This is a genomic window from Flavobacterium sp. GL_143, assembly GCF_057834355.1.
In genome coordinates this window covers 4,556,050-4,613,720 of record NZ_CM174401.1, presented here as the reverse complement: position 1 = coordinate 4,613,720, position 57,671 = coordinate 4,556,050, and the positions used below count along the sequence as shown (strand labels likewise).

Sequence of the window (57,671 nt, the reverse complement as noted above, 5' to 3'; positions counted from 1 at the left end):
TTTGATAACACAATCTTCTGGACTTCCTGATATTGTTGCGTATGAAAAACTAGAGGAAAGTGTAGCTAAAGAAAAAGTTTTTGCCGATTCTCTTCATTTTAAAAAAGGAGAAAAATTTGAGTATAATCAAACTAATTTTTGGCTTCTTCAAAAAGTTATTGAAATAGTAAGCAAGCAAGATATTGAAACGTTTATAACAGTAAATCAGTTTGAAGGAAAGGAATCTAAAAAAAGTGTTTTTTTCTCTACAGATTCAAGAGATATTATCCTTAATAGAGTAACACCTTATTTTTATTATGCTACGGGTAAAATACAGCTAGATCTTCCTAATAACGGAAGTTATCTTAATAGTTGTAATGGTATCAATATTACAATGGACGCATTTATTACTTGGGATAAAAAATTCAGCAGTAATAAACTTATCAATGATACCTCAAAAAAGAAAATGTGGGAAGCATTTCCATATACAAAACCTGATACAAAATTTACTTTTGGATGGGATGAACAAATAATTAATGGACATCTATCATACGGCTTTTCAGGCGGCCGAATAACTGCTTATAGAAATTTTCCTAAAGATAATTTAAGTATCATTTTTTTAGCAAATGGTTTGGGTGGTGATTTTAATGTAGATGATATAGTTAATCAGATTGCATATCTAGTAGATAATGATATTTTCAGGAACTAAGGTTCAGAGATGCAAAGATTCAAAGTTGCAAAGGTTCAGAGTAACAAAGATACTGAGTTGCAAAGGTTTTCCGTAGAGAAGCACCGCAGTGCGTCTTCATAATATGATTCCATAAAGAGGGTGACACACTATTGAGATTTTGGAAAACAAGATTGAGTATATACTCTATTTTATAAAACAGTTTCACAGTGTTGCGCATAAAATAGGACGCGGATGATACGGATTCGCTATTGCGAAAACGCGGAAAAAGACGGATTTTTTATAAATAAGAAAAAGAAAAAAATCAGTTTTTATCTGCGTCTTTACGAAGTAAATCCGTCTCATCCGCGTACCATTTTTTTATACTCTAAGCGAGCTACGGAATCCTCTTACGGCATAGTATGAATCGGCACCGTTATGGTATATAAAGATAGTATTATAGCGAAAATCGGCAAAGATAGCACCACCGAGTTTTCTTATCTCCGCTGGGGTTTGTATCCAGCTGGATGTTTTTGTATCAAATTTTCCGAGTTTATGTAATTCCCGATATTCTTCTTCGTTTAAGATAGTAACACCCATAGCTGTTGCCATATTAATAGCACTATTTTTTGGCTTGTGTTCTTTTCTTGCTTCTAGTGCTACATGGTCGTAACAAATGCTTCTGCGACCTTTTGGGGTTTCAGCTGAGCAATCGTAAAAAATGTATTCGTCGGTACTTTTATCATGTCCTACAACATCGGGTTCTCCACCAGTTTCTTCCATTTCATTAAGCGACCATAATTTTTCGGGATTGGCTTCTAGTTTAGCTTGTATTTTGGCCCATTCAAGGCTTTCGTGACGAGCCTTATTTTTTTCAAAACGAGTTTTTAATAGGTCAAGAAGTTCTTCTTGTTGTTTTGGGGATAATTCTTTTTTCATTTTATTTCTTGATTAAAAATTAAACTAAAATGGTTTTTCTGTCTGCAGGTCTGTAATACCAAGATATAACAGTTAGAACAAGTAATAATATTGGTCCAAAGTATTCTTTGGCGCCATCACCGCTTGCAAAATGAGAAAATACTGCACCCGACATTGCAAAAACGAAACCTGCATATGCCCATTCTTTTAATAACGGAAGTTTAGGAATAAGAATTGTTATAACACCTAATATTTTCCAAACACCTAGTATGGTCAAAAAATAGAGCGGATAACCTAAATGTGCCATCATATCGGCCTCTTCTTTTAATTTTAATACTTGTACTATTCCAGTTGATAGCATTCCTAATGCTAGCCAGAGTGTAGCAATCCAATAGATAATTTTATTTCTCTTTGTCATGATAAGTTATTTTAATTTGTTAGCAATGTCTTGTAATCGGTTGTGTGCCATATTTATGCCTTGGGCAAAAGGTAGTTTGAGCATTTGGTCTCGAAGTTCAACCGATTTATATATGATATGTATATCTAGTTTACTTGTATTGTCTGTAAGTTTTTCAAATTCTAAGAATTCAAGTTGTACAGCAAATGGTGTGTTTTCCATTTCAAAAGTTCGTGTGATTTTTTGGTTCGGAACAAACTCATGAATGGTGCCATTGGCTTGAAATACTACATTCCCGTTAGCGTCACTTGTTTGATATTGCCAACTGCCGTGTTTTCTATTTTCGAGTTTCAGTACTTTGGTTCCCATCCATTGTGCTACAATTTCGGGTTCGGTGTAGGCTTTAAAAAGCAATTCCAGAGGCAAATCAAATTCTCGTGTAATTACTATTTCCTGTTTGCCATTTTCGGCATTGATTTTTGTTTTTTTCTCCATGTTAGATAATGTCTTTATAGTTTTTCATTATTGTTTCTAATTTATTAAATCGGTCTTCCCACATTTGGCGGAATGGCTCAATAAAGTCGGATACGTCTTTCATCTTTTTGGGATTAAGGTGATAATAAATTTCTCTTCCGTTTTGTTCTTGTTTCAGTAATTCACACTCTGTGAGTATTTGTATGTGTTTAGAAATAGTTTGTCTCGATGAGTCAAAATTTGCTGCTATTGCACCAGGAGTCATTGCCTGTATTGCAATTAGACTTAATATTGCCCTGCGAGTAGGGTCGGCTATTGCCTGAAATACATCTCTACGAATTTCCATTTTGCAGTTATTTGACTGCTAATATAGTGCAGTTATTTGACTGCGCAAAATTTTTCTGATATTTTTTTTATTTAAGTGTTTGATTACTAAAGATAATAAGTGTTTTTTGGTTGATTTTTCTGCCACAGATTGCACGAATTAGCACTAATTTAAACTTTGTGCTCTTTGCGTAAAACTCTTGCGCTTTCTCTGCGGTTAATTTTCTGCCACAGATTACACGGATTTAATGAAATTAACCACAAATTACTCAAATTAAAAGCTTTGCGACCTTTGCGTATCCTGATAGCTATCGGGACTTTGCGAACTCTGCGTTTATTTCTTTGCTACAAACCACAATCTTGTCACCCTGACGCAGGAAGGGTCTCCGTGAGTGACTCGGCAAAGATTATGAAGTTTGTCGCGGAGATTGCTTCGCCAATTCGCTATTGCTCGTGTCTTCGTTCCTCAGAAAGACAAGATTGTAGAAAAACTTTGCGCGCTTTGCGTTAAACTCTTGCGCGCTTTGCGGTTAATTCTTCGCCAAGGATTACATACTCTTTGCGGAAAATCCTCATGTAAATAACAGTTATTCTTACTTATTACTCAAACGATATAGTTTTTTGTAACTTATTTATTACGAAATAATTAGAGTAATTTGTTTTTAAAGAAAACTATTCCTATTATTGTTATTTGTTTAAAGTTTTTACTTACAAAAAAGCATATTGTATAATTAAGCAATCTGAAAAAATGAAAAAACACTACTTATTACTTATGTGTATTTGTCCATTATTCATGTATTCCCAAGATATCCTTTGGGAAAAATCGTATGGAGGAATACATGCTGATTATCTTTTTGATGCACAACCCACAGCCGATTATGGTTTTATACTCGCAGGAAGTTCTTTATCTGATAAAACAGGTAATAAGGCTGACAATAATAATGGCGATTTAGATTATTGGATTTGGAAAATGGATGAAAAAGGGGAGTTAGTTTGGCAAAAAAGCTTTGGAGGAAGTGGTTTCGACTTACTACAAAGCATAAAAAACACCAGAGACGGCGGTTTTATTCTTGCAGGAACGTCTAATTCTCCTAATGATTTTCAGAAAAAAGATGCTTGCAAAGGAGGTACTGATTTTTGGGTAATTAAGCTAGATGCCAATGGTGAGGAACTATGGCAACGAACTATTGGTGGCAGTGGTCAGGATGAACTTTTATGCGCTTTCCAGACCAGAGATGGGGGATATATACTTGGAGGTTCTTCTAGCTCTAGCCCGGAAATAACAGACGAAACGATAGAAACTACACAAGCATTAGATTTTAAACCAAATATATATACCAAATCGGAGATAAGCCGTGGCAATATGGATTATTGGATTGTAAAATTAGATAAAGCGGGAGTTGTAGAGTGGCAAAAGACATACGGAGGAGAATATGCCGATGTATTAAGAAGCATGGAGCAAACCCAAGACGGAGGATATATTTTGGGAGGATATTCTAATTCTCCACAATCGGGAGATAAAACAGAACCTAATGCAGGGATAGGCGATTATTGGATCATAAAGATTGATGGTGTGGGTGGTATCGAATGGCAAAAAACATACGGAGGTGATGGAGACAATCAGTTGTATGTAGTTCATCAAACACTAGATGGCGGATATATAGCAGGAGGAAATTCAAATAGTACCAGTCCGCTTACTTCTTTAGGTGGTATGGTAGGCAATGGTACCGATTATTGGGTATTAAAGCTCGATGATAAAGGAGATGTTGTATGGAGTAAGACTTATGATTTTGGTAAAACGGATATTTTGACCTCTTTGGTCGAAAACCAAGATCAAACCTATTTAATTGGAGGGTATTCTCAAAACGAAAATGAATACGCTAAAGATGGAATTGCCGGAAAAGCAGCAGGACTTGTCAATAAAAACAAAGAGGCAGGATATATTGCTTTAAAAATTGATGATAAAGGCGAAGAAATCTGGAAGAAAAATGTAGCTAGCAATGGTGATGATGTGCTACAAAAACTATTCGAAACCAGAGATGGAGGTTACTTAATGGCAGGAACATCCAACTCCGGTACATCCAAACAGAAAAAATCTACTATAGGAGGTAATGATTTTTGGGTAGTCAAGTTAAAAGACAAGACCAAACCCGAAAAAGTTAAACCCAAAGGCATAGAAGCCATTCCTAATCCCGCAGTAACATTTACCAATATTATTATAGGATATGAGTATGAAAAAGGAACGGCTACGGTTGTAGATATGGCGGGACGCATCCTCCAGCAGTTCGCAATCACAGACCGGACCGTTCCTATTGATTTAAGCCGTTACCCAGAAGGAATTTATGTGGTGAATATAAAAACCAATGTGCAAACGGATGGTGTGAAAGTAATAAGAAGAGGGAGAAATTAGATTTTGATAAAAAATAAGAACTGTAAATACAGGACATCTTAACAGCAATACTTTTTACCTATATCATCCGTGTATTTATGAGTAAAAATAACTAAGGTTGTAAAGTTTAAAATTAGTAATACGTTACGAAACTTTCCTAATTATAAATAACCCTCCATTGATCTATGCCAATTCCCTAATGGAATTTATTTAATAAAAGTAACTGACGTAAATAGCATTCACTGGAGGTAATTAAGAGAGAAATACATAAAACTTAAAAGCAACCTAGTTTAAAATATTATAACATTTTTTCACAATAGTAACACCTTTTTTATTTTTAAACATTCATGAAAACAAAATTCATAATCTTATTTTTGTCGTTTGTAATATCAAGTAATAATCTTTTTGCGCAAAATGTATTACAAGTCAAACCTCCTTCTGCTGAAGTTGCTTCATTAGGAAAATATATTGACCAGCCTGTGTCATTAAACTCTGGCCTTGTAGATATTAGTATTCCTATCTATAATTTTAAAGAAGGGCAATTAGAAATCCCAATTTCGTTATCCTATTATTCTGGAGGAATTAAAGTAGAAGAAACAGCCTCTAAAGTAGGATTAGGCTGGAATTTAAATGCAGGTGGAGTTGTTTCCCGAACTATAAAACAATTGCCAGACGATGCTCCAACGGGCTATATGTATACAACTCATACCGTGAATGAGTTTCGTATAGGAATTAATAATGCCCAGTTTACTAATGAGGTTACTAATTCTTTAGATAGTAGAGATTATGAACCAGATAGTTTTATGTTCAGTTTCCTGAATTATAGCGGTCGTTTTTATTATAATAAAAGTATACAGTCCTTTATGCAAATTCCTTTTAGTAATATTAAAATCACTCCTATTTTTAATGTTAATAACACTATTTCTTCATGGATTTTTACAGATGAAAAAGGAATTAAATATTATTTTGGGAATACAAACGATACGGACAACAGAAGTCAGGTAGAAAGACAGTTCTCAGTTACCAGTTATAATTATAATAGTGAAGTGGGTATTACTGGCCAAACTAGTAATACAGATTATATATCATCATGGTTTTTAGTAAAAATTGAAAGTCCAAAAAAAGACCTAATAAGTTTATTCTACCAAGAAAGTGATTTTTATGATGAAATTATTAAAACCGAAAGCAGTATTTTTAAATGTTATGATAGTAACTCTTCGAACTATAATCACAGAGATGAGAATTACCTACAAAGGAAAATTAAAGAAACTTACATCAATAAAATTACTTCAAAATCTCAAGAGGTTATTTTTGAAAATAAAATAGAAGATCGGCTAGACGCTCCAAAAACAAAAGCTTTAGGAAATATTTTTATTAAAGCAGGCAATATATTATTAAAAAAATACAGCTTTAATTATGACTATTTTATCTCTCCTGACATTAAGTTCAATTGGGTAATAGGTGATCGATCAAGCAGTGTTTATAGATTAAGATTAAATACAATCCAAGAAGAAAATGCATTAGGACAAAAGTTACCGCCTTTTAAGTTTTCTTATGACCCAATGGATTTGCCAAATAAAACATCATATGCTCAGGATGCATGGGGGTATTATAATGGAGAGAGAAGTAACAGCTCTCTAATCCCTCAAATTGTTTACTATGGAAAAGGTATTGAAACAACAATCGGATCAGCAAATCGTGCTGTAAATGAGTCATATGCCAAAGCAGGAATATTAACAAAAATAGAATACCCAACTGGAAGTAGCAGAGCATTTTTTTATGAAAGCAATCAGGTTGGACTCATTGTAAACAAACAAGAAAATACTTCATTTACACCTATTGTATCGAGACATGAATTATTACAACCTCCCTATGAAGATTTAGGAAATTCTCATTTAGAAGAAAACCCTATGGCTCAGTTAAAAGATCTTTATTCAAAAGAATTCGAAATTAAAAATAGAGTTAGTGATTTTAAAGTATTCATTGATGTTGAAGGAGTCACAGGTGAAAACCTTTATGCAACTGATGCACATTTTACTTTTAGAATATATGGCGTTACAGATCCTAATTTTTATATGGGATTAGGCAGTAGACAAAATAACCCTAAATTACCAGATGGTAAATATATAATTGAGGCAAAAAAACAAAGTTATCCAATTTCAAGATATGGTTTTACAGTAGCTCTGTCTTGGGACGAAAAAAAAATAGAAAATGAAGATGAGGGAGAAAAGGTAGGAGGATTGAGAATTAAAAAAATTATCACCTCTGATAGCAATGGGAATGACTTAATCAAAGAATTTGATTATAAAATATTTTTATCAAAAAAATCAAGCGGCTATTGTATAAATTACCCATTCTTTTTAGAAAAAAATTACTTTCCTAATTTCTCAAATAGCTATAAACTTTCAAGTCAGTCTCAGCTGCCATCAGTTAATCTTAGCAAAAGTGTTGTAGCATATGAAAATGTTACTGAATTTGATATAAATGCTACTAATGAAGCTAAAAATGGTAAGATTGAGTACACCTATTTAGCAAATTTCACGCATGATGACCTCGGATATCAAGCAATTGGTAATGGAAAAATGAATGATAAAACGGATAAGTATATAGGATGGAAAGTTGGAAATTTATTACAAGTTGACACTTATGCTAAAAGGGATGCTATTTTTAAAAGAATTGAAAGTAAAATAAACGAATATGAAAGCTTTGGAACTTCTATTATTCCAGATTTTGGGGTAATGATAGAGACTAGAGGTTATTTCTACGATGCTATAGGAATTGCATACATTTTATACCCAATTTCCTCACAATGGTTCAGACCAAAATTTTCAAAAAGCATTAGTTACTTTAACGAAAAGACTCTACTAGAGACTACAGAATCATATACTTACAATAACAATCCGCTATTGTTTTCACAAGTTATTAAGAGCAATAGTAAAAACGAAAAACTAGAAACCAACTATTTCTATCCACAAGATTCTCAAATGGCAAGTGAGCCATTTGTAAAAGAGCTAATTGCCCAAAACAGAATTGGAGAACCGCTCAATGTACAAACATTTAGAAGAGGAATTAAGCTATCGGAGCAAAAAACAGTTTATGATAAAAGCATTGCTACCAGCAATTTGTTGTTACCGAGTTATATACTCGAAAACAAGGGGAAAGCAGCTTTAAATCCTGTTACCGACAAGAAAATCTCTTACGATTTTTATGACGACAGAGGGAATCTCTTGCAATATACTCAAGATGGAGGTACGCCAACATCTATTGTATGGGGATATGATAAAACATTGCCTGTTGCCAAGGTAGATAACATTGCTTATAAGAACATCCAAACCTATTTGGTTAATGGAGTACAAAATGCTTCATCTTGGGATAAAGGAACCGAAGGCGATATGATTATTGCATTAAATAGATTTTGGTATGGGTATTCAGGATTATACAATACATTGATAACTACTTATGCATATAAACCATTGGTAGGAATAAGCCGTATGCGAGATATAAACGGCACAATGACTTACTATGATTACGATGATTTTAATCGATTAAAGTTTGTAAAAGATAATGATCAGAATGTTTTACAAGCCTATTTCTACAATTACAAAGGGCAGGTTATGGATATTTCGCTAGATGTTGCTCCAGTATATCGTAATACAGCAATAAGTAAAACTTTTTATAGAGCTAATTGTAGTTCAGGGCTTACTGGACCTTTAGTATATTCAGTTTCTGCAGGAACTTATACTTCTGTAATCTCACAGCAAGATGCCGATAATAAAGCGTTGAACGATATGAACATGAATGGGCAAGTTAATGCTAATAGAAATGGATATTGCGCTTTTTGGAATAAGGAGAAAAGTGGTGTTTTTACCAAGAATAATTGTGCATCTGGAACAGCAGGCACTTCTGTAGTGTATACGGTTCCTGCAATGACTTCTTATTCTCTTACTTCACAAGCAGCAGCTGATGAAATTGCACAAATATCTGTAAACAAAAACGGGCAAGCTTATGCAAATGCTAATGGTAGTTGTATGTATTTAAGCAATGAACTAAGTGGTTATTTAAATATGTTTTCGGAGTACCTCGGTATGGTAAAGGTAGCCTATATCGTCCCAGCGGGTGAGTTTAGTTCAACTATTTCACAGGATGATGCCGACAATCAGGCTCAAGAAGGATTATCTCAATGCTGGCAAGAGTTTAGTTGTAGCGCTGAGCAATATCAAGATTTTGCACCAAATATTCCACCAAATAAAATACCAGACTTTAAGGGATATGATTGTAAGAATGTAGTATTTACAATTATGCAACCTTCTTATGAAACAAACTAATCATAAACTAAATAATATGAAAAAGTACTTATCACTAATTATTTTGCTACTATTTTCGAATGCTACTGTAGTGGCACAGGCTTTTAGCGATGATAATTTTATTTATACAGCTTCACCCAAAAAAGGAGTTTCAGCAGATTATTTTAAAACGCTGAAAAAAGAAGAAATGAACCAGAGTGTAACTTACTTTGATGGTTTAGGACGTCCTATACAAACTATTGCTATTGGGCAAGGAGGAAATGGAGAAGACATCATAACCCCAATAGAATATGACGGATTTGGTAGGCAAGAGAAAGAGTATTTGTCTTTTTCGCTGCCCAATGGCAACAATAAATATCCAAAAATGGATAGGCAAACAGCAATTAATGCTACAAAAGTGTTGTATGGTACCGAAAAATACGATTATACAGCAAATCCTTTCTCAGAGAAAAAGTTCGAAAATTCGCCGCTTAACCGAGTTTTAAAACAAGCCGCACCTGGAAACGATTGGGCAATGGGTAGCGGTCATGAGATAAAGTTAGATTACCAAACGAATACTACAAATGAGGTACGATTATTAGAAGCCGCCACAATCTGGAATGCTACAGCAGGATTGTATGATATAACTTTTTGGGATAATAAGTATTATGACAAAAATGAGTTGTATAAAACTATTACTTATGACGAAAATTCCTCAGCAAATCTCTCTGAAACAAAAGGAAGCACGGTAGAATTTAAAGATAAAGAAGGAAGGCTTATTTTAAAGAGAACTTATGAGTCTGATAAAAAACACGATACCTACTATGTATATGATGAATATGGGAACTTAACCTATGTGATTCCTCCAAAAGCCGATGGAGCAATAAGTGATAAAATCCTGAATAACTTATGTTATCAGTATAAGTATGATAATCGCAACCGATTGGTAGAGAAAAAATTGCCAGGAAAACAATGGGAGTTTATTGTTTATGACAGACTTAATAGAGTTGTGGCGACGGGACCTGCAAATTCTCCATTTCAGGATGATACAACTGTAGGCTGGTTATTAACGAAGTATGATGTTTTTGGCAGATCAATATACACAGGATGGGATAATACAGTATGTAATAGCGGTACAAGGCAAACTTGGCAAAAAACTCAAAACGCAGTAATTCCAGTAATAGAGACTCAAAAAAAAACAGGAATGATCGAAGGGATAAAAGTAGAGACTAGTAGTATTCCGTCAGCATCAAGTTTTAAGTTACTTACAGCGACCTATTACGATACATATCATTTTCCTAATCTTGCTCCAAAACCTTCGGCTATTTATGGACAATCTGTTTTATCTATGGAAACTCGTCTAGTAACAGGTGGCTGGACTAGAATAACTACAAGTAAATCGATTGTTTTAGGAGAAACAAACTCTCTGTTTTATGATACTAACAGAAAACCAATAGAAAGCTATATTATTAATTATTTGGGAGGATATACCTATGTGCAGGATAGGTTAGATTTTACAGGTAAAAAAATTACTTCGTTAACAGCTCACAAAAGAACGATATCAGATTCGGGTGTTAGTACACTCGAAAATTTCACATATTCTATACAAGACCGTTTGCTTACACACTTTCATAGAATTGGTTTTGCTGCCGAAGAACTCTTGGCAAATAATACCTATGATGCATTAGGGCAACTTATAAATAAAAATGTAGGAAACTCAGCATCAAGTCCATTTCAGAAAATTGACTATAAGTATAATATACGAGGCTGGCTTACAGGAATTAATAATACCGATAACTTACAATATGGCAATGATCCAAAAGATTTATTTGCTTTTAAAATAAATTACAATAAAGTTGAGGGAAATGCAACGGCAGCCAAGGCACTTTATAACGGTAATATAGCCGAAACGTTCTGGGCAGCAGGTTCAGATGGTATAGGAGTTGTTCGAGGATATGGTTATCAATACGATCAATTGAACCGCCTTAAGAATGCTACGTATCAGACTCCAAAGCTCACAGACAATAAAAATTATTTTGGAGAAAATATGGATTATGATAAAAACGGAAACATTACCCGAATGCAACGCAAGTTTATGGCAGGAGTATCCAGTAATCCTTATGTAGATGATATGGATAATTTGGGATATTTTTATCCCGAAAATTCTAATCAGCTTATGAAAGTAACCGATACATCCAATAACCCACAAGGATTTAAAGATGATAGCAATGGGTATAACGATACCGAAGACGATTATGCCTATGATGATAACGGAAACCTAATAAAAGACCAAAACAAAAACATTACTAAAATACAGTATAACCATCTTAACTTACCTACCAAAATAACATTTGGAACAGGAAATACGATTGCTTATATTTACAATGCAACGGGACAAAAATTAGAAAAAAATGTAACCGAGAATGGAGTAGTAACCAATACGAAATATTTAGTAGGAGGTTTTCAGTATAAGAACGATGTTTTACAATTTTTCCCAACGGCAGAAGGATATGTAAGAAATACAAGTACCAATGCAACTACATATGTTTTTGGTTATGTTTATAATTACACGGATCATTTGGGGAACGTAAGATTAAGCTATGTTAAGAATCCAACAACAAATAAACTGGAAATATTAGAAGAAAACAATTACTATCCTTTTGGTTTAAAGCATCAAGGGTATAATACGGATAATAAACAGCCGAATTACAAGTATAAGTACAATGGGAAAGAGCTGCAAGACGAACTGGGGCTTGGGTTTTACGACTACGGCGCAAGGAATTATGATGCAGCCTTAGGTAGATGGATGAATATTGACCCGCTAGCGGAACAAATGCGAAGATGGTCTCCATATAATTATGCGTTTAATAATCCAGTTTATTACATTGACCCAGATGGGATGGCCCCAAACACGTATGGAGTTGATGAAAATGGGAACATTAAATATCTTGATGATAAAAAATACACAGAGGATAAAAAAATCGTTGATAGATTATATAAACTAGATTCTAAAGGAAATAAGACAGAAGAATTTGTAACTGTAAAAGAGAATGTTTTGAAAGATAAAAATAAAGGAGAAAGTTCTAATGGAAGTTATGACTATTTTTATATGGGTAATGATAAATCATCTACCAAAGTTTTTGAATGGCTAGCAGAAAATACCTCCGTAGAATGGGGAAAAGTTAATGAAAACGCAAATAGTTGGATTACAACATCACATTCAAAAGATAAAGAATGGGGTGCCTCAGATTTATTAAATAGTTTTATGAATGAGGGAAAGGGGAATGGCAACTCTTATGAACACATTCACAGTCATCCTAAAAAAGGTGGAATTCAGGGATACTCTGGACCATCTGGGTTTGACATAAGAGATAAAAATTATGGAGCTGGGGATAAAAAATTTAGTTCAGAAATGAGAGGGAAATTCCCAAATGAATTTTTAAAATTAAGAGTATATGATGCAAAAGTTAAAGAGTACATTTTATATGATGCTAAAGGAAGTATTAACCGAACAAAAAAATAGTTTAATAGCTTTTTCTCTAATTTTTTTGATTAGTTGTAATCAAAAAAAAGAATATTCTCGAGAAGATATAATGAAGCTGAATCCAACATACATAATACTTAATAAAGAAATAAAAAATGAGTTAAAAAAAATTGATACTAATAAAGTTGATTTTGATATTTCATCGGATATTTTTGTTTTGTATATAGAAAAAAAAGATTCTAAGGACTTTGCAATAAGTATAACAAAAACTGAATTCCCTTTTTTTAAAAAATATAAATCAAATTATTATTTTAAAACTCTTAAGGGATATGCCAATTATAATAATAGAAAAGTATTAATATATGGAGATGTAGAAAATCATTTATTAAAAAAAACAAATGAGAAATTACTAGATATAATGTATTGTCAAAAATCTCAGGATAGTCTAGAAGCACCTGTTGTTTATGAACCTACATTCATTGATTTTACAGTTAGGTAATATATTTAGTTAGCTAGTTTAACAAGTATAAGTACAATGGAAAAGAATTACAAGACGAATTAGACTTAAATGTATATGATTACGGAGCGAGGAATTACGACGCTGCAATTGGTAGATGGATGAACCCAGCTGTTCGAAGTCTCCGCTGCTGTTCGAAGTCTCCCGACTTCGAACCCTGCTATACATACTTTTAGCTACGTGTTTAATTACACTGATCATTTAGGGAATGTTAGAGTCAGTTATGCGCAGAACAAAACAACAGGGAAACTTGATATTCTTGAAGAAAACAATTATTATCCTTTTGGTTTAAAACATCAAGGGTATAATTCTACCGATTTACAACCAAATTATAAGTATAAGTACCAAGGACAAGAGCGTCAAGACGAACTAGGCTTAAATTGGGATTCATTTAAGTGGAGAAATTATGATTATGCTATTGGCAGATTTATGAGTATTGATCCATTAGCAGAACAATATGCTTATAACTCAACTTATGCATTCCAAGAGAATAAAATGGGAATGGGTAGAGAATTAGAAGGGTTAGAATTGGTATCTGAACGTTCAAAAGATGGGAAATCAATTACATTGACCTACAATGTCAATGTTGTTAATAATACTCTTAATGCAACTTCTGCTCAAGTTAGTCAATTAGTAAGTGAAAGAATGTGCTCTACAGAAAACAGTTTTAATGGGAAAACAGCAAATGGAGAAACTGTAACTACAAATGTTGTATATGACCCAAAAGCAACAATTATATGGGAGTACAATGATGCAATAACTGTTGAAAATGGTATTCCAGGAGAAGCAAATGGCAAAGGTTATACTTCACCTGATGGAAATACACAAGCAAGTAAAACACAGGTGAATATCCCTAATAATTTTGAATATAACAAAGAAGGTTATCCTATTATTTCTGAAAAAAGCAATCCAGTAGTAACAAGTACCGGTACTCATGAGGATGGTCATGTGGCTGGTTTAAATGATCAGCAAGGAAACGGTAATTTAATGGATAGAGGTGCAAGTACAAAAGTGACTAAAGAACAACGTACGCAAATAATTCAAAAAGTGGAATCTGAACAACAAAAAAAATAATTCTACCATAATATGAAACAAATACAAATATTTATTTTTCTTATCCTTTTGTTAATAAGTTGTAAACCATATAAAGTTGAATTTATAGAATATGAAAATGCATCTTTTAAGCATGTTGTTGAGAAAACTTTAAAAAAGTATAATGCAGAGGAAGAGCAGTATTCTTTATTATTATTTACAGATTTTTATTATGGCGAACATATGACAGTTGAAAATAATTTTAAAGTTTTGTACAATGATTCGATAAGAACAATTAAGAATTTTGGTTTAGCAAAAATTATCCGAATTAATAATCGTTCAAAAACTAAGATTGTTGATGAAAAAACGGATATTATAATGTTAATAAAACCTTCTTTATCTAAAAAGTATAAGTTCATTTACATAGAAAAATTAGATTATTTAAAAGATAGATGGGGTAAAGATAGCATAGTGAATAAAAAGCCATATAAAATAATTTATAGTAATAAATTAATAGGATTTATGTAAATAAAATTGGTAGTGATTACCTGACCTACCCAGCTGTTCGAAGTCTCCGCTGCTGTTCGAAGTCTCCCGACTTCGAACCTACAACGATAATCGACAAAGAGTATAAAGCAATCAAACCTCGTCCAAATACTGGCGAGGTTTTTTTATGTTTAAAAACAAAATCACTCCCGATAAGCTTCAATCCTGTGCTTGTTTTTTTGGAAGATTTTTTAATTTTCATTTGATATTAAAAGCAAAAAGTTTTAAAAAAAAGTTTTAAAAAAACAAGCCTAGCCTTGTGGCGATTGAACACATAAGGTGTATAAATAACACCCCGAAGCACCGCAGGGAAAAAGTAGTTTTTACGGAGTTTTCCCGAGGAGCGCCACGCGGTGTTGCGGCAATCGTACAGCCACACTAGAACGGGAAGCCCTTTTTTCGGGGCTGTAGGGCTAGCAGCGTGAAACGGCAGCCGAAAAGGTGAAATGATAATGGAACAAATAATCAAAATCAGCCCCGACACTTCGGGGTTCCTATTGAGGCTGATGGCTGGGCGAGAGAGCAACCGCCCAATACACAAGTGGCGGTTTGTTTTTTTTCCTCTGAAAAAGGTATAGCGGAGCGAAACAACACTATTCAGCTAAAAAAATAAAAGTAGCCACGACGAGCGCAAGGTAGAGAACGTGTGTAATGAGGAGCGGGAACGGAGAGAAGAACGAACGACTGGAAGCGAAGAATGGAACAAAGAGAACGACTGTAGTGAGACCGTTTGTTTGCATCCAATGCGAATTAAATTTGTCTTATTGTGTTATAAATAAGCCTATTATGGATTAATTCGTTTTTATTATTCGCTGTAATTTTGTAAAAAAATAAGATATGACGACAGATATCATTGATTTTAAGAAAGTTTCAAGATTAATACAAGAAAATAGACGAAGAAAAGAAATGCTTCAAGAACGAATAAAGGCTAGGTTATTATGGGGTGCAATGATTAGCTTAATAATGATTTTAATCTTTATATAAATACCACAGAACGTAAAAAAAACACTCAGAAATGAGTGTTTTTTTCTTTTTTAAACAATCGTAAAGGGTTTTTGATTGTTGTTATTTTTAGGAAAGAATAAGTCTTGAAAAGCACCTTTAAAATAGAATACAGTTGCAATAGTTAAAGACGTAAATGTACAAAAGGCTATAACGGCTCCATTTACAGTAAGTTCAAACTTTAGCCAAACTAAAAGAGCAATTAAGAAATAATAATAAGCGCAAAAAAGAAATGCACATATAACTTTAATCTTAAGGATGTATTTAGCAATCTTAAGAGTATTTTTTAAAAACTTAGAATGATAAACTAGCTTAAAAGCATTTACAAAAACCGCTCTCCGAAGTGTTCTAAGGAAACGCTGTGCGAATGTCTCCGACTTCGCACCCACAATATTAAACCAATCAAACCTCGTCAGAAATGGCGAGGTTTTTTTATGGTTTAAAGCCGAATCAAATCCGATTAGCTTTAATCCTGAGCTTGTTTTTTTGGAGCATGCTTAATTATACGATGATATAAAAAATGATATAATTGACAGATTTATCCTGTATATGCTTGATATAAAGGATGATAACATGGCAATATTGGAACATTAAAACAGAATGTAATAACTTGTTTTACAGTGTTATATGGTAAATTTGGTAGGTAAAAGAGTCCCCGAATTTTTACTTAAAAACTTTGCATTTATGTACTACTGTAAAAATTTAAAAAATGAAAACATTATATCCATCCGCTATAATTTTAGGCCTTTGTTTTTTTGTTTCCTCTTTTGGGAGATATGAAAAAAATGACTTAAATGAGATTAAAATTGCTACATATTCTAATGGTCAAATTACAAATGATAATGACCGTTTAGTAGACAAGGAAGTTTTAAATGATTTTTTCGAAAGATATCCTGATTTTAAAAAGTATCAAAACGATGTTGTCTTATTATACAAAAACAGATCGTATGGAACGATTTGGTATGATAGAAATAAAATCACTGAATTTGGAAATTTATTGTACCAAAAATTAAAAGTTACAGATGAAGAAGGAATACAAATTACTATTCCTTATGAAAATGCAATTGACCAAATTTTTGATAAAAAATCAAAACAAAAACCTTCTATAACTGATACCGATATGCTGTTAAGTACTGCTTATATCATTTATATGAGTAATGTATATGGAGGACTTGACGAGGCTGCTGTAAAAAAAACTGGTTGGCTTTTGCCTAAAAAAAAGATATCCTATGATACTTTATTAGATTCTTTAATATCTAAACCTACGTTATTAGAGGTAAATGGAGAACTTCTTTTTGATCAATATTATAAACTTCAGGAAGCGCTAAAAAAATACAGAAAAATAGAACAAGATAATACTTGGCAACCTATTATCACAGACATTCCTTATAAGGATTTGAGACCAGACGCAACTTCGGCAACCATTGGACAAGTCAGGACACGATTATTTGTAATGGGAGATTTAAAGAGAGATTCAGAAAGTAATTTTTACGATCAGGAATTAATGGATGGTGTTATGAAATATAAATTACGTAACGGTTTTAAACCAAACTACATTATTTCTGAAGTTCATATCAAGGAAATGAATATCCCAATAACGGATAAAATAAAAACGTTGATGGTTAATATGGAGCGTTGTAGATGGATTTCTCCTAATCTGGTAAAAGATAAAGAGTATATTATGGTAAATATCCCTTCTTTTGAATTGATTTATGTAAGAAACGGAAAAGTTGAATTGCTTTCTAAAGTCTTTGTAGGAACGGTACTGACTAAAACCACCATTTTTAGCGGAAGTATTGATAAAATTGTTTTTAGTCCCTATTGGACTATACCACAAAGTATTGTAGAAAATGAATTGAAGTCAAAAATTGCTTCTGATAAAAATTATTTGGCTGATCATAATATAGAAATGGTAAATGGTCAGTTGAGACAAAAACCAGGTCCGAGCAATTCGTTGGGATTAGTGAAATTTATCTTTCCCAATTCAGATGATATCTATATGCATGATACGCCATCTAAAACGTTATTTGATTTTGAAAAAAGAACTTTTAGCCATGGTTGTATAAATATGAGCAAAGCCAAAGAATTAGCTGTTGCCATGCTGAAAGATTATCCGGAATGGACACAAGAAAGAATAGATAAGGCTATGGATGGGACAGAAGAAACAACTTTTAAATTACCTAGTAAAGTTCCAATTTATATTTGCTATTTTACTGCATGGGTAAAAGATTCGGGCGAAGTTAGCTTTTTTCAGGATGTTTATGACCAAGATGCAGATTTGGATAAAATTCTTTTCCCTCTAGTTGAAATATGATAGTATTTTAGAATGCCATGTATTAAGATGCAAGTTGTTCAGAACAAATAAAAACACTAAAAAAAGCTCTCATTTTGAGAGTTTTTTTATGGCATTCTAAGTCCCAGAGGGACGATATATTTATAGAAATTCACAAATTCATTTTACAAATCCGTCCCGATTGTTGGGATATGCGCAACGATAGCGCTGATTTGCAATCAGTGCCTACAAAGAGAATCTATTTAGAAAAATAAAAAATAAAAAATCAGGTTTTGAAAAGTAACTTGAGAAATATCTATAAAAAAACTGCTTGAAAATTATATTCAAGCAGTTTTTAATGAATTTTAAATTTAGAAAGAAATATAATGCCTTATTATTAAAGACTATTCTTTTAATTTATTGAACAATTCTCCATAAAAAATTATCAGTTGTAGGTGTATTACCCTGACAGGCAAGAGCACCATTATCCTTACTGGCATTTAATATATTCAGATATTGTCCACTACTTTTTACCTGAAGCTTAAAATAAACTCCACCAGCAGGAATAACCTGCCATAAGAAATTATCTGTTGTAGGTGTATTACCTTGGCATGCTACAGCTCCATTATCTTTGCTTGCGTTTAATATATTGAGATATTGACCACTACTTTTTACTTTAATCAAAAAATAACCTCCAACTGTTGTTGATGGTATTAATTCCCATAAGAAGTTATTTGTTGTAGGTGTATTACCTTGGCAGGCTAGAGCTCCATTATCATTGCTTGCGTTTAATATATTTAAATATTGACTACTGCTTTTTACTTGTATTTTCATGATTTTTTAAATTTATTTATTCTTACTCATAAGGCTTTTCAGATTTCACCTCGTTTTTATAGTGGTTTCTGAACTCCACTTTAAATAAAATAATTTTTGAAAATAGATTTGGCTAGCTTTTTATTTCTTTAGTGAAGTTATTCATATTCAGTGTTTTATATGTATGAATTGTCATGAATACTATTTTTTTATCCATGGGAGAGGTAATTCATTGAACGAGAATATTTTGGATACTATTTTTGTAGTAATAGATTCGCGTTAGTTATAGTTTTTGTTATGCTCTAAAATTTTTTCTTATTTAAAGTCAATTTTTTGATGAATGCAAACGTCCTAGCCCAGATAATAGCGGCATCCTTTTTATCTCGTTTTTTTCGAGATGAAAAGATATAGCGGATAGCTGGAAAAAGCTCCAAATTTGGCTAAAATGTCTTTTGGGTTTCGGTCTATTTTCCTCAATAAAATATACCTTTGTGATAAATTGATTATCTACAAAAACATAATTGTATGGATTATGATAAATTTATTTTCTGCCTCGAGGCTGTTCCCGATGTAGAGATTGACGTGACTACCGAAGTGGTTAAAAACTTAGAACAACTGGCTTTTGATCAAGGTATTTCGAGTATTCATAAGACTTGCGATACTATCGAAGGTTTAGAGGATAGCTTAAACGCTTTGCTTTATGACGACCATAACTTTAAGGATTACGAAATAATATATTTGGTGATGCCTGGGGAAGGAAACAATGTGTGCCTTAATGATTATTACTACAGTCTGGAGGAAATAGCCGAAATTTTTGAAGGTAAAATGAAAGGTAAAATTTTGCATTTTGCCAATGCAAAAATATTGGATTTAAGTGAAGAGGAAGCGCAATATTTTCTTGATATTACCGGAGCGAGAGCCATTTCGGGTTATGGAACTGCACTTAAAAAAATAACTAGTTGTAGTACGCTTGACAAAGCTTTCTTTAGTTTGTGTCAGGAGGAAGATGATGTAATTGAGATTGTGGAGGAATTACACCAAAAACACTATGACCTTTGTAAACATCTAGATTTTAGATTGTATTATTAATAGAATCTGTTGGATGCAATTATTAAGAATTGCATCCAACAGATTAATATTTGCTTATTTAAGTTTCTGAATCTGTTCGAATATTTCGTTTAAGGTATCTTTCATGTCTTTTGGTGTGTTTTCGCCACTTTGGTTTGTGATAATAAATACACCCAAATTATATTCTGGAATTATATAAATAAAACATTGTGAGCGAGGAACTCCTCCATGATGCATATATAACGTTCCTAGTTTTTCATCTTTGGTTACTCGCCAGCAATATCCTGAGCTAAAACGATCATTAACTTTAACCAATGGACGGTGAGATTCGGCTACAACGGCATCATTTTTTAATTGGTATTTAATGTATTTTACCATATCGGGAACTGTAGATTTTACATTTCCGCCCGCGCCCCAAGGCAATGTTGTCATTTGGGTAGTGATTTCGTCGTAAGCACAATGATATCCTACTGCAAGATTTTTTTGATCCTCTGGAGATAAATTTATCATTGTATGATTCATCTGGGCATTTTTGGCAAAATATTCTTTTAATATAACTTCAAATTGTTTGTTATATACTTTCTCCAAAACAGCTGCTAAAAGTTCTATTCCTGCGCTTGAATAAGAGAAGTTGTATCCTGGAATGGTATCAATTTTTATTTGATGCAGGTCTCTGAAAAAATCTTTTTGAGTATAATTTTTTAATGCATTGTTGAGGTCAGTTGGTGTCTCTTTTTTGGTGAAGTTTTTCAGCATTTCATTTACGCTTAATGGAATCATATTTGGCAAACCACTCGTATGGGTTACTAAATCTTTTATGCGAATTGGGTGGTTGTTAAATATTAAATTAGGATAATCTTCGCTTAAATATTTTTGAACCGGATCATCAAGATTTATTTTTTTATCTAAAACAGCTTTGGCTATTAATGTACCTGTATGGGTTTTTCCTAATGAACCAATTTCATAAATTGTATTATTAGTTGGTGCATTTGATTTTCCTTTTTCTAATTCTCCATAATGTCCTATAAATTCTTGTCCTTGATATACTATCCCGATTGAGGTAGAATTGATCAAAGGTTTTTCGATCATTTTGGTTGCGGCATTATCAACTATAGTTTTAATGGTTGTTTTTTGTGCAATAGATAATAGTGGCAATACTAAAAAAACGATAAGGATTAATTTTTTCATGATTTCTAAATTTTATTGGTTGTTGTTATTTGATACAAATATCCTTTAGATAATTATGGAATACGTACGACAAAAAATAGTCGTACGCATTTTTTTATTTAAAATGAGTTCGACTATTTACAAGAAGGCGTACGAGTAGTTACAAATGTTTGAAAACCAATAGTTTTATAGTGGTTTTTAAGCTTGGTTTGTATGGTTTTTTGAAAGAAGGCTTAAAATTTTATTCTTTGCAATGATCTTTAAAAATTGATTTTTCTTCGATTAAAAAAGCTTTTTGGAACTTAATAAAAGTATCTATCTTTTTATAAATATAAAGTAAGTTGGTATTATTGTAATCATAATCCTCTGCGTTTTCTTCGCCAGCCACATAGTTTAGTTTATTGATGTAGGCGTTTCTTTTTTCATCTAAATTATAGTTTAGTTTAAAATTGATATCCTCTGTATCTGATTCTCGAATATTATATTTTGGTGTAGATAGTACAATTTTTGGTTCAAAATCGATACCCGAAATTTGCCCGAATTCAGATTCTTTTAAAGCATCATTTAAATTCTGTTTTTTGCTATAATCATCTTCATCCTCGTACATAACATTATCCTTGAATAGGTATGAAAACGCATGATAATTTGGATGGTCACTAAAGTGATATACAATAAAATCGTTAAACTTTTCGGTATTATTATAAGTGTAAATTGTAGGCTTGAAATCTTTAGCTCTTAGATTATCATAGGGAAATGAAGAGAATGATATGGTATCTACTTTTTTAGTTGTTGTATATACTTCGGGAAATTTAATACAATGATGTCCTTTTACATAAACTCGTTGTAGTTTTGGGTTTACTCCACTAAGTTTCCCAATATGCATAAAAGTTTCTCCTTTGTCTAATCCGTTTGAGAGCATGAATTTGGAGTTTTCTTTTAACTCTGGGGTATATCTTCCGTAAACCTGAAACGATTCTTTAGGAGAGTCGGGAACAAAGTTTACTTCGCCATGTTCTTTTAATGTCCATTTTCCGGTTATTAATGTTGCGTATCCTATTATTACAAATGTACCATCGGGTTTTAGGTAATGGCTTCCGCCTCTTAATTTGTAATAACCAACGACATCGTTTGGAGTTTGTGCTTTTGCATTATAATTAGAAAACATAAGTATAATTAGAATAAATATTTTTTTCATTTGTTGTTTCTTAGTGTACATCAATTCCGTTAAAATAGATTTCGGTTATAGCGGTGTCGTTGAATTTATCTCCTTTATAGACTTCAGCAATTTCGAATTTTAAAATTAAGTCGGTTCCATTTTTGTTATGTCCAAAAGTTCCAAGGTCGAATATTTGGTCATTTTTACTGTCTTCTAAATTCAGGATTCCAAATACTTTCCCGTTTATGCTTAATCGTAGTTTCTTTACTCGATTGTTGTTCTTCCAGGCGGCATCGGATTTTACATATCCGTTAGAGATTATAATTTGTGTTATTCTCGGGCTTTTGTTGTAAAAATAATACTCTAAATATTCTCCAATTCCTTCGTCTGATTTGCCTTCGACCCAAGCGGTTTGGTAGCTTAAATCATTGGCATTTTTTGCTTGGTATTTTGTATCTTTTTCGGTGTTTAAAGTCGATGATGCTTTTACTTTATAATTTCCGCCTGCACAATACCAACTACAGCCACCATCTACTACATCCCACATACTCTCTACAACCTCACCATATTTCTGTAATAAAATATCGAGTTCTTTTTGTTCTGTAGCTGTAAGTTTAGATTTTTGTAAAAGTTCGTTTTGTCGTTTTATTTCATTGTCAGTCTTTGTACTTAAATCTACTTTTCGGGTTTCCTTGGGATAAAAGCTCTTATCTGAATTTTGGGCATAAGTAAAGCTTACAATTATTGTAAATAAAAATAGTGCTAAGTAGTTTTTCATAATAGTATTATCAGTTTTGGCACTATTCTTTATTTTTCGGTTGGATATTTTCCAACTGCTGTTATTCCGTTTTCCGAAATAAACAATATTTCTGTTGTAATTGGATAACCTGAATTCTGATATTCTTTGACTACAGTTGTTCCTATTCTATTAGCGAAGAAATCAAAATCTTTTTCAGAAAAAATATAACAAAAATCTCTTACCGGGATTACTGCGTAAAATGGAAATCCAATATGGGCTTTCAATTTTTCTTTTATTTTTGAGGCAAATAGGAGTGAACTTTTCAGAAATGTTTTTTCAACTTCGATCATACCAAGTTTCCTGTCTTCTATTATTTCAAAATCTATCTTCGTTTTTGCTAGTAGTTCATTAGCGTTTAAATCAGCTTGTTTAATTAAATCTAGCTCGGTTATTTTCCACTTTTTTAAATTATCTGTAGAAATCCAAGTTAGTTTTTCTTTTTCGCTTACTGCATAAATCTTACTAAATTCATCTGTAACTTTTTCAGAAATTAAGTTATTGAAATCAAAATCATTTGGAAATAGCTGGATGTAGACATTATTTTTTGAATCCTCCCAATTTGGAACGTCAGCTGGATAGGATAGTATAGTTTGAACCAAATCTGTTATATGACTTTCGTCGGAATCTCTTTCGTAATTTCGTCTTACGTTTTCCAAACTTATTTCTAAATTATTTCCGTCAATATTAATATGAATGAGATTTTCGTTGTCAATTGAATCGATTTTTAGACCACTTTGTTCAAGTTGTTCTCTAAATTTTTCAAAAACAATATCTTTTTTTTGATTGTTGTGTCCAGAAAGATCAAGCATAAATATTTAGTGTTATTGTAATTTTAAATTGCCTTATTTTTTTAACAAAGTGTTTTAAAACACCTTCTTATATAAGCTATAAGAAAGGTTTGCAAAGTCTGGTTCTGGTAGACTTTGTATCATAAATACCCTTTTCGTAGGCTAATATAGCACTATTTTTAGTACAAATAATGTACGAAATAATGATAAATTAAGGAAGTAATTACAATAAAGAATAGGAGTGGAGCTAGTATCCTAAAGATTTAGGAATGCGTATGCAATATCTTATGGACTGACAAAAAATAAAAATAAGTGAGAAGAGGATAAACGCAAGAAACGTTTTTAGGAATAAAAAGAAGGGAATCAGGAATGGGACATATTTTAAATGCAACTTAATTTTACTTAAATTAAGTTGCATTTTTTTTACTACAAGTTTCATTAATGTGAAACTGATTTTAATCCGATGATTGAACCAACCAATGTTGCAATAAAGAACAATCTCCAGAAGTTTGTTGGATCTTTAAACACAAAAATACCGACCAAAACTGTTCCAACAGCTCCAATTCCTGTCCATACAGCATAAGCAGTCCCAATAGGTAATGTTTGTGTACTCTTGATAAGAAGCAACATACTTATAATAAGTGATGCCAAGAATCCTCCATACCATAAATAAACATCATTTCCTGTTGCTTCTTTAGCTTTCCCCAAGCACGAAGCAAACGCCACCTCAAATAATCCTGCAATAATCAAAAGAATCCAATTCATATTTTTAAATTTTAATAAGGCAAAGATCCTCTAGCGGATTCAATTAAAATTTAACAAATGATAAAAAATGAATTTATTTTATTTCGGCTCGTATTCGGCTTAAACTTACTTGGGTAATCCCGAGATAGGAGGCAATATGACCAAGTTGTACTCTCTTGATTAAATCAGGGTTATTGGTTATTAGTTCGTTATATCTTTCAGACGCTGTTTTAAATTGTCTGGAGATTAATCTTTCTTCTGTTTTTATGAGTTCTTTTTCGGCAAATTTTCTTCCCCAATTTGCAATATGTATATCTTCTTCAAACAATCTTTGCAAATTGATTGTATTTAATTCATACAGATCACAGTCTTCCAGAAGTTCGATATCTTCATAGCCTTTTTGGTTTTCTACATAGCTTTTCATCGAGAGAATTGTTTCTCCTTCTTTTCCAAACCAAAAAGTAACATCGCTGTCATTCTGGTTTACATAAGCTCTTACAATTCCCTTTTTTATAAAATAGATATTTGATTCGATTTTACCTGCTTTTAATAAAATATGTCCTTTGGGGAAACTAACCAAAGTAATGTTTTCCTCCAAGGTTTTTCTGGAGCTTTCTGGCAGTTTAGATATTTGATCAAAAATAAGGTTACTGTTCATTTAGGGGTGTTATTCTGGGATATTGTTTAATTGTTTTTTATGGCTTTTTCGATCTCATTTTTCCAAATTTCTCTGTTTGTTACAACAAATCGTTCATTCATGCCATTAGAAGTGATTATAGATAATCCGTTATTAACGATTCCTAATGTTTTTTCAAAATGGGTTTCGGTTATATTTTTAATATCAATTGCAGTTTCATGCTTTTGAATAAAGTTTAGCATGTTGGTTTGAAAAATAAGTTGATTATCTGTTAGATAAAGATTCCCACCAACTGTTACTCCATCTTTATAATGATTTGCACGTCCTGAATATGCTACGTTTTTTAGTTGTTGAAATTTTACTTCTTGATTTGTTATATGTGCAAACATTTTAAAATAAGACATTAAAGTCATCATAATAAAAACAAAAATAGCACATACAATAAGTACATCATTACTAAAGTCTTCTGTAAGGGTTATGTATAAACTTAGAAGAAGGCTTGTTACTAATCCTAAAACAATCGAATATTTAAATCTTTTCATATTTAATTACTAAGAACAGGAATAATATGCTCCCAGTTTAATTGTTTGGCAATGTCTAATGCTGTTTTACCTTGAGTTGTTTTCATGTTTTTATCTACACCAGACTCTAATAAAAGAGTTATAGAAGTTAAATTTCCAGCAACGGTTTCAGTATGTAATAATGAGAATCCTTCTTCATCCTGATAAGTAATTTCGTCAGGATTTTGCTTTAAGAAATCCTGGAGTTTTTCTTTCATGTTTTTGCTCATAGGATGTTCTATAAGGTTTTCCGGCTTTTCTTTTTGCTCGTTAACAAGAAGCACTTCATTGTAATCTCCAAAATCTAATCCCCAGGCTTTATCATGATCTTTTCTTTCCTGATTTGTCATTTCTGAGCGTATTGCCTGAATAGTAAATCCTCCATATGCTCTAGGTTGAGGCGATGAGAATAGTTTTGAAAGCCCTTTTGGCGAACTACCTTGAATTGCAAATAACCAATCGCTAATTTGGTTTAAAGGAACTACAACTTCATCTCCGTTCTCGATGTTTGTTAACTCGTTTGGATCATTTATTAAAACACCCTTTATTTGTTCACCATCAAATGAGACATCGTTAATCCACATATGTTCTACAATAGGATGTTCATTTCCTTCTACATCTTGAGAGAAGGCTACTTTTACGCACGCTACGGTTAATGCAGGTACAATTCGGCGGTATTCCCAAGATAATTCTCTCCAAAAATATTTAAATGTTTCTTGAGCATTTTTAAAAGCTTCTATCATTTTTGGACTATCTCCTTTGGCAAAGAATATTTCTTGGTTTTGCATTTGTTTGAATATTAGATTATTAATAAAATAAGTAAACTCAATTTAGTTTGAGTTTGTATTAAAATGTAATTTTTGTATTGCTAATATATGATTATTTTATAATTAATAACAAGCGATTTTTTGACTAATACCACGTTTTTGACATAAAAAAACTCCCTAATTTCTTAAGGAGCTTAATTTTATAGATTGCAATTAGAAGGCAAGAAGATTTAATTTTTTTATTGGAACTAGTACATTTATTATTGGATTGAATGAGATTTATTCATAGAATTTCAGGAATGAAAAGTCTGAACCATGCATGGCTATTTCGTTCTGGCTTGTTTCTTGTTGCGCTTCGGTTGCATAAATCATCATTTTTTGTTCATAATCATTGATTGCTGCTTCTATGGTTTCAAATTTTCCATTAGTCAGATTATCAGATAAAATTAATGCGTCTAATAATCCTGTATTTGCGCCTTGACCAGCAAAAGGAGGCATTATATGTGCAGCATCGCCAATAAGTGTGATAGGCAATGAGCGGTTATTTTTCCAAGGTTTTTCTAAAGGTATTCTTCTCGTTGGCCATAAAATAAAAGACGATGTAGCGCTAAATAATTGTTTATAACTGTCATGCCAATGGGCAAATTTATCGATAAGGTATGTTCTTACACTTTCGGTATCTTCGGGGTTTAATCCAGTTTCTGGATTCCAATTTTCAGGTGTTTTAAAAATTACATTGTAGCTTAATATATTACCATTCTTAGGGTTTGCTACTAGCGAATTACCTTCGGCTGCAATCATTAGTATATTATCATTGCATAATTTGTAGAACTCGTTACAGGTAATTTCTGGCTCAGAAACATCACCTTGTATAATAAGCGTTCCTGTGTATTCTATTTGGGCATCTGTTACATGTTTTCTCGCTTTAGACATTCCGCCATTGGCACCAATAACAAAATCTGCGATTACATCTTTTTCATTTTCAAATTGTAAAAGCCATTTTCCGTTTTCTTCTTTAATATCAGTAAATTTTCTGTCCCAAATTAAGGTATCATTTGCTAAACTATCTAGTAGCAATTTTCTTAAATCATTTCTGTTTATCTCAGGATTATCATTTCTGTTTTTGGCAGTAGGTTTGTTAGAGAATAGCACTTTGGCTTGCTCGTTAGCAACGGTTCTTCCCATGGGTGTTCCCATTGCATAATACTTTTCGAGCAATCCTGCTTTTTTCATTGCTTCTTGGCCAGAACCTTTATGCAGGTCGAGTGTTCCGCCAGAAATCCTTGTTTGTGCGTCTTTGTCTCTTTCGTAAACAGTTACATCTATTCCTTCTTGCTGTAATAATCTTGCCATGGTAAGACCGACTGGTCCTGCACCTATAATGGCTATTTTTTTATTTTTAAGTAACATGATTTTGTATTATTAATTATCATACAAAATTCAATAATGTTAGTAGGTTAGGATTGTATAAACGCGACAAAATCATTACTTAAGGTTTCTTTCTTTGCCTTTCGTGCAAATGCCGCTGGTGTAGTGCCACTATAGCGCTTAAATTCTTTACTTAGATGAGATTGATCGGTGTAGCCAAATTCATGAGCTAAACTGGCAATATTCGAATTTGGATTGTCCCATAATTGGTTTCGTACTTGCTCAAACCGCATGAGTCCTGATACGTCTTTTACACTATAACCAGAGGATTGTTTAAACTTTCTTTCTAAAGTACGAACTGTTGCATGTGCAGCTTCGGCAACCTGACTTACGGGTATAGAACCGTTTGCTTTATTCATAGCAACTCCAGCTTTGTATAACATACTGTTAGTAGGGATTTGCGATTGTGCATTCAGAAAGTATTGCTTTACCAGAGTTATGGCGCCATCAATTTTATTACTAAGTACTAAATCTTTTAATACTGATTGAAGTTGATTAATAGGATGTTCAAATGCTTGAACTCCGTTTTTTCCAGAGGATAATCCTAGTAAATCAAATACTGTCCAGGGATAACATCTTATACCAATAATTTCTAAACAATCTTTGGCATAAAAAAGAACCGGTTTATTAAGTAATCCTATCAAAAAAGGTGACGGGAGTGGCTGTAAACTTCCATTATAAGATATGCTGCAGGTGCTGCCGAAATAGAAAATTATTTCGGCATAACCATCTGGAACTACTTCAAAACTAGTTTCTAATTCTCCTAAATTTCTTTTGTCATACCAAAAACATTTTATGGCAGCGAGCAATTCTGTAGGAGATTCAAATTCTTGATGTTGTACTTTTAAAGATTCCATATATTTTACAATAAAATTGTTCGCTCAATATTTATTTGTTCCAAAAAGTATTCGTCGTGTGATATAACGATTAATGTTCCTTTAAACTCATTAATTGCTGCAGTTAGGATCTCGATGTTCTGAATATCAAGGTTATTTGTCGGTTCGTCGAGGATTATACTATCTGGCGACTGATTGCTTATTGTTAGACAACAAAGCATCAAACGCATTTTTTCTCCACCACTTAATACATTGCAAGGTTTATCCCAATCTTCTTTGGTAAATAAGAAACGGTTAAGCCTCATCTTGATTTCATGCTCTTGTAATGCCGTTGTATTAAATTGTTGTGCTTGTTCGTATATTTTAAGCTGATTGTCTATAAGCGAATAATCCTGATCTATATAAACTGACGTATTTTCTGCTCGGGATAATGTACCTGTTTTTGGTTCTAATTTCCCCAGTATTAATTTTATCAAAGTGGTTTTTCCTGAACCATTAGATCCTTTTAATGCAATGCGTTCGCCACTAGTAATCTGAATATTTAGGTTTTGCTTCCAAATAAACCCATTATCATAACTATAATTAATGCCTTTGGCATTAAATAGAATTTTGCCTTTGTGTAATGACGAATTATCAAAACCAAATTTCATTTTGTCAATATCTGGCAAAGCCGAACGTAATTCTTGCAGTTCATGTGAGATACCGTCAATCTTTTCGGCGTGCATTCCTTTTATTTTCGAGGTACTATTCTCAGCATTATTTCTTAAGGTATTTATCATTATTCGGGCTACACCAGCTTTTTCCTGTTTCTTTTTGCCACGAGCATCTAGTTTTTGTTGGCGTTCCAGCGTTTCACGTTCTTTTTCTTTGGCCTTTCGCAATGCTTTTTCTTTGCTATGTAAATCCTGATTTAGGGCGTTTTGTTCTATTTGCTTTTGCTCAGCATAAAAATCATAATTACCACCATAAACACTAATACCTCGCTTACTTAGTTCGAAAACGGTGTTTAAAAGATTTAATAATTTTCGGTCGTGACTTACTACAATTAAAGCGCTCGATGTAGACTGAATAAAATCATACAATAATTGTCTGGCAGCTATATCAAGATGATTACTGGGTTCGTCTAACAGAACTAATTCTGGCTGATGAATAGAAATACCAGCAAGGAAAACCTTTGTTTTTTGTCCGCCGCTTAAAGTTTCTATTTTTTGTGATAAATCTAAGTCTGTTAATTGCCAATATTTTAAGGCATTGTTGCAGCGTTCCTCGATTGTCCAATCATCATTTAATGCGTTAAGATTATTCTCGGATACGTTTCCTTCCAGAATCTCTTTTAGAGCGGTTAGTTTTTCCTCAATTTGTAATGCCTGAGCAATTGTAAGATCATTATACTGACCAAATATTTGTGGTATATAATAAGGTTCAGAGCCGCATCTTACTTGCCCGTTTGAGGGTTGTAATTTGCCTGCAATGATTTTAAGCAAAGTCGATTTTCCTGTGCCATTGTTGCCTATTAAGGCGATTTTTTCGTTAGTGTTGACAGTAAAGCTAATAGTGTCAAATAACAATTCCTTGTTGGGATGTGTATATGAAATGTTTTGTAGAATAAGCATAATTTCTTTCTTTTGAGATGAATAAATTAAGCAGACTCGATTTGGAGTCTACCTTCTTGATTGTCCGAAAGAAATTATTTTTCACATATAGTGTTGCTTTAATTTTGAGATTACAAAGATACATTTTTTTGTTTAATAAGGCATATAATATGATTTTGGAGATAATTCTGCTGTCATTTTTTTCTTCTATTATTTTAAGAAAAAGGATAACAAAGCTATATAATTCAATATCTCAGCTATAAAAAGGATAAAAATAAGTTATATTTACAACAATAGATTTTATGTATATGTATGAGGAATTAAAGTATTGGTATTTGCGTGATCACAAATTGTTTGAAACATTGAGTTTTAGACAAATAAAACAATTATGTATTATTACTGGTTTTAAAAAAGCAAACAAAGGAGAAATTATTTATTTTTCTTCTTCTGATGTGCCTCGTATCTTTTTGTTGAAAAAAGGGAATATCAAAATTGTTTCTGTTGATGAAGGAGGCAATGAAAATATAAAGGATATTATCCAGAAAGGAGATTTATTTGGAGAATTAACTCTCGAAACTGATGAACAGACAAATGAATATGCCAAAGTACTCTCTGACGATGTTACAATATGTAGTTTTTTGATGTCAGATTTTGAAGACTTATTATTGCGAAATCCTGCTTTGGCGCTGTCTTACACTAAATTTGTCGGGCTAAAAATGAAACGTATCAAAAACAGTTATTCTAATCTGATCTCTAAGGATGCGAGAACCAGAATGATTCAGTTTCTAAAAGATTGGGCAGCAAAAGAAGGTGTTCAGTCTGGAAACTCAGTTAGAATAGAGAATTATCTAACTCAAAATGATATTGCTCAAATTATTTGTACTTCAAGGCAAACAGCCACACAACTGATTAATGAATTAGAAACTAATCAGATTCTTGTTTATAACCGAAAAGAAATTTACATACAGGATATTACTAAATTATAGTTATTTGTTTGACGATTAATTTAGTAGATATTTTGATTTGAAAGTGTATTGTAGCTTTATATTATTTATTAAAGCAATATCGATTGCATTTTGTACAGCGTAATAAAATTGTAAATTTTTATGTTTTGTTTGAAATAAAAAAGCTCCTTAAAATGAATAAGGAGCTTAAAGAATTATGTTTTTTTTAGGTTGAAAGCATTAGATAAGTTCTAGGTTTATTTCTTGTCTAATGTTAGTTTCATTTCTTCACCATCTAATATTAATTGATCTTTTTCTATAGTACTTACAAAAGGGTAGGGAGTACCTACTTCATCTTTAATAATTAAACTTTTTCCTGCTTTGTATAGAGCAAATGTTCCATTTAATTCTGAATCTAAATACCCGGTTACTTTTCCATCTTTTGTAAACGTAAGATTTCCTTTAGTGAGTATTATGTTTTTGATTGAATCTGTAAGTGGTTTTTTGACCTCTACATTGGTAACTTTCCAGGAATTAACGAGTGTATTTCTTCCTTTATGACATGAAATCATTAATATTGATAATAAGGCAATCCCGAAGATAAGCAGTGTAGATTTTTTCATAGTTTTTTTGATTAAAAGTTAAACATGAAAAGTTACAAAAAAATAATATTCAATCAAATAGCTAAAATAGTTTTTTTTAGACTAAAATATCTGTTTGTTAGAGGATTAGTATTTTCTAGGTTCAAAGGAACAAAGGTTCTGAGGTACTAAGGTTGAAAAAAGAAAACAAAAACATAAGGTAAGATTTTGCCACAATACATGCATAATCTTGTCACCCTGACTCAGGAAGGGTCTCCGCTAGTAGCTCGACAAAAAGAAGAACAGTATTTGATTTAGATGATAATAAGTTAGCATATAACACAGAGTAAATACTCTCATGTTAAATAGAGTAAAGGCTCATTTTTTTTCTTGAATTGTTTCATTGGATAATTGAGTTATTTACGGAGACCCTTCCTGCTTCAGGGTGACAAGTTTGAGGATATTTGGATACAAATAACCGCAGAGGACGCAAGGTTTTACGCAAAGTCCACAAAGCTTTTCAGAGCCTTTGTACCTCAGTCCCGAAGCTTCGTGATTGCAACTTTGAACCTTAATAAAAAAAAAGCCCAATTCAACTGAATTGAGCTTTTTTGAGTATAAAAAGGGGGGCAAAATTAATTGTTTAGCTTTATAGAGTAGCTTCTTGTTGTACTGGGGTTTTACTTTCTACAGCAATGAATTTTGTTAGCATCATGTCTGCAGTTTGTAATGCTCCTTCAACCCAGCCTTGTCCATCAGAATAAGCTTCTCCACATATATATAAAGAACAGTTGTCTATCGGGTGGATAATTTTTTCTTTTACTTCCCAGCTTTTTACTCCAATATTCCAACTATTCCAACCTCCTCCAAATGGGTCTTCTCCCCAGTCACGGAACGATGCGTTCTTAACTGCTGGTGCATAATCGACATCATGTATTTGTTTTAACTGACGGCTTAATTCTTCGACCATTTTGCGCGGAGCCTGATATTGATGCCAGGTTTGATTTAAAGCTTTGCTTAAAAGAGATTCTGTTTCTGAATATTCCCCAATAAACGGATCGTCCAGAAGTTCGGCATGTGAGATGCCTTTTTTCCATGCTTTTTTACGTTGAGGTCTAAGTCCATCCCAGAACCCGATATTCGAACCATCATCATAACTTGCTAATAGCATTGATTCTCCACTTACTGAAGGATGTCCATTATTTAATGGCCAATAATAAGTTTGTCTTATTGGTAAATCGGTAACGGTTCTTCCGGATTGTAATGGAACATATTCTCCTTCAGAATCATTATATCCTGCATTTCTCCACCAAGGACTTGTATAGGTCGTAAATATTTTAAATAATGGTCGTGGTGTTACACTGCTTATAAGGGATTGAATTTCCTGTAATCTAGGCGAAGTATTGGTTAATAAGTCTAGCGAACGACGTGGCATTGCTAATATTAATTGTGTCGCCTCGATTATTTCGCCATTAACAGTAAGTTCAAATAAATTATTTTTAGACTCAAATCCTTCGAGTTTTGAGTCTAATCTTATTTCGCCTCCATCTGCTTCGAAGAAGTTTGCTAATGAAATCGGAACTTGTTGGAATCCATTTTTAAATCCTTTATATACAGGTTTAATACCAAAATCTGAGAGGTACCACGGGATTGCATCAGCAGCATTCCAATTGACTAATGTTGAGTTATATCCTCCGGAATCGATACTAAATTGATATGCTTCACCGCTAATTACGCGATAGAGCAGATTCCAAAAACCTAATTTGTATAATGGCTCTCCTTCAAAAGTAGCTTCCTGACACATTTTTAAACGCTCTTTTTCCGTCAATTCCGTATTTGTTATGCCCGGAACCAATTGTTCGATTGCATTTACAATTATGGCTCCAGAAGTATTGCCTTTTTCTAAAAAGGATAATTTATAAGGTACTTTGTCTGGTTCGCTTGTAAAATCAGATAAACGCAGGTGCTCTCCACGCAAATAAGCGATGTTTTGTGGCTGATCTACTGGGAAATCATATAACTTGATTTGATCCTCCTGAGATAATTTTGCATTAATATCATCTATTAATTTTACAATTAAATGTTGTGTGTTTTCAAGAATTCTCATTCCGCCTAACTCTGCTACCATATTAGGAATTCCTGGGGGGATTACAGATAATAAACGCCCTCCAATATGATCTCCTCCTTCAAAAAGAACAATCTTTTTGTTTGGATATTTTGTTTTAAGTTTCCATGCGCTGTATACGCCCGAAACACCTCCACCAACTATGGCGATATCAATTTTTTCGTTTTCCATTTTGTTATATATTTATGTTGTTTTACAACGATTATTTCTTTAAAAGAGTGATGGTAAATTAAGTATTGTACTTTCGTTTTCTAGAAGGTCAGTGTTTTTTAAAGATGCTTTCATGTTTAATGAATTCCCTCTTAATGAATCTTCCAGAGATATATTTAAGGTTGGTTGTAACGCATATCGTTTATCGACCAAAAAGGTTGCATCATTAGATTTTATTTGTATTGGCGGTGTATCCGATGCAATACGCATATCTAGTATATAAGAGGTATTATTGTTTAAAACATGGTTTATTCCTCTTTCGACAGCTTCTTTTACTGTAGCGGGAGTAAGAACAACTTCTCCATGTTCTCCACCAAAAGCTTTTGCCAGATTTACAAAATCCATTTTTGGTCTTTCTAATCGCAAATAAGAGGGATCCATAGTTTTAGGGTTCCATCCATATCCGGGAGCTTTACCATAGGCAGCAACTACTTGTTGTAAGCCTAACTGTAATGTATGGTATTCGTGATTATTGGTAATGATATATAAGATTGGTAATTTTTCGTGCGCTGCTGTCCACCATGTTTGCGGATAGAATAAAGATGATCCATCGCCAATGGCATTAATGACTAATTTAGTACCAATTCCTTGTGAAGTTTTGTCTTCTAGTTTAATTCCTAATGATGCTGGCATTGACCATCCTAGTGAGCCTCCTGCGACACAATAATAACTAATAGGTTTTGCTCCTTTGGTTCCAAAAGGTAGATAATACTGAAATGGAGCTCCATCTGATACAGCTTCGTGTACATAGACAAAATTATCGGCTAAGTTGCGATCTTCTATAGCTTCTTTTAATGCTTTGGCTATAACAACTGCCCAGATATCTGGCTCATTCATAGCTTTTTCATGATACAGATCCCATTTTTGTGCACGAACAAGATCTAAGGCCTTGAGTTTTTGATTTCTTGCATCGGCTTCTTTAGGTCTTTGCGGGGAGATATAATTGTTTAGTATGGGTAACGTGGCTTTAATATCTCCTAAAATGGCTGTTTCACCATAAAAATTCTTAGCTATATCCCAAGTGTTGTTTGTAAGATAGGCTAGTTTTACCTGTTCTGGTATAAGCGGTCCATCTGAATATTTGAATACTGCTACTTGTGCCTGAGCTCCAAAACCGATTAAAAAAGCAACGTCATGGTCTTTAAAAGCAGCTTGAACTCCTGCTTGGCTTCCTGCTAATTCTCCTTGCCAGTGATAGTCATTGTTTGGGAAGTTTGCTACACTACTAAATGATTGTAAAACTACAGGTGCACCAATTAATTCGGCTAGGTCTTGAATTTCTTTCCAGGCATCGGCATATCCTACTGCATCGCCAGCTACAATAAGTGGGTTTTTGGCTGTAGCCAATAAATTAGCAGTTTCTTTAATAGACTCATCATCTCCTGTAAAGTGTGGAGAAATACGGGTAACTCCTTTTATTTTTTGATTTTCCTCGATGGCTACCATTGTAAATTCCCATGGTATAGAGATAAATACTGGACCATTTGGCGGTGCCATAGCTTCTTTAAAGGCTCTTTGTAATACAAGTGGCATTTCTTCGGCTGTGCGTACTTCATGCGCCCATTTTGTGTATTGTTTGGCTAGATCTACTAAGTTTGATGCTAGTAATGGTTCTTGTGTTACCAGCTCATTCTGTTGCTGACAACAAAGTACTACCAATGGCATTTGCGATCGATGAGCGTTAAAAAGATTACCAATACTGTGGGCAATTCCTGGTGTTACATGCACTATAAGTACTCCTGGCTTACCTGTCATTCGGGCTGAGCCCATTGCAGCTCCAATAGCAATATTTTCGTGTAAACATTCTATATACTTAACTCCATTTTCGGGGTAAGAGGTTCCGTCTATTAGTGGAATTTCGTTGGTACCGGGAACACCAAATATGTAATGGATTCCTAAATCTTTGAGAATATCAAATAAATAATCTCTGGTCCATCGCGTAGGTGGGGCAATAGCGTCTTTTTTCATTTCTTTTTGATTTTTAGCGTAGGTTACTAAATCAAAGATAGAAACAAGGTTTTACAGAAAATTGAGTATAAATACGTGTTTTACAATTAGTTGTTTTAATATTTTTGAAATAAAAAAGGAAGTGTTTTTAATGTAAAGAATAGAAGTTAATGTTGTATTTCGAAATTTTATTAGATATTACCTTTTATAATTCCTCTAGCTGATTGTTTTATAAAGTGTATGATTTTATCGCGTTCTACAGTTTGTTTAAAGTGGTTTTCAATTAATTCTAAAGCAAGGGTTGTATTTTTCTTTTCTTGAAAAATAATACGATATATTTCTTTGAGTTCATTTAATTTTTCGGTTTCAAATCCTCTCCTTTTTAAACCTACAGTATTTATACCCACATAACTCAGTGGTTCTCGAGCTACCATTATGTATGGAGGGATATCTTTTACAATGCGACTCATGCCACTAATCATGCTGTGTTCACCAATAATTGAAAATTGATGTATTGCAGTTAATCCACTAATATTAGCCCAATTGCCTACAATTACCTCTCCAGCCATCCCAACACTAAATCCTATAATACAATTATCTCCAATCAGGCTATCATGACCAATATGTGCATTAGACATCAATAAATTATTATCTCCAATTATAGTTTTTTGTTTGGATATTGTTCCTTTATTAATGGTTACAAATTCTCGTATAATATTGTTATTTCCGATTTCGAGTGTTGTATTTTCTCCATTATATTTTAAATCTTGTGGCATTCCTGCCAACACTGCTCCCGAATGTATTTGGCAATTTTCGCCAATTCTTGAGCCATTTAAGATACTTACATTATTAGCAATCCAAGTATTATTGCCAATTATGACGTCACTTTCTATAGTAGTAAAATTTCCTATATGAACATTTTTCCCAATATTGGCTTTCTTTCCTATTATTGTATTTTTCACTTTTGCTTTATTAGTTGGCAAATGTTGAAAAAATATAAATGATTTTGATTGATGTAATATCAATTAATTGAAGCTCTTATTCGGCTTAAGGTTTCTGGACTTACATTGATAAGGGAAGCAATATGTTTTAATTTTGCTTTTTTTATGATGGAAGGAAATGAATGAAGTAAGTACATATATTTTTCCTGAGCACTCATTAGTTTATATGAATGATGGAATTCATTAAGTTTAGAAAGATATAGCCTTAGTAGTTTTATATGAAATTTTGCAAATAATGGGTACTCTAATAAAAGTTGCTCATCAGTATAAGATAAGGAATATAGTATAGTTTCTTCGCAGGCTTGAAAGATTTCGAATGATGGTTTTTGTTCAAAAAAACTACTTAATGATGTAACGAACTGGTCGTTGGTATAAATCCATTTAGTTATTTCTTCACCATCATCAAGATAGAACCTACGGACTAATCCTGATTTTATGTAACTGATTTTTGAACATATTTTTCCTTCTTCAACGATAAACTCATTTTTAGCATAGGTTTCCTTGACAAAGCATTTTTTGATAGCTTGTTCGGTTTCGAAATCTAATTCTTGTAGCGTATTTATAAATGCAATTAGTTCGGTCATTTTTTACGAAGTTTTAGGAATCATCTTCCAGGTAATTTCTAGCACACTAAAATACTATTTAAACTGATATTTCCATAAAATCTCTAGCCCAGATAGCAACGGCATCCTTTTCTTTGTTTCTTTAACAAAGAAAAGATAGAGTGGAGAGCTGGAAATAGCTCCTTATTCTTCTCCTGTTCCGAAAAAAATCTCACGTAAAGACGCTAAATAGAAATGACAAAATTGTAGAGAAATTTTGCGCCCTCTGCGGTTAATTTTTTTGCCACAGATTAAAAGATTTAAAAGATTTAAAAAAAAATACTTAGCGTTCATTGCGTATTTCTTTGTGAACTTTGCGGTTAAATCGCTCAGGTTTCCTACGTCGAAATTGACAAACTATAGGGTTTTATTTAAGTGTAAGTTCTCCTAGAATTTCTTCGGACATGAATGGTCCTCCAGGATATTTGGCTGTATAATCAAGGTTTAGCCATACTTGTCCGCGCTCATCGATATGATAGTGCAATGTTTTCTTGTAGCTTTCGTTTACAAAAAGGACATTTTTAATCAAGTAATTTACTTTTTCGAGGTCTATCATTGACCCAATTAATATTTCGGGGTAAATATGCCCTTTGGTATGAATAAGTCTTGGTGTGCCGCCAATAGAGCGCACAGCTGCCGCCATTAAAATAGAATGATCGTCGCAATCGCCCGAAAAATACATTAGGGATTCGCTTGCTGTAGCGATATAGTCGCCTTCTTTGGGATCATTTACATAATTCCATCGGCTGTTGATTTCTTTAAAAACAGCAAAACATTGTATTATGGTTCTGTAATCTGAATATCCTTTGATGTTTTTAAAATGCTTGGATGTTGCCATTATAGCAAAATTCCTCACTTTAGGATTTTGATATTCTATGGCATTAATAATCTTAGATTTGTTAGGAAACGGAAGCAGTTTGGCAACAATAATATCCTGAGGATAAGGATTATCAGACATGGTGTAGATAATCGAATTGTAATCTTCGGCAACTTCGCTAAAGCCATAATTGCCCAAAGCGGTTCCGTAAAACAAGATTATGAGGTATAAAACGATACAAATAATGATTATCGTTTTTAATTGCATTAAGAGAAAATAGAGTGCTACGAGAACAAATATAAAGAGTAATACTCTATCAAAATTAAAGGGCCAGTTGAGGTCGATTAAATTTTGGTGCAATATGATAAAAGTAGGAAGGGTGATTAAAAAACTCAATAGCATAATAATAACCTGATTCCAAGGTGATTTTACCTGAAGGCTACTTTTAAGTTTTATTAAGTCAATTTTTCTATTTTTTATCATAATGCCCCCTAAGCAATTTTTAAAGAACTTTTACCGTTTCTACAAAAGTACCTTTTTTATCAATAATACTCAGTTCAAATAATTGATTTTGAATTTTATTAAATGTTTTTTCATTTAATGGTTTTTGTGACCATTGTGTAAGTTTTAACCATTCTTGAATATCTTCGACTTTTTGCTCAAATAATTCGGCTAAAGTTCTGTCTATGCTAGGTATTGACTTGAAATCTTCGGTTGTGGCGTTTATAACTTCTAGAATTGAAGCAATTACCTCTGGATTCTTTTTTAATACTTCGTCACGCACTGCAATTACAAATGATGGCCATGGAGTAGGACAGTCGGTTATGCGTCTGAAAATGCCTTTATCGACTAATGGTTTTGTCATGAAACGTTCCCACATAAAGTAATCGGCAGTTTTATTTGTTAGTGCTTCGACTGCGCCATCGATAGTATTTACGATTTCGAATTGTAGGTTATCTGTTTTCCAACCTTGATTATTGGCATTTACGTAAGCCATTAATTGTGATCCTGAACCTAAGCGGGAAATTGCTACTTTTTTGTTTTCTAAATCTCCGATGGTTTTATAATCTGATTTTGCCGCAACGTGTATTCCCCAAATTAAAGGTGATTGCACGTATACTTGCACAATTTTGCTTGGGTTTCCTGCAGCTATATCTTTTACGATTCCTTCGGTTAATATTACAGCAATATCAGTTTCGCCATCGCGAAGCATCTGGCACATTTTGCCCGTTCCTTCAGGAACATCTGTCCATTGTAAATCGATTCCCTCGTTTTCGAATTCGCCATTTTCAATACATAAATGCCATGGTAAATTAAAATGCTCGGGAACACCTGCTATTTTTATAGTTTTCATTTTTAGACTTCTTAGATTTTTAGATTAGTTGGACTACTTAGATTTTAGAAAATTTATTTAGCCTTTAATGGTGAAATTATAATGCGAAAACCATCTGGATCAAGAAACATTTTTCCGTTTTCATCCAAATTCCAATATGGATTTTTAGCAGTTATAAAAGATATGTTATTATTTAAAATGTTAATTACTAATCGATTATATTCTAAAATTGTTTCTGGATATAGCACTATGGCATCGTCTTCATCTGAAGTATGATTGGCTTTATCATGCGATTTTGTAAATTCAAAATGCCAGCCTAAATCAGGTTTCCCGATAAAAGCTCCATCATAATTGTTATGATCCTGAAAACTTCCTAGTCTTTCAAATCCCAAAATATTGACATAGAAATTTACTAGTTTTCCTAGATCATTTGTATGGCGAGCAACTCTTAAAGTCATGCTATTTTTTTATTTGATTAATATGATGTTCCAAATGCTCAACGTAATCTTTCATCAAGAAATCGAGGTTAATCATAGAACCATCACTTAATATAATTTCGTAATCGAATGCTTTTTCATCAACAGATTTAAAAAGTCTAATAATTTGCTTATTTATCGAGTACCAAAGCTGTATTAACTCTTCCATTTCCATTGTTTGATATTGGTTAATGGTAACCAAATCATTCTGGTTATATGGCCTGTGATGATACGGCTTTGGTAGATAATTTATCTCTGTAAAACGAACTAAATTATGTATGGATGAATCTACAAGATGTCCTAAAATTTCTTTCTTTGACCATTTTTCAGGAAGTTTCTTTTCTAAAGTTTCTTTGTCTAAAGATCTTAAGTATTCTGAATTTTCATGGAGCAATTTTTCAAACTTATAGATTGCATTTTGCATATTAATTCGTAATTAATTTGTTTAACGTGTATTTAATTAATTCATCTACAGCTTTGTATGGGTCTTCGCTAAAAGTTCCCGAAGCACGATTGGCAATAATTGCATTTAGTGATAATGCATGATGTCCTAAAAGTGCCGAAAGTCCATAAATAGCAGCAGTTTCCATTTCTAGATTTGTAATTCGGCTTTCATTAAAAGTAAAATTATCCATTTTAGCATTTAATTCTTCGTCCTGAATGTTTAAACGTAAAACACGCCCTTGTGGACCATAAAAACCTCCTGCAGTTGCTGTGATTCCTTTGTGTATTTTGTCACTTTCGATAAGCTTTTCTAGTTTCTCTGAACCAGCAATTACATATGGTTTTCCTTTACGGATGTCCCAATTGGTATGGTTTATAAAAGCTTCTTCCATGCCAACATTCGATACTTCGTCGATTAAATAAGAACGTAGCATATTGTCAAGTCCTAACCCAAAAGTAGACATTACAAAACTATCTACTGGAATATCTGCTTGTAATGAACCCGAAGTTCCAATTCTGATAATATTTAAAGAGGTTAGGTTTTCTTTTGGTTTACGAGTTTCTAAATCAATATTTACCAAAGCGTCTAATTCGTTTACTACAATATCAATATTATCTGGACCAATACCAGTAGACATTACAGTAATTCTTTTTCCTTTATAGGTTCCGGTTTGAGTTTTAAATTCTCTTTTTTGTGTAGAAAACTCGATGCTGTCAAAAAACTGAGTAATTTTTTCTACACGATTTTGATCGCCTACAAAAATAATGTCATTTGCAATATGTTCTGGGCGAAGATTTAAATGGTAAACGCTTCCGTCTGGATTTAGTATTAATTCTGATGATTGTATCATTGTTTTTTTTTAAGGTTCAAAGGGTTTTTAAAGGTTCAAAGAGACAAAGGTTCTGAGGTTCTAAGGTTTATTATAGAAGCGCATAGCTGGATGTCTTTATTTTTAAGGTTCAAAGAGGCAAAGGTTCTGAGGTTCTAAGGTTTTCTGTAGAAACGCATAACCATATGTTTTTGTTTTTTTTGTTCTGTAGAGGCGCACCGCAGTGCGTCTTTTTATTTATTTTTTTAAGGTTCAAAGTGACAAAGGTTCTGAGGTTCTAAGGTTTTCTTATAGAAGCGCATAACTGTACGTCTTTTTTTTTATTTTTTTTAAGGTTCAGTTCTGTAGAGGCGCACCGCAGTGCGTCTTTTTATTTGTTTTTTTTAAGGTTCTGAGAGACAAAGGTTTTGAGGTTCTAAGGTTTTCCTATAGAAACGCATAACTGAATGTCTTTTTTTGTGATTTAACCGCAAAGGGTGCAAAGGTTTCATATCTAGATTTTCGTAAACGCAAGGTTCGCAAAGAAAAATTTTGCGGTCAAAGTTATGTAACTGAAAACTGAAACTGATCACGGGGACTAAACTCTAGCCTCCTACACGTTTTACTTTAAATCCTTTAGCTTTTAGTATTTCCATTATTTTATCTCGGTAATCACCTTGTATAATAATAGAATCGTCTTTAAAAGTACCGCCAACGCTTAATTTGGTTTTAATTTCTTTGGCTAGGATTTTAAAATCTTCATCGGTTCCTTCGTATCCTTCGATTATGGTTGTGGCTTTTCCTTTTCGTTTTTCGTATTTACAAATCATAGGCTCTTTTTGAATAAAAAGCGTATGATCTTCTGGAACCACAATTTCGTCGGGAGATACTTCGTGATCCGGGAAAAGATTTTTTAGTTGGTCTTGTAAGTCCATTTGTAATTTATTTTAAAATTAAAAAGACATTAAGTATAAACTCAATGTCTTTTTATTATTAGGTAAATTTAAAGATTATTTTTTGATTAAACCCAAATCTACCAAACGTTCGTATAAATATTCTCCAGCAGTAATATCCTCGAATTTTTTAGGATTCTCTTCATCAATACAGTTTTCTAAACAATCCAAACGCATATCGCTTACTGGGTGCATAAAAAACGGAACAGAGAAACGAGATGTTCCCCATAATTCTCTTGGAGGGTTAACTACTTGGTGAATAGTCGATTTTAGTCTGTTGTTGGTATGACGAGAAAGCATGTCTCCAACATTAATTACCAATTGATCATCTTCGGCAATGGCATCAATCCATTCTCCATCATGATTTTGAACTTGTAATCCTTTTCCTTGCGCTCCCATTAATAAGGTAATAAGGTTAATATCACCGTGAGCAGCAGCACGAATTGCATCTTTAGGTTCAGATGTAATTGGTGGGTAGTGAATAGGACGTAGGATAGAATTTCCGTCTTTGGCATATTTGTCAAAGTAAAATTCATCTAATCCAAGGTGTAATGCTAAAGCTCTTAAAACATAAACTCCAGTTTTTTCAAGCATTTGGTACGCTTCTTTACCAACTGCATTAAATTTAGGTAGTTCTGTTACTTCAACATTTTCTGGGTATTCTGAGGCATACTTTGAGTCTTCACTCACATACTGACCAAAATGCCAGAATTCTTTTAAGTCACCTTCTTTTCTTCCTTTGGCGTGTTCTGTACCAAAAGAAACATAACCTCTCTGACCTCCAATACCTGGAATTTCATAATTATGTTTAGATTCTATTGGCAATGCGAAAAATTTTCTAATTTCGCCATAAAGTTCGTCAACTAACTGATCATCTAAAAAATGACCTTTTAGGGCAACGAAGCCAATGTTTTCAAATGCATTTCCGATTTCATTTACAAATTTTTGTTTACGTTCCGGGCTGTCCGAAAGGAAATCACGTAAGTCTACACTAGGAATGTTTTGCATACTTTACATATTTATTGATAACTTGATTGGTTTAAAAACCATATCTTGAGCAAATGTAAAACTAATTTGTTATTTTTATTTCAACAAATGCTAATAATTTACAATTATATAACAAAATATAGCTTAATTGTTATATTTTTACAACATTCATTGACTAAATAATAAACCAAAAAATGATTTTTGACAGAAAAAAACTGACCAACGACCAACTACTAGATTTATACAAGAGAATTTTAAAACCAAGATTGGTAGAGGAGAAGATGCTCATCTTAATCCGCCAGGGAAAAGTTTCTAAATGGTTTTCTGGAATAGGGCAAGAAGCAATTTCGGTAGGAGTTACTGCCGCTTTAGATTCCGATGAATACATTTTGCCAATGCACCGCAATTTAGGTGTTTTTACAGGAAGAGATATTCCATTATACCGTCTTTTTTCGCAATGGCAAGGAAAAGCAAATGGTTTTACCAAAGGTCGTGACAGAAGTTTCCACTTCGGAACACAACAATATAAGATTATCGGAATGATTTCGCATTTAGGACCACAATTAGGTGTTGCCGACGGAATCGCTTTGGCTAATAAATTAAAAAAGAATAATAAGGTAACCGCTGTTTTTACTGGTGAAGGAGCAACGAGCGAAGGAGATTTTCATGAAGCCCTAAATATTGCTGCTGTTTGGGAATTACCTGTAATGTTTATTATCGAAAATAATGGTTACGGACTTTCGACTCCTACAAATGAGCAATATCGTTGCGAAAACCTTGCCGATAAAGGCGTTGGTTATGGTATAGAAAGCCATATTATAGATGGGAATAATATTCTGGAGGTTTATAATCTTTTATCAGAATTAAAACTTTCGATGATTGAGAATCCACGTCCTGTTTTATTAGAATTTAAAACATTTAGAATGCGTGGTCATGAAGAGGCGAGTGGTACTAAATATGTTCCGCAAGACTTGATGGATATGTGGGCAGTAAAAGATCCTGTAAATAATTACAAGAACTACCTGACAGAAATAGGGGTATTAACGCCTGAATACGATGAGAAATTACATGCAGATATTAAAACGGACATTGAAGAAAGTTTGGTTATTGCCAATGTAGAATTTGAAATCGAGGCTTCGTATGAAGAAGAGTTAAATGATGTTTATGCGCCATATAGCTATAAAGAAATCACACCTGATCCTGAAGAAAAAAACATCCGTTTTATTGATGCTATTTCTTCAGCTTTAAAACAATCGATGCAATTACATCCTAATTCGGTAATAATGGGACAAGACATTGCCGAATATGGTGGTGCTTTTAAAATTACGGATGGTTTTGTAGATTTATTTGGAAAAGAACGTGTACGGAATACGCCAATTTGCGAAAGCGCTGTGGTTTCTGCCGGAATGGGACTTTCTATAAATGGTTACAAAGCGATTGTCGAAATGCAATTTGCCGATTTTGTTTCTACAGGATTTAATCCAATTGTAAATTTATTAGCAAAATCGCATTACCGTTGGTTAGAAAAAGCGGATGTTGTAGTTCGTATGCCTTGTGGAGGCGGAACTCAAGCAGGACCTTTCCATTCGCAAACCAATGAAGCCTGGTTTACAAAAACTCCTGGTTTAAAAGTTGTTTACCCAGCTTTTCCTTATGATGCCAAAGGTCTGTTAAATGAATCTATCAATGATCCAAATCCAGTTTTGTTCTTTGAGCACAAACAATTGTATAGAAGCGTTTATCAGGATGTTCCAACAGATTATTATACAATTCCGTTAGGAAAAGCAGCTTTATTAAAAGAAGGTACAGCTGTTACTATCATTGCTTTTGGAGCTCCTGTTCATTGGGCTCTGGAAACACTGGCTAAAAATCCTGAAATCTCAGCTGATTTATTAGATTTAAGAACATTACAACCTTTGGATACTGATGCAATTTATGAATCGGTTAAGAAAACAGGACGCGTAATAATCTATCAGGAAGATTCCCTTTTTGGTGGTGTTGCTAGTGATATCTCAGCATTAATTATGGAAAACTGTTTCCGTTATTTAGATGCTCCTGTAAAACGTGTGGCGAGTTTAGATTCTCCTATTCCGTTTACAAAAGCACTAGAAGATCAGTATTTGCCGAAAGGTCGATTTGAGAAGGAACTCCTTGATTTGTTAGCTTACTAGAAGGTTTTGAGGAACTAAGGTTCTAAGAAGCAAAGATTCAGAGGGGCAAAGGTTCAAAGGAACAAAGGTTCTGTGGTACTTAGTAACAAAGGTTCAGAGGTTTTCCTGCGGATGATTTAGTTTAAAGATATCTAGTAAAGGCTCAAAGCAAAGGAGTTCATAAACTAGATGCTTTGCATCTTTGTTTTTTTGAGGAAATAAAACCGAATATTTATATAAAAGAATGATGAGACTTATAATCTCATCATTTTTTGTTTATAGCAATATCATAATGATACAATCTTATCATTATGATAGGGATAGAATTTACCAATAAATATCTTATTATTGGCGCAAACCAAGCAAAGACAGCTTGTAACGCTTACACAGCAACCATAAACCCACATTGGTATGTAATTTGGATATTTCATATTGTATTAGCATTATTAATAAAATCAAAATACGTTAAATTAGATATGAAAACCCGACAACGTACCATAAATTTTTCAGACAACCCCTTTTTATTGTCTGATCCATTCCCAGACAAAACAGCCTTATTATTAGGTATTCAACCAGCTGAGGAACTACTAACTTTCACTATTGAAATCGCCAATGCCAACCATCTATTTTGGATAAAAGAAATTTGCGAAACGACCTTATCATCGGCTATAGCACGGGGAACAGGAATCTCAGGACGTTCTCCAGAATCGCTAGAGGAAAAAATGAAAAAGGGAGAAGCTATTATTGCTTTTGCATCCGACGGAACATGGGCAGGTTTCTCTTTTATCTCTTCTTGGGGTAATGGACAATTTGTTTCTAATTCAGGATTAATAGTCGCTCCACAGTTCAGACATACTGGTCTTGCCAAAAGAATTAAAAGAAAAATATTTTGGCTGAGCCGCCAAAGATATCCTAATGCTAGCATATTTAGTCTAACCACAGGGCTGACAGTAATGAAAATGAATCATGAACTCGGTTTTGAACCCGTTACTTATTCTGAATTAACTACTGACGAACGATTTTGGGAAAGTTGCAAATCCTGTATTAATTGCCCTATATTAATGAGTAAAGAAAGGAAAAACTGTTTGTGTACGGCAATGCTTTATAATCCAAAAACAAAACCTAATGAATTTTAAAATATAATCTATTGGTTGTGATTATTTTAACACATAGAAATATAGATTTTGGATTCTCAAAATAGGCGTTTTACTTGTTTAAAATAAACATAGTTCTTTATGTTAAAGAAATGTATTTCTTTTCGTTACTCTTTTTTACATATAAAATCTATGTTTATGTGTTTAGTAAAATTTTCAGGACCTGAGCGAATATTTAATAAAAAAACACAAGCTTTAGAAAATTAGGCAAGAGATTAAGTATTGTTTTTTAGGGGTTTATCTTTTGGTTTGTTTGATGATTTCTTTCAATGTTAACCATTGTTCTTCTTTTATGAAATGATCTCCGCTCTCTTGTGTATGATGTCCCGTAAAAAAGATTACGGGCATTATTTTCTGAAATTTCGGGTCATATTCTTCATTCCCGTCTCTGATTACTTTATGGTTTAAAGAGCAGAACAGTTCAATATCGGTTCCGATTTTACGGGCAATTATATTTTTTACGTCCCAGGAATACCCCCAATACTTTTTCTGATTTTCAATGATAATCGGATTGATATAAAGCAATATTTTGTCTTTTCCTGTTATTAAATCCTGATCCCTAATAGTGTAATCAGCACCATCCTCGTCACCGTTTGTTTCAAATATTTCAGGTTCAGGATCATCATCTAAATTTATAAACCAACGATAATGAAAACCGTCATAATGTTTTGCTTTTTTTATAGTTTTATATTCAGATGAAATCCAGTATTCATTTCCAATTCCTAACGAATCTATCGCCGTTTTACAGATATAATCAGGAATTTTATCGCCTGTAAAATCAACACTTTCCACGCTTTCAATTTTTTCTGTGATTACTTTTCTAAGTTCATCCGTAGCGGGTATCATTTTGGTTTTTATAAAATAAACAGCAGTTGATGAATCTGTAATTACTGATGCTGCATTTTTTTCTTCTTGTTTTATACTGTCAGACTTTATAAGGTTGTTTTCCTGTTTTACAGTATCCTTACACGAAATTAAAAGTATCGTTAAAAAAATAAAAAGTATAGACTTCTGTTTCATTTTCAGGTTTTTAGAGATTTTTTTTAGCCTTAATGGGGGCTTTTTGATATTTTTTTGTGTTTTTTAAAATCAATCAAAAATAATAAAAAAGGGTTAAGTTGAGACTAGTCTAAAAAAATAAACCCGATACAAGATCGGGTTCATTATGATTAAGTTTACTTATAAATCAATTTCAATTATTAGCGACTTAATTTTAAGAAAAAAATTAATTTATTCCTCCACCCAGAGCTTTATACAATAGTATTTGAGAGTTTACATTCTTTAATTGCATATCGACAAAATCAAGCTCAGCCTGAAGTCTGTTTTTTTGCGCACTGATAATTTCAAGGTAATTAGCATATCCACTCAAATACAAATCATTCGAAACATTTACAGCAATTTCAAGGTGCTCAATTTCCTTTGATTTATATTCAAGTACATCTTCAAAAGCTTTTGTACGATATAATAAAGCACTCAACTCATTGTAAGCAACAGTGATAGATTTTTGATATTCAAGAAAACTAATTTGCTGTCTTTTATTGGCTGTAAAATATTCATGCTTAATTTGTCCTTTGTTAAATACAGGAGCAGTAATTCCTCCAAGTAATTGCCATGCAAATGATCCGCTATCAAAAAATGTGGAGAAAGAGAAGGAGTTAAATCCAGCATAACCACCCAAGTTTACAGTCGGAAAGAAAGCGGCACGAGCAGATTTAGCATCAGCTTTTGATGCCAATAATTCAAAATATGCTTGCGATACATCAGGTCGGTTGTGTATAATAGAATCTACACTTATTTTTTGATTCAATACTTCAAGATGTCCTGATAAAAAATCTGAGCTTCTTGTAATCTTACCACCGTATTCTCCCAACAAGGTCAACAAAGCTTTTTCGGTTTGATCAATACTAAGATTTAATTCTTCGGCTTCAGCCAAAATATTATTGTTTTGAGCATTAAATTGCTGTACGGCTAATTCAGTTGCTTTTCCAACAGACCTTTGTGCAGAAACGATATCAAGTGCACGTTGCTGTGTTTTAAGATTTTTTTCATAAATAATAGCTTGTTTATCTAGCGCTATCAGTTTATAATATAGTTCGGCAACATCGCTCAAAAGTCTGGTTTGTAATAATCTCATTCCTTCTTGTGAAGCAAAAAATCGCTGACGAGCAGCTTTTTTTCGATTGCTTAATTTCCCCCATATATCAGCTTCCCAAGATACTTTTCCGCCTAAAAACAAATTAGGGGTAAGATCAGTATTGATTCTTTGCTTTTCTGATATATTCTGAGAAAAATTGGTATCAAAGTTTCCTACGCCATCCATTGTATATTTACCATAACGCGTCCCCGAAAGGTCAGCCCCCAAATCAAATGATGGGAGCAAAGCCAGTTTAGCAACTTTTAAATGAGAATTTGCTATCAGAATTCTTTCTTGCATTGCCAGATAATCAGGATTTTGAGCAATAACGATATCTAATATTTTTTCTAATTCAGGATCTTTAAAATATGTTTCTGTTTTTACAGGAATAAAAACCTGCAAACTGTCTGTTGTTGTTTTACGATTAACATCAAAGTTCTCTGGCAATGTTTTAGCCTTTTGCTGTTCTGCCACCTTAGGCGCAGAACAAGCAAAGAGTAACGTGGTAAATACAACTGGCAAAATATACATTGCTTTTCTTCCTTCGAGACTTACCGAAGGTGTTGTATTTTTATAGAATTTATTAAGTGAATTTTTCATTGTTTAAATTTATTTTTTCGAAGCTTTTTCAAGTTTTGCGAATAGTATATAAAGACCAGGAATGATTAAAAGACCAAAAACAGTCCCGATAAACATTCCTCCAGCTGCCGCAGTACCAATAGAACGGTTACCAATTGCACCCGCACCAGAAGCAACACATAAAGGTATAAGTCCGGCAATAAAGGCAAATGATGTCATTAAGATAGGTCTAAAACGAAGTCTGGCACCTTCTATAGCAGCTTCAGTTATACCTTGTCCTAGTTTGTTTTGAGCCATCGCAAACTCTACAATCAAGATGGCATTTTTGGCCAGTAGTCCTATAAGCATTACCAAGGCAACCTGGGCATAAATATTATTGTCTAACCCCACAGCGAGAAGTGCAAGATAAGAACCAAAAACACCTACAGGAAGCGATAATAGTACAGGGAAGGGTAGTAGCAAACTTTCATATTGAGCGGCAAGTAATAAGTAAACAAACAACAAACACAGGGCAAAAATGTATATCGTTTGGTTTCCAGACAGGATTTCTTCTCGGGTCATTCCTGACCATTCCAGTTCAAACTTGCCAGGGAGTTTTTCGGCAGCAATTTTCTCTACGGCAGCAATGGCTTCTCCAGAACTGAAACCCGGAGCAGGTTCGCCATTAATCATAGCCGACATATACATATTATATCGTGTAAGAACTTCTGGTCCATACACACGCTCTAATTTTACGAATGTAGAAAACGGAACCATTTCGCCTGCATCATTCTTAAGATACATATCTAATATGCTTTCAGGATTTTTTCTGAACTGCGGACTTGCTTGTACCATTACTTTATACATCTGAGAAAAGCGAATAAAGTTTGTAGCATAAAATGATCCCAACATTGTTTGTAAAGTCGACATAGCATTATCTACAGAAACCCCTTTTTTGGCTGCAAGATCATAATCAATATGTATCATATATTGAGGGAAAGTAGCATCAAAACTAGTAAATGAATTTTGTATTTCGGGCGTGGCATTTAGTTCCTTTATAAAGTTTTTAGTAACTTCATCGGTATTACTAATTGGTCCTCCAGATTTGTCAAGCAAACGGAGTTCGAAACCACTTGTATTACCAAATCCAGGAACTGTAGGTGGTGCAAAAACTTCAATTTGCGCATCCGAAATGCCTTTAGTTTTTTCCGTTAATTTTGCAATAAAGTCGTTTACAGATATATCACGATTACTCCAATCTTTTAGGTTAATCATTCCCATACCGTAAGATGCACCAGCGATTTCGGTAACAATACTATAACCAGCAAGTGTCGTTACATTATCTACACCTTCTATTCCTTTTGCTATACGTGTTACTTCATCAAGTACTTTATCTGTACGTTCTACAGTTGCACCTTGTGGTGTAGTTACACTAACATATACCATCCCCTGATCCTCTGAAGGTATAAATCCTGAAGGTAAAAGAGCTGATGTTCCCCAAGTAAGAATACAGAATAAAACTAAAAGTCCTATCGTGATAGAGCTACGATCGGCAAGTTTAGAAAGTACTTTGATGTATTTTGAGGTGATTTTATCAAACCATTTATTGAATCGATAAAAGAAACGATCTAGCAATGATGTTTTCTCTTTGTTTGGATCATGTCGCCTAAGCATTATAGCACATAGAGCAGGAGTTAGCGTAAGCGCATTAACACCCGAAATTACAATACTTATAGCCATAGTAAGCGAGAATTGCCTATAGAAAACCCCAACTGGCCCACTAAGGAATGCTACTGGTATAAATACAGCAGCCATTACAATGGTAATTGCAATAATAGCTCCTGTAATTTCTTTCATCGCACTTATGGTGGCGGGTAAAGGATCCATGTGTTCTTCCGTAATTTTAACGTGTACGGCTTCGACGACGACAATGGCGTTATCGACGACGATTCCTATCGATAATACTAAAGCAAAAAGGGTAAGAAGGTTTATAGAAAAGCCCATCATCGACATAAAAGTAAATGAACCAATTAGAGCTACAGGCACTGCCAATACTGGTATAAGTGTAGAACGCCAGTCTTGTAGGAATATAAAAACAACAAAGGCTACAAGAAGAAATGCTTCTACAAGAGTTACTAAAACTTCGTCTATAGATGCATCAAGAAAACGAGAAACATCATAAGCAATATTATAATTCATTCCCGGAGGAAATGAACTTCCTTTTAGTTCGGCCATTTTTGCTTTTACGCTGGCAATTACCTCAGATGCATTAGAACCTGGCCTTTGCTTAAGCATAATCGAAGCCGAAGGTTTTCCATCGGTCTTAGACACCATTCCGTAGCTCATAGATCCCAATTCTATTTTTGAGATATCCTTTAGTTTTAAGATAGTACCATCAGAATTGGCTCTTAGCGGTATTTCTTCATACTGTTTAGGCTCATAGAATTTTCCTCCGTATTTAATAACATATTGAACGTGACTGTCCAGTTGTCCTGAACCTTCACCAACTTTACCCGGAGCAGCAGATATATTTTGTTTTTGCAATGAGTTTATAACTTCGTTTGCCGAAATATTATAAGACAGCATCTTTTGTGGATCAAGCCATACTCGCATCGAATATTCTTTCTGACCCATAATTTCTGCACGTCCAACACCATCAATACGCTTTAATTCCTGAAGAATATTAATATCCGTAAAATTGAAGATAAACTGTTCGTCCTGAATCTTATCCGTACTAGTAACATTTAAGTACATCAACATACTGTTAACTTCCTTCTCGGTAGTTACTCCGGCACGTATAACCTCTTCGGGAAGTTCATCCAGAATTGTGGTAACCCTGTTTTGTACGTTTACCGCAGCCAGATCGGGATCGGTTCCTACTTCAAAAAATACTTGAATCAGCGTTAAACCATCGTTTGATGTAACTGTAGACATATAAGTCATTCCCGGCACACCATTTATGGCTCGTTCCAAAGGAAGCGCAACTGCATTGGCAGAAACCTCGGCATTGGCACCAGTATATTTTGCTGTAACTGTTACCGATGGCGGAACGATATCTGGAAATTGTGTTATAGGTAACTGGAATAAAGCTAATATTCCGAGCAAAACTATCATAACCGAAATGATTAATGATAATATTTTTCTTTTGATAAACATCTCTATCATTTTATATCTTTTTAATTGTAATTAAGTGATTGATTACAAGCTTGCGCTTTGCATTTGTTTTATATTGATTTTATCTCCGTCTCTCAATGATTGAGTACCTTCTTGTACGATAAGATCATTCTTTTTCAACCCTTTATTTAAGATATATACATCATCTAGAGTGCTAGCAATGGTAATATTGGTCATTTTTACGATACCCTCTTTGTTTACAACAAATACAAATTGTTTATCCTGAATAGAGAAAACTGCTTTATGAGGAATTAGCATAACATTGGTTCTTGGCTCAGAAATAATCAATTTTCCTGATGTTCCATGCTTTATAAAACCTTGCGGATTATTAAATTTTGCTTTGTATTGGATAGAACCTGTTTGTCTGTCGATTTCTCCATCGGCAGTTTTAAGTTCACCTTGCTGATCATATACCATTCCGTTTGGTAAAACCAGTTTTATATCTCCTTTAGTATTAAGGCTTTTGTCTGCCATCATCTGGAAATAGATATTTTCTGGAATAGAGAAATAAGCATACACATCATCTAACTGTGAAAGTGTTGTTAGGAGCGAACCGTTTTCGACAAGACTACCTTCCTTAAACGGAATGCGATCTATTGTACCATCAAACGGTGCTCTTAATGTGGTGAAACTTATTTGCTGATTAATCGATTTTTTCTCTGCAGCAGCATGAGCAACTTTGGCTGTAGCCGCATCATGTTTTGCCTTAGATAATTCTAATTCTTGATTTGCAATTACCTTTTTATTAAAAAGAGTTTGTGCTTGCTCAAGCTCAACATTTGCCATTCTTAAGTCGGCCAACATACTTTTGTAAACAGCATCTGCCTTTATAAGTTGTATTTGTAATTCGGCATCGCTAATCTTAAAAAGGACTTGCCCTTTTTTAACCATTTGTCCTTCGCTTACATATACTTTATCTAATAATCCTGGTATACGAACGTGGATTTCGACATTATTTTTGGCGTGAACATCTGCAACAAATCGGTTAGAAACTACAGTATCTCTTAATGTTATCTTGTAAACAGGAAGTGTTTTTATATTGGCAGTGTCTTTTTTGTCTTTATCTCCGCAAGAGGTTAAGAATAGTAATGATAAACCGTACAACAGGAATTGTTTTTTACTAATAATCATGATTAATTTTTAAGGTATTATATAAATATATTGCCTCCCAAATAATGATTTACAGGGAGTTGTGAATAAGATAAATATTGAAAATGGAAGTGTATCGTATATTCCTGTAAAGAGGAATACCGTTCTTAGTGAATTATTTTTATACGCAATAACCCCTTTAAATAATAATGAAAACCATTATTACAAAAGAATAGTAGAAATAAAATACACAATCTTAAAATCTAGAAAAGTTGATATAAATGTAGGTGAGTATGTCGCTGATTTTCATATATAGTAGCGATACTATAAATAACATTGTCTTTTAAAACCTTAAAGTGAACTAACTGGGTGTAGTAATCTTTTTTTAAGGCACTTGATTCAGAACTTACAATGCGATTTTTAATCTTTTTGATTATAAAATGCACGTCCAAATCATTAGACATTGATAGAGTAGAAGATACAGTCTCTAAAATATGTTCTTGTCCATTATAATTATCTAGTTCAAAAGAGTATTTGTAAAATTCCGTGCTACCTAAAAGGGAAAGCAAGAATAATAAAATAACAGATATAAACTTAATATGTTTCATAGGTAAATAGGCAGATACTTTTCTTTTTTAGTATCTAAATAAATAGTCTTATAAGTGATAAGCCGCCAAATATAATACTTTGCAAAATTAATGTTTATTAAATTTTCTTTAAAAAAACATGATTTAAAAGTTATCAATAGGTAATTAACTAATTCATAGCATTTTTAGAATTCCCTTGATTTTGATAGTTAGAAAAATTTTGTAGTCTTATTTCCCGATAGTGAAACTTTGAGCTTAGTATTTATCAGAATTTCAGATTTTGAAGTAGAAATAATAGCAAATAAATCTATCGTTTTTGGGTAACATAATATGTGTTTGTGATAATATATTGTTGAGTAAAATATTAAAAAGCAAAGATATTTACTTCAAATAAATCTGAGTAATAGAGTAGAGTCATTGGTCATAAAACAGTTAAAATTATACGCTTTTAATAATTATGTTTAGAAAAAGAACGATTCAAATTAAATTTATAAAACATTATTTTTCAGCATCTTGTTTCCTATTACTAATTGGGTGCAAAACAATTAATCAAGATGTTATTAAACATAATTATATAACTGGAGAAAGAAACTACGGAGATTTGTTTTACAATGATTCACTCGATGTTTCTATTGATATCTTAGGAAATGTAACTTATGAAGATCTTTCGAAAGAGAAGAAAAACAACTTAAAAAAGAAAATTGGAGATTTTAAAGATTTTTCTATAGCTAATTTAATCCTTAGTTATAAAACAGATAAAAATGTAGAAACACTATATTTCTTTGAAAAAGTTGAAAAACCAACTGATACTATTGTTCATGAAAAACTTGTAGAAAATGACAGTATCAATGGAGTTGTTATTTTTGAAAAACAAAAAGGAACAAAGAAAATTATTTGCATTACACGTATGTTGGATCATGCTAATAATTTAAAAAAGGCTACTGAAAATATGAAAACAGTTAATCTTGATAATACCAATTTGGATAAACTGTCCTTTATGAAACTGTACAATTATTATACAGTCGAGCTTCATAAAAATTTTCTTCAAGGAAGAGAGAAAATAAAGGAAGCTCCCATAAAAGATCCTAAGAAAATAATGCTCAAAGAACCATTGTATTTTACAATTAACTCTTTTATGGGCAATAATAAAGAATATGATTTACTCATTAAAGACTATGAAAATAAAAAAGATGATTTTAATGCTACAGTTCTAAATTCTTTATCAAAAGAGGAAGTTAAAACCAATCAAGATATTTATAATATAATTGCCGACTTAGCCAATAATAATCAGATAATCATGCTTAACGAGGATCATTTTTATCCCAAACATCGATTATTTGCTATGTCATTATTAGACATTTTAAAACAAAAAGGATTCACAACTATCTCGATGGAAACATTTGTGCCTAATGAAGATAATAACACGACTGTAATCCCAAATTCTAAAAATGGATTCTATATTAAAGATCCTTATTTTGGTCATTTTGTAAGAAAAGCAAATGCTTTAGGATTTAATCTTTTAGGACATGAAAATCAAGATCGAAACGTTCCAAGAGAAATAGGGCAAGCCAAGAATATCATGAAAATATTAGAGAAAAATCCAAAAGAAAAAATTTTCATTTATGTTGGTCATGGTCACTTAGAAGAGGAAGGAGAAAGTCGTGTCATGGGAAGTTATTTAAAAGAATATTCAAACATTGATCCGATTACAATTAATCAGGAAACAGTTATTGGTAACACGAAGGAAAAATTAGTTTTGCTTCCTAAATCCATATTTGTAAATGATACTTTAATGAAATCAAGTGCCGATTATTTTTTAATAAATAATCTTGAAGCAAACCTAAAATCAGTTTACCCGAATGACGTTTTTAAGGAGGTAGTTTTAAAAAATGAAAAACTCAATGCTTTTAAAAATGTAGAATTACTAGTTGAAATTTTTCTGTTTGATGAATATAACAAAACTAAAAATGCAGATTTATTAATCCCAATAGAATCAACCTTAATTATCCCTAAAGGCGATAAAATTGAAATCAATTTACCTATTGGAAAGTACTACGTAACAGTAAAATCAGCAAATAATGATAGATTTGAATTTCATGACATCGAAGCTAAATAGCTGTCACTAGTATTTCCTCGAAAATTACAATAAAAAACCAGAATTGATTTAGGAAATCAATTCTGGTTTTTTTATGCTGTATCACGCCATAATACTTAGATAATAATCTTATTAAAAAAATGTCATAACAATGAAAAACAGGTATTTATACTGGGCAAATTTATTAATTAAAAACTTAGCTTAGATTCTTCTAATACCAACTAAAAACCAATACACTAGACAGTTATAACAGAATGAGTTTAGGTTATTAAATTATTATTTGAATTAAAAGTCTAAAATCCAGTAACGATCAGCATTTATAATTGAGTTGGTAGTAAGTACAATATAATTAAATAGAAATTTAACTAAACAATATATTATGAATTACAATCCGAAAAGAGACCATTTTATTTCCCCAATATTAGAATGGGCAAAAGCCAATAATAAACCGACGGAGAACGCCGCAAACAAAATGTTTATGGCAACAGATAGTCTTACCGACACTTATGAAAATCTAGAAAAAGTAAAACGTTTTAAGGTACCATCAGAATTTAATGGAAAAGATTACATTACTATGTTACTACAGATAGATGCCGAAATAGAGCAAGGGCTTATGTTGCAGTATCTTTACTCTGCTTACAGTATAGGTGGACCTCAAATTCCAGAAAAATATCAAGAAAAAGTACATACTTGGCAAAATATAATTTTAGGTATTGCCAAAGAAGAAATGGGACATTTTATCTCGGTACAAAATGTATTAAAAGTGATTGGAGCTCCCTTAAATTTTGGAAGAGAAAGTTATCCTTGGGATAGTCCTTTTTATCCTTTTCCTTTTACTTTAGAAAAATTCTCTCTTAAATCC

Annotated in this window: 46 protein-coding genes and 1 pseudogene (2 of these 47 only partly in view); 15 read left to right on the top strand and 32 right to left on the bottom strand. The window is 32.9% G+C overall.

All coding sequences use genetic code 11. The features are described 5' to 3' along the window. Positions 1–688, top strand: the 3' portion of a protein-coding gene (locus AC3IPI_RS19355; protein WP_489155026.1) for a serine hydrolase domain-containing protein. The gene continues 389 nt to the left of window position 1, outside the view; 688 of the gene's 1,077 nt are visible here — the last part of the coding sequence; the start codon falls outside the window, past its left edge; the stop codon is at positions 686–688. A 339-nt stretch (positions 689–1,027) separates the two neighbouring features. On the opposite strand, the gene AC3IPI_RS19350 is transcribed toward AC3IPI_RS19355, so the two are convergent. Genes AC3IPI_RS19350 through AC3IPI_RS19335 form a run of 4 tightly spaced genes read right to left on the bottom strand, consistent with a single transcriptional unit; the run spans position 1,028 to position 2,781 of the window. Further along, a complete protein-coding gene (locus AC3IPI_RS19350; RefSeq protein ID WP_489155024.1) occupies positions 1,028–1,585 on the bottom strand; it encodes a DUF4256 domain-containing protein in 558 nt (185 codons plus the stop codon). A 19-nt stretch (positions 1,586–1,604) separates the two neighbouring features. Further along, positions 1,605–1,982: a DoxX family protein gene (locus AC3IPI_RS19345; protein WP_489155022.1), complete on the bottom strand. Its 378-nt coding sequence runs from the start codon at positions 1,980–1,982 to the stop codon at positions 1,605–1,607. A gap of 6 nt (positions 1,983–1,988) precedes the next feature. Beyond that, positions 1,989–2,456, bottom strand: coding sequence for an SRPBCC family protein (locus AC3IPI_RS19340; RefSeq protein WP_489155020.1), 468 nt, complete (start codon positions 2,454–2,456; stop codon positions 1,989–1,991). A 1-nt stretch (position 2,457) separates the two neighbouring features. Beyond that, complete coding sequence (locus AC3IPI_RS19335; RefSeq protein WP_489155018.1) at positions 2,458–2,781, bottom strand: ArsR/SmtB family transcription factor; 324 nt, start codon at positions 2,779–2,781, stop codon at positions 2,458–2,460. Positions 2,782–3,507: 726 nt separating this feature from the next. Here AC3IPI_RS19335 and AC3IPI_RS19330 point away from each other — a divergent pair. The 8 genes and pseudogenes from AC3IPI_RS19330 to AC3IPI_RS19295 all read left to right on the top strand — a co-directional run bounded on the left by AC3IPI_RS19330 (position 3,508) and on the right by AC3IPI_RS19295 (position 18,326). Then, complete coding sequence (locus AC3IPI_RS19330) at positions 3,508–5,169, top strand: T9SS type A sorting domain-containing protein (RefSeq protein WP_489155016.1); 1,662 nt, start codon at positions 3,508–3,510, stop codon at positions 5,167–5,169. A gap of 326 nt (positions 5,170–5,495) precedes the next feature. Continuing rightward, on the top strand, positions 5,496–9,473 hold the full coding sequence (locus AC3IPI_RS19325) for a DUF5977 domain-containing protein (RefSeq protein WP_489155014.1): 3,978 nt from the start codon (positions 5,496–5,498) through the stop codon (positions 9,471–9,473). A 16-nt stretch (positions 9,474–9,489) separates the two neighbouring features. Continuing rightward, positions 9,490–12,954, top strand: coding sequence for a DUF6443 domain-containing protein (locus AC3IPI_RS19320; RefSeq protein ID WP_489155012.1), 3,465 nt, complete (start codon positions 9,490–9,492; stop codon positions 12,952–12,954). After that, positions 12,917–13,414, top strand: a complete 498-nt coding sequence (locus tag AC3IPI_RS19315) for a hypothetical protein (protein ID WP_489155010.1) — start codon at positions 12,917–12,919, stop codon at positions 13,412–13,414. The genes AC3IPI_RS19320 and AC3IPI_RS19315 overlap by 38 nt, the downstream gene beginning before the upstream one ends. Positions 13,415–13,446: 32 nt before the next feature. After that, positions 13,447–13,608: pseudogene (locus AC3IPI_RS19310) on the top strand (hypothetical protein); the annotation flags it as partial. 4 nt (positions 13,609–13,612) lie between these two features. Continuing rightward, a complete protein-coding gene (locus AC3IPI_RS19305; RefSeq protein ID WP_489155008.1) occupies positions 13,613–14,506 on the top strand; it encodes an RHS repeat domain-containing protein in 894 nt (297 codons plus the stop codon). Between the two features lie 12 nt (positions 14,507–14,518). Next, positions 14,519–14,992, top strand: a complete 474-nt coding sequence (locus AC3IPI_RS19300; protein ID WP_489155006.1) for a hypothetical protein — start codon at positions 14,519–14,521, stop codon at positions 14,990–14,992. A gap of 1,729 nt (positions 14,993–16,721) precedes the next feature. Continuing rightward, positions 16,722–18,326: a L,D-transpeptidase family protein gene (locus AC3IPI_RS19295; RefSeq protein ID WP_489155004.1), complete on the top strand. Its 1,605-nt coding sequence runs from the start codon at positions 16,722–16,724 to the stop codon at positions 18,324–18,326. A gap of 375 nt (positions 18,327–18,701) precedes the next feature. On the opposite strand, the gene AC3IPI_RS19290 is transcribed toward AC3IPI_RS19295, so the two are convergent. Next, on the bottom strand, positions 18,702–19,118 hold the full coding sequence (locus tag AC3IPI_RS19290; RefSeq protein ID WP_489155002.1) for an RICIN domain-containing protein: 417 nt from the start codon (positions 19,116–19,118) through the stop codon (positions 18,702–18,704). 504 nt (positions 19,119–19,622) lie between these two features. On the opposite strand from AC3IPI_RS19290, the gene AC3IPI_RS19285 reads away from it, so the two are divergent. Beyond that, on the top strand, positions 19,623–20,186 hold the full coding sequence (locus AC3IPI_RS19285) for a DUF6642 family protein (protein ID WP_039114163.1): 564 nt from the start codon (positions 19,623–19,625) through the stop codon (positions 20,184–20,186). A gap of 54 nt (positions 20,187–20,240) precedes the next feature. On the opposite strand, the gene AC3IPI_RS19280 is transcribed toward AC3IPI_RS19285, so the two are convergent. The 11 genes from AC3IPI_RS19280 to abc-f all read right to left on the bottom strand — a co-directional run bounded on the left by AC3IPI_RS19280 (position 20,241) and on the right by abc-f (position 30,660). Continuing rightward, a complete protein-coding gene (locus AC3IPI_RS19280; protein ID WP_489154999.1) occupies positions 20,241–21,353 on the bottom strand; it encodes a serine hydrolase domain-containing protein in 1,113 nt (370 codons plus the stop codon). A 220-nt stretch (positions 21,354–21,573) separates the two neighbouring features. Continuing rightward, complete coding sequence (locus tag AC3IPI_RS19275; protein ID WP_489154997.1) at positions 21,574–22,527, bottom strand: hypothetical protein; 954 nt, start codon at positions 22,525–22,527, stop codon at positions 21,574–21,576. A 10-nt stretch (positions 22,528–22,537) separates the two neighbouring features. After that, positions 22,538–23,266, bottom strand: a complete 729-nt coding sequence (locus tag AC3IPI_RS19270; RefSeq protein ID WP_489154995.1) for an NADase-type glycan-binding domain-containing protein — start codon at positions 23,264–23,266, stop codon at positions 22,538–22,540. A gap of 29 nt (positions 23,267–23,295) precedes the next feature. Next, entirely contained in the window at positions 23,296–24,096 is an 801-nt protein-coding gene (locus tag AC3IPI_RS19265; RefSeq protein ID WP_489154993.1) for a hypothetical protein, read from the bottom strand. Positions 24,097–24,513: 417 nt separating this feature from the next. Beyond that, the gene (locus AC3IPI_RS19260; protein WP_035627059.1) at positions 24,514–24,840 is read right to left on the bottom strand and encodes a DMT family transporter; all 327 of its coding nucleotides are present in this window, start codon (positions 24,838–24,840) and stop codon (positions 24,514–24,516) included. Between the two features lie 73 nt (positions 24,841–24,913). Continuing rightward, complete coding sequence (locus tag AC3IPI_RS19255) at positions 24,914–25,477, bottom strand: Crp/Fnr family transcriptional regulator (protein WP_039118238.1); 564 nt, start codon at positions 25,475–25,477, stop codon at positions 24,914–24,916. Between the two features lie 26 nt (positions 25,478–25,503). Further along, entirely contained in the window at positions 25,504–25,998 is a 495-nt protein-coding gene (locus tag AC3IPI_RS19250; protein ID WP_323489551.1) for a GRAM domain-containing protein, read from the bottom strand. Between the two features lie 2 nt (positions 25,999–26,000). After that, positions 26,001–26,804 carry a DUF2314 domain-containing protein gene (locus AC3IPI_RS19245; protein WP_489154990.1) on the bottom strand — a complete coding sequence of 268 codons (804 nt, stop codon included), beginning with the start codon at positions 26,802–26,804 and terminating at the stop codon, positions 26,001–26,003. Between the two features lie 258 nt (positions 26,805–27,062). Next, positions 27,063–28,193: an FAD-dependent oxidoreductase gene (locus AC3IPI_RS19240; protein ID WP_039114153.1), complete on the bottom strand. Its 1,131-nt coding sequence runs from the start codon at positions 28,191–28,193 to the stop codon at positions 27,063–27,065. A gap of 47 nt (positions 28,194–28,240) precedes the next feature. Then, on the bottom strand, positions 28,241–29,068 hold the full coding sequence (locus AC3IPI_RS19235; RefSeq protein ID WP_039114152.1) for a helix-turn-helix domain-containing protein: 828 nt from the start codon (positions 29,066–29,068) through the stop codon (positions 28,241–28,243). Between the two features lie 5 nt (positions 29,069–29,073). Then, on the bottom strand, positions 29,074–30,660 hold the full coding sequence (abc-f, locus tag AC3IPI_RS19230; RefSeq protein WP_489154988.1) for a ribosomal protection-like ABC-F family protein: 1,587 nt from the start codon (positions 30,658–30,660) through the stop codon (positions 29,074–29,076). Positions 30,661–30,947: 287 nt separating this feature from the next. Between abc-f and AC3IPI_RS19225 the strand changes: the two genes are divergently transcribed. Next, positions 30,948–31,625, top strand: coding sequence for a Crp/Fnr family transcriptional regulator (locus AC3IPI_RS19225; protein WP_489154986.1), 678 nt, complete (start codon positions 30,948–30,950; stop codon positions 31,623–31,625). Positions 31,626–31,840: 215 nt separating this feature from the next. On the opposite strand, the gene AC3IPI_RS19220 is transcribed toward AC3IPI_RS19225, so the two are convergent. From AC3IPI_RS19220 to AC3IPI_RS19165, 12 genes are all read right to left on the bottom strand, one after another. Continuing rightward, the gene (locus AC3IPI_RS19220) at positions 31,841–32,206 is read right to left on the bottom strand and encodes a hypothetical protein (protein ID WP_039114149.1); all 366 of its coding nucleotides are present in this window, start codon (positions 32,204–32,206) and stop codon (positions 31,841–31,843) included. Positions 32,207–32,813: 607 nt separating this feature from the next. Continuing rightward, positions 32,814–34,460: a flavin monoamine oxidase family protein gene (locus tag AC3IPI_RS19215; RefSeq protein ID WP_052250020.1), complete on the bottom strand. Its 1,647-nt coding sequence runs from the start codon at positions 34,458–34,460 to the stop codon at positions 32,814–32,816. 39 nt (positions 34,461–34,499) lie between these two features. Beyond that, the gene (locus tag AC3IPI_RS19210; protein WP_489154983.1) at positions 34,500–36,467 is read right to left on the bottom strand and encodes a thiamine pyrophosphate-binding protein; all 1,968 of its coding nucleotides are present in this window, start codon (positions 36,465–36,467) and stop codon (positions 34,500–34,502) included. Between the two features lie 170 nt (positions 36,468–36,637). Then, on the bottom strand, positions 36,638–37,408 hold the full coding sequence (gene lpxA, locus AC3IPI_RS19205; protein ID WP_489154981.1) for an acyl-ACP--UDP-N-acetylglucosamine O-acyltransferase: 771 nt from the start codon (positions 37,406–37,408) through the stop codon (positions 36,638–36,640). 59 nt (positions 37,409–37,467) lie between these two features. Then, on the bottom strand, positions 37,468–38,031 hold the full coding sequence (locus tag AC3IPI_RS19200) for a Crp/Fnr family transcriptional regulator (protein WP_039114146.1): 564 nt from the start codon (positions 38,029–38,031) through the stop codon (positions 37,468–37,470). A gap of 385 nt (positions 38,032–38,416) precedes the next feature. Continuing rightward, on the bottom strand, positions 38,417–39,349 hold the full coding sequence (locus tag AC3IPI_RS19195) for a transglutaminase-like domain-containing protein (protein ID WP_039114143.1): 933 nt from the start codon (positions 39,347–39,349) through the stop codon (positions 38,417–38,419). Between the two features lie 19 nt (positions 39,350–39,368). Then, positions 39,369–40,220 carry a substrate-binding domain-containing protein gene (locus AC3IPI_RS19190; RefSeq protein ID WP_489154978.1) on the bottom strand — a complete coding sequence of 284 codons (852 nt, stop codon included), beginning with the start codon at positions 40,218–40,220 and terminating at the stop codon, positions 39,369–39,371. A 53-nt stretch (positions 40,221–40,273) separates the two neighbouring features. Beyond that, positions 40,274–40,657, bottom strand: a complete 384-nt coding sequence (locus AC3IPI_RS19185) for a VOC family protein (RefSeq protein ID WP_489154976.1) — start codon at positions 40,655–40,657, stop codon at positions 40,274–40,276. Position 40,658: 1 nt separating this feature from the next. Then, on the bottom strand, positions 40,659–41,099 hold the full coding sequence (locus tag AC3IPI_RS19180; RefSeq protein ID WP_489154974.1) for a DinB family protein: 441 nt from the start codon (positions 41,097–41,099) through the stop codon (positions 40,659–40,661). A gap of 1 nt (position 41,100) precedes the next feature. Further along, on the bottom strand, positions 41,101–41,970 hold the full coding sequence (locus AC3IPI_RS19175; RefSeq protein WP_489154972.1) for a nucleoside phosphorylase: 870 nt from the start codon (positions 41,968–41,970) through the stop codon (positions 41,101–41,103). 563 nt (positions 41,971–42,533) lie between these two features. After that, a complete protein-coding gene (locus tag AC3IPI_RS19170) occupies positions 42,534–42,863 on the bottom strand; it encodes a translation initiation factor (RefSeq protein ID WP_039114137.1) in 330 nt (109 codons plus the stop codon). Positions 42,864–42,938: 75 nt separating this feature from the next. Next, the gene (locus AC3IPI_RS19165; RefSeq protein WP_039118228.1) at positions 42,939–43,889 is read right to left on the bottom strand and encodes an isopenicillin N synthase family dioxygenase; all 951 of its coding nucleotides are present in this window, start codon (positions 43,887–43,889) and stop codon (positions 42,939–42,941) included. A 173-nt stretch (positions 43,890–44,062) separates the two neighbouring features. Here AC3IPI_RS19165 and AC3IPI_RS19160 point away from each other — a divergent pair, with 173 nt between their 5' ends. Beyond that, positions 44,063–46,039 (top strand): alpha-ketoacid dehydrogenase subunit alpha/beta, encoded by a 1,977-nt coding sequence (locus tag AC3IPI_RS19160; protein ID WP_489154969.1) that lies wholly within the window; start codon positions 44,063–44,065, stop codon positions 46,037–46,039. A gap of 290 nt (positions 46,040–46,329) precedes the next feature. Continuing rightward, positions 46,330–47,154 carry a hypothetical protein gene (locus tag AC3IPI_RS19155; protein ID WP_489154967.1) on the top strand — a complete coding sequence of 275 codons (825 nt, stop codon included), beginning with the start codon at positions 46,330–46,332 and terminating at the stop codon, positions 47,152–47,154. Positions 47,155–47,409: 255 nt separating this feature from the next. Here AC3IPI_RS19155 and AC3IPI_RS19150 read toward each other — a convergent pair whose 3' ends face one another. The 4 genes from AC3IPI_RS19150 to AC3IPI_RS19135 form a co-directional block, all read right to left on the bottom strand. Then, positions 47,410–48,192 (bottom strand): hypothetical protein, encoded by a 783-nt coding sequence (locus AC3IPI_RS19150; RefSeq protein WP_489154965.1) that lies wholly within the window; start codon positions 48,190–48,192, stop codon positions 47,410–47,412. Between the two features lie 205 nt (positions 48,193–48,397). Then, entirely contained in the window at positions 48,398–49,906 is a 1,509-nt protein-coding gene (locus AC3IPI_RS19145; RefSeq protein WP_489154963.1) for a TolC family protein, read from the bottom strand. Between the two features lie 9 nt (positions 49,907–49,915). Continuing rightward, entirely contained in the window at positions 49,916–53,029 is a 3,114-nt protein-coding gene (locus AC3IPI_RS19140) for an efflux RND transporter permease subunit (RefSeq protein ID WP_489154961.1), read from the bottom strand. Positions 53,030–53,062: 33 nt separating this feature from the next. After that, positions 53,063–54,169 carry an efflux RND transporter periplasmic adaptor subunit gene (locus tag AC3IPI_RS19135; protein ID WP_489154959.1) on the bottom strand — a complete coding sequence of 369 codons (1,107 nt, stop codon included), beginning with the start codon at positions 54,167–54,169 and terminating at the stop codon, positions 53,063–53,065. Between the two features lie 1,002 nt (positions 54,170–55,171). Here AC3IPI_RS19135 and AC3IPI_RS19130 point away from each other — a divergent pair. Next, a complete protein-coding gene (locus AC3IPI_RS19130; protein WP_489154957.1) occupies positions 55,172–56,830 on the top strand; it encodes a hypothetical protein in 1,659 nt (552 codons plus the stop codon). 358 nt (positions 56,831–57,188) lie between these two features. Beyond that, positions 57,189–57,671, top strand: the 5' end (the start) of a protein-coding gene (locus AC3IPI_RS19125) for a ferritin-like domain-containing protein (protein WP_489154955.1). The gene runs 1,014 nt beyond the window's last position; the window shows 483 of its 1,497 coding nt (coding positions 1–483); its start codon is at positions 57,189–57,191; the stop codon falls past the right edge of the window.

Bases quoted from the DNA above. Each gene is read 5' to 3' on its own strand.
- AC3IPI_RS19350 (WP_489155024.1), bottom strand. From the start codon at position 1,585: ATGAAAAAAGAATTATCCCCAAAACAACAAGAAGAACTTCTTGACCTA.
- AC3IPI_RS19345 (WP_489155022.1), bottom strand. From the start codon at position 1,982: ATGACAAAGAGAAATAAAATTATCTATTGGATTGCTACACTCTGGCTA.
- AC3IPI_RS19340 (WP_489155020.1), bottom strand. From the start codon at position 2,456: ATGGAGAAAAAAACAAAAATCAATGCCGAAAATGGCAAACAGGAAATA.
- AC3IPI_RS19335 (WP_489155018.1), bottom strand. From the start codon at position 2,781: ATGGAAATTCGTAGAGATGTATTTCAGGCAATAGCCGACCCTACTCGC.
- AC3IPI_RS19330 (WP_489155016.1), top strand. From the start codon at position 3,508: ATGAAAAAACACTACTTATTACTTATGTGTATTTGTCCATTATTCATG.
- AC3IPI_RS19325 (WP_489155014.1), top strand. From the start codon at position 5,496: ATGAAAACAAAATTCATAATCTTATTTTTGTCGTTTGTAATATCAAGT.
- AC3IPI_RS19320 (WP_489155012.1), top strand. From the start codon at position 9,490: ATGAAAAAGTACTTATCACTAATTATTTTGCTACTATTTTCGAATGCT.
- AC3IPI_RS19315 (WP_489155010.1), top strand. From the start codon at position 12,917: ATGATGCTAAAGGAAGTATTAACCGAACAAAAAAATAGTTTAATAGCT.
- AC3IPI_RS19300 (WP_489155006.1), top strand. From the start codon at position 14,519: ATGAAACAAATACAAATATTTATTTTTCTTATCCTTTTGTTAATAAGT.
- AC3IPI_RS19295 (WP_489155004.1), top strand. From the start codon at position 16,722: ATGAAAACATTATATCCATCCGCTATAATTTTAGGCCTTTGTTTTTTT.
- AC3IPI_RS19290 (WP_489155002.1), bottom strand. From the start codon at position 19,118: ATGAAAATACAAGTAAAAAGCAGTAGTCAATATTTAAATATATTAAAC.
- AC3IPI_RS19285 (WP_039114163.1), top strand. From the start codon at position 19,623: ATGGATTATGATAAATTTATTTTCTGCCTCGAGGCTGTTCCCGATGTA.
- AC3IPI_RS19280 (WP_489154999.1), bottom strand. From the start codon at position 21,353: ATGAAAAAATTAATCCTTATCGTTTTTTTAGTATTGCCACTATTATCT.
- AC3IPI_RS19275 (WP_489154997.1), bottom strand. From the start codon at position 22,527: ATGAAAAAAATATTTATTCTAATTATACTTATGTTTTCTAATTATAAT.
- AC3IPI_RS19270 (WP_489154995.1), bottom strand. From the start codon at position 23,266: ATGAAAAACTACTTAGCACTATTTTTATTTACAATAATTGTAAGCTTT.
- AC3IPI_RS19265 (WP_489154993.1), bottom strand. From the start codon at position 24,096: ATGCTTGATCTTTCTGGACACAACAATCAAAAAAAAGATATTGTTTTT.
- AC3IPI_RS19260 (WP_035627059.1), bottom strand. From the start codon at position 24,840: ATGAATTGGATTCTTTTGATTATTGCAGGATTATTTGAGGTGGCGTTT.
- AC3IPI_RS19255 (WP_039118238.1), bottom strand. From the start codon at position 25,477: ATGAACAGTAACCTTATTTTTGATCAAATATCTAAACTGCCAGAAAGC.
- AC3IPI_RS19250 (WP_323489551.1), bottom strand. From the start codon at position 25,998: ATGAAAAGATTTAAATATTCGATTGTTTTAGGATTAGTAACAAGCCTT.
- AC3IPI_RS19245 (WP_489154990.1), bottom strand. From the start codon at position 26,804: ATGCAAAACCAAGAAATATTCTTTGCCAAAGGAGATAGTCCAAAAATG.
- AC3IPI_RS19240 (WP_039114153.1), bottom strand. From the start codon at position 28,193: ATGTTACTTAAAAATAAAAAAATAGCCATTATAGGTGCAGGACCAGTC.
- AC3IPI_RS19235 (WP_039114152.1), bottom strand. From the start codon at position 29,068: ATGGAATCTTTAAAAGTACAACATCAAGAATTTGAATCTCCTACAGAA.
- abc-f (WP_489154988.1), bottom strand. From the start codon at position 30,660: ATGCTTATTCTACAAAACATTTCATATACACATCCCAACAAGGAATTG.
- AC3IPI_RS19225 (WP_489154986.1), top strand. From the start codon at position 30,948: ATGTATGAGGAATTAAAGTATTGGTATTTGCGTGATCACAAATTGTTT.
- AC3IPI_RS19220 (WP_039114149.1), bottom strand. From the start codon at position 32,206: ATGAAAAAATCTACACTGCTTATCTTCGGGATTGCCTTATTATCAATA.
- AC3IPI_RS19215 (WP_052250020.1), bottom strand. From the start codon at position 34,460: ATGGAAAACGAAAAAATTGATATCGCCATAGTTGGTGGAGGTGTTTCG.
- AC3IPI_RS19210 (WP_489154983.1), bottom strand. From the start codon at position 36,467: ATGAAAAAAGACGCTATTGCCCCACCTACGCGATGGACCAGAGATTAT.
- AC3IPI_RS19200 (WP_039114146.1), bottom strand. From the start codon at position 38,031: ATGACCGAACTAATTGCATTTATAAATACGCTACAAGAATTAGATTTC.
- AC3IPI_RS19195 (WP_039114143.1), bottom strand. From the start codon at position 39,349: ATGATAAAAAATAGAAAAATTGACTTAATAAAACTTAAAAGTAGCCTT.
- AC3IPI_RS19190 (WP_489154978.1), bottom strand. From the start codon at position 40,220: ATGAAAACTATAAAAATAGCAGGTGTTCCCGAGCATTTTAATTTACCA.
- AC3IPI_RS19185 (WP_489154976.1), bottom strand. From the start codon at position 40,657: ATGACTTTAAGAGTTGCTCGCCATACAAATGATCTAGGAAAACTAGTA.
- AC3IPI_RS19180 (WP_489154974.1), bottom strand. From the start codon at position 41,099: ATGCAAAATGCAATCTATAAGTTTGAAAAATTGCTCCATGAAAATTCA.
- AC3IPI_RS19175 (WP_489154972.1), bottom strand. From the start codon at position 41,970: ATGATACAATCATCAGAATTAATACTAAATCCAGACGGAAGCGTTTAC.
- AC3IPI_RS19170 (WP_039114137.1), bottom strand. From the start codon at position 42,863: ATGGACTTACAAGACCAACTAAAAAATCTTTTCCCGGATCACGAAGTA.
- AC3IPI_RS19165 (WP_039118228.1), bottom strand. From the start codon at position 43,889: ATGCAAAACATTCCTAGTGTAGACTTACGTGATTTCCTTTCGGACAGC.
- AC3IPI_RS19160 (WP_489154969.1), top strand. From the start codon at position 44,063: ATGATTTTTGACAGAAAAAAACTGACCAACGACCAACTACTAGATTTA.
- AC3IPI_RS19155 (WP_489154967.1), top strand. From the start codon at position 46,330: ATGATAGGGATAGAATTTACCAATAAATATCTTATTATTGGCGCAAAC.
- AC3IPI_RS19150 (WP_489154965.1), bottom strand. From the start codon at position 48,192: ATGAAACAGAAGTCTATACTTTTTATTTTTTTAACGATACTTTTAATT.
- AC3IPI_RS19145 (WP_489154963.1), bottom strand. From the start codon at position 49,906: ATGAAAAATTCACTTAATAAATTCTATAAAAATACAACACCTTCGGTA.
- AC3IPI_RS19140 (WP_489154961.1), bottom strand. From the start codon at position 53,029: ATGATAGAGATGTTTATCAAAAGAAAAATATTATCATTAATCATTTCG.
- AC3IPI_RS19135 (WP_489154959.1), bottom strand. From the start codon at position 54,169: ATGATTATTAGTAAAAAACAATTCCTGTTGTACGGTTTATCATTACTA.
- AC3IPI_RS19130 (WP_489154957.1), top strand. From the start codon at position 55,172: ATGTTTAGAAAAAGAACGATTCAAATTAAATTTATAAAACATTATTTT.